Genomic DNA, 46,242 nt, shown 5'->3' with positions numbered 1-46,242 from the left:
TCATCGGGCTGTCGTCCAGCTTCTTGATGGCGCCGCGCTTGGCGGCGACGCAGCACCGAGAATCCGGGGCGTCCTTTTCTTCGTCCAGGTACTTCCCCATGCCGGTATAGCCGGCATCGCCGTATATCCGCTTGTCATCGTCATGCACGAGATGACTGACCATGGTGACATCGGCCACGTTGGCCGCAGTGGCAACGACACTGTGGGTCAGCCCGGTGACCGCATCGACGCCGATATGGGCCTTCAGGCCGAAATACCACTGGTTGCCTTTCTTGGTCTGCTTCATCGCCGGGTCGCGCTGCTTGGCCTGGTTCTTGGTGGAAGGCGCCGCTGCCACGATGGTCGCGTCGACGATGGTGCCCTCGCGCATGAACAACCCCTGCTCGGCCAGGTGGGCGTTGATCTCCTCGAAGATCCGCTGGGTCAGGGCATGCTTCTCCAGCAGGTGGCGGAAGCGAAGCAGCGTGGTCGCATCCGGCACGCTCTCGACAGCCAGGTCGATGCCCACGAAGTCGCGCATCGCCTGGCTATCGTAGATCGCATCTTCGAGCGCTTCGTCGGCGAGCGCATACCATTGTTGCAGGAAGTAGATCCGCAGCATACGCGCCAGCCCGATGGGCGGCCGGCCCCGCTTGCCCGCCGAGTTCGGGAAGTAGGACGGCGACAGCGCGTCGATCAGCCGTTGCCAAGGCACCAGAGTCTCCATCTGGGCCAGGAAACGCTCTCGACGGGTGACCTTCTTCTTGTTCTGGTGCTCTGCCTGGGCGAACGAGATCTGCTTCATCGGATGGCTCTGTCAGACGGTGGTGGGAGGGTCAAATTCTACCCCGCCGATGGCGATCAGGCAGCTACGGTGGGATTTGTGCAGCGTTTCCTTAGGGGGCAGCGCCTGGAACAAGCTGCCAGAATAACGAAGGGAGTCTTGGTGCAGCGCTCGAGGGAGGATGATCCCATGGGATGGCGACGGGGGCAGGCCTATGGTCAGGATCTGCGCGACCGGGTCATGGCGGCCAGCGGTTCGCTTCGTGAAGTGGCCGCACGCTTTGCGGTGAGCGAGTCCTATGTGGCCCGGGTACGTTCGCGACAGCGAAGCGGCCAGCTTAACGCGGGCGCCCAATGCAACCATGTGCCCCTCCGGCTCCTTGGACTCGAAGCCGCCCTGGCCGAACGGGTGGCTGCGGCACCTGACCAGACACTGGCGCAGTTATGCCAGTGGGTCGAGGCTGAGCATGGCCGCCGGGTGAGCCTGGCAACGATGTGGAAGACATTGGGCCGGCTGGGGCTCACCTTGAAAAAAAACCGTTCACGCGGCCGAACAGCAACGTCCCGATGTGGCTCAGGCAAGGCGCGCCTGGGCGGCTGAGCGGCCTCATCTCGATACGCGGCGGCTGGTCTTTGTCGATGAAACCTGGGCCAATACCCAGATGAGTCCCCGACGGGGCCGCTCGCCACGCGGCCAACGCTGTCCCGGCTACGTCCCCTACGGCCACTGGAAGACCACCACCTTCCTTTGTGCGCTTCGTGCGGAGGGGCTGATCGCCCCCTTGGTTCTCGATGGGCCCATCAATGGGCGAGTCTTTCGCGCTTGGGTGGAACAGGCGCTCGCCCCCATGCTGGGCGTCGGCGACATCGTCATAATGGATAACCTGGGCTCGCATAAAGTCGTTGGCGTGCGGGAAGCGATCGAAGCGCGTGGCGCCGAGCTGCGCTACTTGCCGCCTTACAGCCCCGATGACAACCCGATCGAGCAGGTCTTTGCGAAGCTGAAAACGTTGCTGCGCAAGACCGCCGCGCGTACCGTCGATGCGCTGTGGTCGGCGATTGGCGGCCTGCTCGATCGGTTTACCGCCAGCGAATGCGAGCGCTATATCCTGCACTGCGGCTATGGCCGGTCAGGGTGAAAACACTCTAATGCTCCATGAGATGCTGCACAGCGAAGTGTTTCTTCACGCCATATCTTTAACAAACCCTTTACAACAGGTTTCCTTTAACACTGATGCCTGGTGATACTCCTGCGTTAGCAGTCACTGCGAAGGCATCGGTGCTTCGTCGGATATCGACGAGTAGCCGGGTCAGGCAAGCGCGAGGGCTAAGATGGCTTCAGCTTCTCGATCTCGGCCAGCAGCGTATTGGCTTGCTCCGTCAAAGTCGCATTGGCCCGCATGTCACCGTTGCGAGCTGCCATCATCGCCTGCTCTAGCTTGCGCTCGTATTCCTTCTGAAGCTTCTTGGCGGGATCACGATTGAAAAGCCCCATGGCGGTCTCCTGAGAAGTGGTCAAGGAGACCACCCTACGACAAATCTTCTACAACTTCGATACGTCGCGTCACGATATGGCGAAATGGTTCAGGTGGCCAACGACATCCAGACCGTCTTGAGCTCGGAGTACTCCTCCAGGCTGTGATGCGACTTGTCGCGACCATTGCCCGACTGCTTGACGCCGCCGAACGGCACCGTCTGGTCGCCGCCGGCCCAGTTGTTGACGAATACCTGGCCGGAATGCAGCCGGCGCGTCACGCGCATGATGCGATCGATGTCCTGACTCCAGAAACCCGCGGCGAGGCCGTAGTCACTGTCGTTGGCCATGGCGATGGCCTCTTCTTCGCTGTCGAAGCCGAAGATTGCCAGCACCGGCCCGAAGATTTCCTCACGCCCGATGACCATCTGCGGCGTCACCCCGTCGAAAACGGTGGGCGGAATGAACCAGCCATCGCCCTTGAGTGCTTCTCCGCCGGCGCGCAGCGAAGCACCCTCCTCGACCCCTTGGCGAATGAAGTCGAGCACGCGGCGATGCTGGGTCTCGTCGACCATCGCGCCCATGAAGCTCTCAGGGTCCAGCGGGTCGCCCGGCTGCATGGTCTCGGCGGCAGCGAGCACCTTCTCGACAAACGCCGCGCGAATCGAATTCTCCACCAGCAGACGCGAACCGGCGATGCAGACTTCGCCCTGGTTGTGGAAGATCGCCTCGGCGGCATGCCGGGCCACCCGGTCCAGGTCCTTGCAGTCGGCGAAGACCAGGTTGGGGCTCTTGCCGCCGCACTCCAGGTAGACCTTCTTGAGGTTGGACTGGCCGGCATACTGCATCAGTTGCTTGCCGACCTGCGTCGAGCCGGTGAAGGACAGGCAATCGACGCCCATGGACAGCGCCAGCGCCTTGCCCACGGTATGCCCGAAGCCGGGTAATACCTGGAAGACGCCGCTCGGCAGGCCGGCTTCCCGTGCCAGCTCGGCCAGGCGCAGCGCGGATAGCGGTGATTTCTCCGAGGGCTTGAGAATCACGCTATTGCCCGCGGCCAGCGCCGGGGCGATCTTCCAGGCGGTCATCATCAGCGGGAAGTTCCAGGGCACGATGGAGGCCACCACGCCCAGCGGCTCGCGCAGCACCAGCGCCAGCGAGTCGTCGCCGGTCGGGGCCACTTCCCCGAACAGCTTGTCGATGGACTCGGCGTGATAGCGAACGCAGCCGATGGCGCCCTGCATGTCGCCCAGCGAGCTGGTGATTGGCTTGCCCATGTCCAGGGTGTCGAGCAGCGCCAGTTCGTGACGATTCGCCTCCATAAGTTCGGCAAGCGCCAAGAGGGTTTTCTTGCGCCGAACCGGGGCGAGTCGCGACCATTCGCCTGCCTGGAAGGCCGCCCGTGCATGACCGACCGCAAGCTCGGCATCGGGGCCGTCGCAACTGGCCACCTGCGCCAGGCACTTGCCGGTGGCCGGGTTGAGCGTCTCGAAGGTTTCGCCGGAGGCGGCGTCCACGAACTGGTCGTTGATATAGGCCCGGGTCTCGAATCGCATATCCGCGGCCATCTGGTGCCAGTCGGCATGTCGCTGGGGATGGCTCATATGTGTCTCTCCTGTGTTTCTGAAACGTTGCCTGCGCGGTTATCCGCGCCGTGGGCGATCTGTAGCGACAACCGACGGGCAGTCTCGTCCAGGGCGTCGCGGGCCAGGTCGACCATCGCGTCGATCTGGGCATGGGTGATCACCAGCGGCGGCGAGATGATCATGGTATCGCCCACTGAGCGCATCACCAGCCCTCGCTCGATGCAGATATCGCGGCACAGGTTGCCCGCGGCCAGCGACTTGTCGAAACGCGCCCGGCCGGCCTTGTCGGCGACGAGTTCCAGCGCGCCGATCAGCCCCAGCGAGCGGGCCTCGCCGACGATGGGGTGCTCGGCCAGCGTCGCCCAGCGGCTGGCGAGGTAGGGGCCGAGATCCTCGCGCACCCGCTCGATCACCCTCTCGTCCTGCAGGATCTCGAGGTTCTTGAGCGCCACGGCGGCACAGACCGGGTGGCCCGAATAGGTGAAGCCGTGGAAGAATTCGCCGCCCTCCTCGATGAGCGTGTCGGCGACGCGGTCACCTACCAGCACCCCGCCGATCGGCAGATACCCCGACGAGAGCCCCTTGGCGATCGGCATCAGGTCCGGCGCGAGGTCGTAGTGCATGCTGCCGAACCATGCGCCCAGGCGACCGAAACCGCAGATGACCTCGTCGACCACCAGCAGGATATCGTACTTCGCCAGTACCGCCTTGACCGCCGGCCAATAGCTCTCGGGTGGGATGATGGCGCCGCCCGCGCCCTGCACCGGCTCGGCGATGAACGCCGCCACCTTGTCCTCACCCAGTTCGAGAATCCTCGCCTCGATGGCCGCCGCACAGTCGCGGCCGAACGCCTGCGCGGACGGATCGGCCGCGTCATTCAAAGGGCCTTCCCCAAACCGTCCTTCCCCAAACCAATAGGGCTGGCGCACATGAGTGATGCCGGGTACCAGCGGGCCGCCCTGTTCGTGCATCGGCGCCATGCCGCCGAGGCTCATGCCGGCCACGGTAGAGCCGTGATAGGCGTTCTCGCGGGCGATGATCCATTGTTTCTCGGGCTTGCCTTTCAATGCCCAATAACGACGCGCCATGCGCAGCATCGTGTCGTTGGCCTCCGACCCCGAACCCGTAAAGAACACGTGGTTCATGTGCGCCGGGGCAATCTCGCTGAGCTTCGCGGCGAGCTTGACCGCTGGGGCATGGGTGCTCTTGAAGAAATTATTATAGTAGGGAAGCTCGCGCAGTTGCTCGGTGGCGGCCGTTATCAGTTCCTCGCGACCATAGCCCAGGTTAACGCACCACAGGCCCGCCATGGCGTCGAGCAGTCGACGCCCCTCGCTGTCATGAATATAGACCCCCTCGGCATGAACGATGATGCGGCTACCCTCCTCGCCCAGCGCCTTGAAGTCGGTAAAGGGGTGCAGATGGTGGGCACGGTCGAGCCGTGTCAACTCGTCGGTCATCGGGTTTCTCCTGGCGACGTGGCTTGGCAACGTTGATTGGCGACTTGGGTTGGCGATTCAGGCATCGGCCGCGGCGGTAATCGTCACCGCGTGACGACGAGCAACGCAGGCGCCGGCAAACGCTTGAAAGAGGGCGTCGTAGAGCGGGTGCTCCGGCGTGCGCCATTCGGGGTGCCACTGCACCGCCATGGCAAAGCCCGGCGCGTCACGCACGGATATCGCCTCGACCAGACCGTCCGGCGCCACCGCCTCGGCCACCAGCCCCGGCCCCAACGAGGCGATCCCCTGCTGGTGCAGGGAATTGACCCACGCCCGAGGTTGCGGATAGAGCGCTTCCAGGCGTCCGCCCGGCAGGATCTCGATGTCATGGGCCGGCGCATAACGCTGCTCGCGATCCCCCTCCGGCTCCCGGTGGTCGAGCAAGCCCGGCACCATCTGCACCGCCTGGTGCAGCGTGCCGCCGAAGGCCACGTTGATCTCCTGAAAGCCACGACAGATACCGAACAGGGCGAGCCCCATGTCCAGCGCCGCGGGGATCCAGGCCAGCGCGGCGGCATCGCGATGCCGATCGTCATGGGTGTTCTCGGGCGCGCGCGCTACGCCATAGCGACCCGGTTCGACATTGCTGTAACTGCCGGTCAGCAAGAGGCCATCAAGAGGGCGAAGCAGGTCGGTCTGCACGACGCCTTCCCAGACCGGCAGGATCACCGGCGCCAACCCGTAGTCACGCAGGACGGTCAGGTACTTGTCGGTGACCGTATGGGCAGGGTGCCCCTCTACCTCACGACGGCAGGCGATCACACCCACCAGGGGCCGGCTCTGCATGTCAGTCTCCTTGAGTCGTCATTGCACTTGAGTGTTATGCTTTGCTCAACATACGCCGCTCAAAGGCGGCTGCCAAGCCGCCTGATCCGTGCGATCAACGTCTGGCGCTTTCACACCTCATCCAATGCCCCGGCGCTTTTCGACACCGCGACACCATCGCGAGACGCTACTGAGCCCGTAAAGTATTTGACAACACCCGACAAGACTTCAAAGATAGCCCACAGAGATAACGAACAGGACATAAAGGTGCGCCATGCCCTCACACCCCACCGATGAAGCCTTGCACTTTCTTGACCGTCATCCCGAGATCGACAGCATCGACCTGTTGCTCAGCGATCTCAATGGTGTGCTGCGCGGCAAGCGCATCGGCCGCGGCAACCTCGAGAAAGCCTATCGGGAGGGCATCAACCTGCCGGCGTCGGTCTTCGCTCTGGACATTCTTGGCAACACCATCGAGGAAACCGGGTTGGGGCTGACCACGGGCGACGGCGACCGGGTCTGCCGGCCGGTCCCGGGGAGCCTGATGCCGAGCCCCTGGCTGCGTGGTGGCCGACAGGCACAACTGCTGATGAGCATGGTCGAAGCCGACGAGACGCCCTTCTTCGCCGATCCTCGTCAGGTGCTGGCGCAACAGCTGGCGCGGCTACAGGCGCGCGGCCTGACACCCGTGGTGGCGGTGGAAATGGAATTCTATCTGGTCGATCGGGCGCGTGATGACCTCGGCATGGTGCAACCGCCCTGCTCGCCGGCCACCGGCGAGCGCGCCACCCAGAGCCAGCTCTATTCGATCAACGAGCTCGACGAGTACTCGGACCTTCTGGAGGCGATACAGAACGCCGCCGAGGTACAGGGCCTGCCGCTGGACACCGCGCTCAAGGAGTGCGCCCCCGGCCAGTTCGAGATCAACCTGCTGCATGTCGACGACGTCCTGACGGCTTGCGACAGCGCCGTGCTGCTCAAACGTCTGATCAAGGGTGTTGCGCTGAAGCATGGCTTCGAGGCGACCTTTATGGCCAAACCCTACGGCCTGGAAGCGGGCAACGGCACCCATGTGCATATCAGCCTGCTGGACGAGGCCGGCCATAACGTCTTCGCCGCCGACGACGGCGACCCTCACGGCACTTTACTGCTGCGACAGGCCATCGCCGGCCTGCTGGTCCTGATGCCGGCCTCGATGGCGCTGTTCGCGCCTAACCTCAACTCCTTCCGCCGCTTTCAGCCGGGGCTCTATGTGCCCATGACGCCTACCTGGGGAGTCGACAACCGCTCAGTGGCGCTGCGTATTCCCTCCGGCCCCAATGCGGCCAGGCGGATCGAACACCGCGTGGCCGGCGCCGACGCCAACCCCTATCTGCTGCTGGCCGCCCTGCTGGCCGGCATCGAACACGGCCTGGCCGGCTCGCTCACGCCGCCTGCCGCGGCGATCGGCAATGCCTACCAGCAGTTCCCGCCCAGCCTGAGCAACAGCTGGACGCGCGCCCTCGACCTGCTGGAGGGCAGCGAGGTAATGACCCAGGCACTCGGCCGAGACTTCATCAAGGTTTTTGTGGCCAACCGTCGCGCCGAACGTGACCAGGCCATGCAGAGCGTCAGCAAGCTGGAATACGACTGGTATCTGCGCCATGTCTAGACACGACGACGCCCCGACCGTTCGGTCGGGGCGTCAAGAATTCTGGCGTCGCCGACTGGCGCCGCTGAAGGTTCAGCTCTCGTCGGTCAGGGTCGCGCCCCATTGCGGCCGCCCGTCCTCGAGCAGTACACGATCGCCCTCGGGCGCGCTGTCGAGTCGGCTGGTCTGCACCACGTCGCCGTTGCGCCAGGTCACTTCGTAGCCCTCGGCTTCCTGGCGGGTATCGACAACGGTGTCGCAGCGGCGCTGGGTCGTGGAGGTCGTCTGGCCAGCCTCGACGCGCTCCTGCACCTCACGGCCGGCCAGGCCACCCCCGACGACTCCGGCCACGGTGGCGATTTTCTTGCCGCTGCCGCCACCCACTTGATTGCCCAGCAGGCCGCCGACGATCGCGCCCGCGGCCGTGCCGACGATCCGGTTGGGATCGCGGGTCGGTGCCCGCTGCGTCACCACCACGTCCTCGCACACCTCGCGCGGGGTTTCCACGGTCCGCGTCAGGGTTTCCACATGGGTAATCTCGGCAAATTGCGGCGTGTCTTCCTGCTGGACCTGCCAGGCCCCGAAGGCCAGCCCGCCCAGCCCCAACACGGCCAGGGTGGTGCCCACCACGATCGACTTGCTCATTTTCCACCTCCTGGAGGGCGCTGACGCGCCATCATCATTCGAGAAACCGCTTCGCGGAGGCGTGACAAGGACGATGAGAGACGCATCGCTTCCTGCACCGCGCGAGAGACGAAGATCAGTATATGCTTTTACAGCAAGCAAGAAAGCGCTCGTCGCGGGTATCCATATTTGTTGACTCGCCGTCGCCGGAAGACGACAGCGCGTGCCTCATGCCAAGGGACCGCCGGCGGGGGTGGCGGCCTGGTCCTCAGGCTGATCGAGCGCAGGCCGACCGGGCACCAGCTCCAGACGCTTTTCCAGCCAGTGGCGGGTGGACTCGACTCGGTTGAAGGTATAGACGTGCAGGCCAACGAAGCCCGCCTGGGCGTCGCCGAGCAGCGGGCCCACTCCCTCCAGCAGGGCATCGGGCCGATAGGGTGATGGCCGCAGCAACCGTGCCATCCAGCCCGATTGACGGCGCAGGGTGCGCACCGACGGCCCCAGCCCCAGGCGCAAGGCGATGGTGAGCAGCCGTCTGGGCTCCATGACGCCGGGAATCCCGGCATGTACCGGCAAGGAGAGACCGAGCCGCCGCTGCCGCTCGCGCCAGGCCAGCAGCGGCGCCGCCTCGAAGCACAGCTGGGTGACGGCGTAATCGGCCAGCGCCACCTTGGCCTCCAGGTCTCGTTGCAGTTGCGCCGCTTCGATGCGGTGATGCCCCTCCGGATAGACAGGCACGCCGATTCGCGCCGGCCGCAGCTCAAGCCCGTCCAGGGCCTCGAGCAGCGCCAGGCCATGAGGGTAGTCCCCCACCGCTCGCTCGACATCGCCGCCCACCACGAAGGCCTCGTCGATGCCCAGCGCCGCGAGGCGCCCCAGTAACTGCTCCAGGTGGGCGCGGTCGCGCATCAGACGGGCGGCAAGGTGCGGCACCACGTGAAAGCCTCTCCCGACCAGCCACTCGCTGGCCGCCAGGGTGCGCTCCAGGCCGTGGCGCGGCGAGCAGGTCACGGTAACCACGGCGCCGTGCGGCAGAGCCCGGGCCGCCTCCTGCAGTCCGGCGATGGGCAGCAGTTCAAAACGGGCCGTCGTCACCTTCTTCACCCCTTGGGAATTGCCTTACCAGGATCGTGGAAGGGCTTCTCCACCACCCTGGCCTCCTGCGGGCCGGTATTGGCCTCAATGTGCAGGGAGGTGCCCAGTTCGGCATGCTCGACCGGCACCATGGCGTAGCCAATGTTGCGCTCCTGGCGCGGCGAGCGAGTGGCCGAGGTCACCTTGCCGATCCGCTCACCGCTGGCATCGAAGACCGGGAAGACGTCGATCATCGTGCCGTCGATAAAGTAACCGACGCTGGGGCCGTCGATCTCCACCCCCACCAGCTTGCGCGACACGCCCTCGGCCTTGATGCGCTCGAGAGCGGCGCGGCCGATGAAGTCGTCGTCGCCGCGCAGGTCGACCATCCAGTCGTAGCCCATGCCCACCTCGAAGGGATTGGTGTCGTACCAGATATCGCAGCCGAAGGCGAGGATGCCGCCCTCGATGCGGCGGATATGGCAGGGGCCGATCACCTGCATGTCGTGGGGCCGGCCGGCCTCGAAGACCCGCTGCCAGAGCGCCTCGCCGAAGCGGCTGGCCTCGCGCAGGTAGATCTCATAGCCGATCTCGCCGGAGTAACCGGTGCGCGAGATCACCACCGACATGCCGTCGAGCTCGGCCTCCATCAGGTGGTAATAAGGCATGCCCAGCACGGCGTCGCCGAACAGGTCGACCATTACCGCCTTGGCCTTCGGCCCCTGGACCTGCACCGGTGCCACGTCCACCTCCTGGATGGTGACGTCGAGGCCAGAATTTACCGCCAGACCCTGGCACCACAGCAGAATGTCGCTGTCGGCCAGCGACAGCCAGAAGCGGTTCTCCTCGATACGCAGCAGCACCGGGTCGTTGAGAATACCGCCGTCGGGGGCGGTGACGAAGACGTACTTGCACTGCCCCACCTGGCAATGGCGCATGTCGCGGGGGACCAGCCGCTGGGTGAAGGCGAAGGCGTCGGGGCCTGCGATCTCGATCTGGCGCTCGACGCCGACGTCCCACAGCGTCACGCCCTGCACCAGGGCCCAGTACTCATCCACCGGGTCGGTGTAGAGGCGCGGATGGTAGTGATGGTTGTAGACGCTGTACTTACGCACTCCGTGCCGCCGCGAGGCGTAGAAGAAGGGTGACTTGCGGATACGCGGATAGAGCAGGATTTCCGGCGCCGATGGGGTGTTCTGAGTGCTCTGGATGCTCTCGATGGCCTGAGACATGACCGCCTCCTCCCCTGTTGCTGTGCCGGGGACCGACACCCGCCGGTCGCCCTTACCTTCGACACTAGCCCCGCCGGCAGCGCCCCATCTCGCTGTGGGCGCCCCGCCCTTAGCCGTGGGCGACAGGGGGCACGCTTCCTGTCGCCACCAGACAAGGAGGCGTCGTCGCGGGACAGCGTGGGGTCAAGTCCCTGTCTTATGCTGCGGAAAAGCCCTCGGATTGAGGAGGACGATCATGGCGGCTCTCCCCTCGCAGGCAGAGGCGGTAATCATCGGCGTGGGCGGCATCGTCGGCGCCTCGGTAGCTCATCACCTGATCGAGCAGGGTTGGAGGAATCTGGTGGGCCTCGAAAAGTCCGCCATCCCCTCGGACATCGGCTCCACCGCCCACGCCTCCGACTTCTGCTTCATGACCGCCCACGACCGGCTGTCCTGCTACACGACCACCTACAGCCAACGCTTCTATGAGGCCCTAGGTCATTACCACAAGGTCGGCGGCCTGGAGATTGCCCGGGTCGGCGACGAGGCGAGGCTGGCCGAGCTGCAGCGCAAGGTCGCCTCGGGCAAGGCCTTCGGCACCAAGGTGCGCATGGTCGACGCCGACGAGGTGGTGGCGCGCTTCCCGCTGCTGGATCGAGAACAGGTGCTCGGTGGCATGTGGGACACCGACGCCGGGCTGGTGATCCCGCGATCCCAGAGGGTGGCCGGTGAGCTGATCGAACGCGCCGTGGCTGGCGGCCAGCTGCGCGCCTTCGCCGACACCCCGGCGCTGGACATCGACGTTCGAGACGGTCGGGTGTGCGGCGTCGAGACGGCGAAGGGCTATGTGGCCACCTCGCGGGTGATCGTCACCTCGGGCATCTGGGGACCGATTCCCGCGGCCATGGGCGGTGCGGCCCTGCCGCTGATGCCGGTGGAGCATCCGCTGATGTTCTTCGGCCCCTTCGACACCTTCGCCGGCACCGGCAAGGAGATCGGCTATCCGCTGTTGCGCGATCAGGGCAACTCCGCCTACATGCGCGACACCGGCGATCCCAGGAGTACCGAGGGAGGACAGCTGGAGTGGGGCTACTACGAGTCCCGCGAGCCCCGGCTGGTGGATCCCACCGCCATCCTCGCACGCGATCAGGCGCGACTCTCGCCCTCCATGCGCGACCTCGCGGCCGACCAGGTGGCCGAGGCCTTCGAGCGAGCGGTAGAGCTCGCTCCCGTGCTTGGCGAGCTGGGGTGGGACGAGAAGCACTCCTTCAACGGCCTGCTCTCGGTCACCTCGGACGGCGGCTCCCTGGTCGGTGAGTCGCCGGAGACCCGCGGCCTGTGGTTCTGCGAGGCGGTGTGGGTCAAGGACGGCCCCGGCATGGGCAAGCTGCTCGCCGACTGGCTGACCCACGGCCGCGCCGCACCCGACCCCTGCGGCATCGACATCGCGCGCTTCTATCCGGTGCAGAAGACGCCCCACCACGTCGAGGGCCGCTGCCGGGAGATTGCCCGCAAGATTTACGACCCGCCGGTGCACCCCCGCGAGCCCTTCGAGAGCGGCCGTGACCTGCGCCGCGGTCCCTTCTGGCCGCGCGAGCGCGAGCTCGGCGGCGTCTTCATGGAGGCCGCCGGCTGGGAGCGCGCCCACGGCTACGCCGCCAACGAGGCGCTGCTGGAACGCTATGCCGAGCGGGTGCCCGAGCGCCCGGCGGAGTGGGACGCCCGGCACTTCTGGCGGGTGTCCAACGCCGAGCACCTGGCGCTGTCCGACGACGTGGGCATGACCAACCTCTCCCACTTCGCCATCTACGACATCGCCGGCCGCAATGCGGAGGCACTGCTGGAATACCTGTCGGTGGCGAAAGTCGGCGGCGACACCCCCGTCGGCAAGGGCGTCTATACCCACTTCCTCGATGCCGCCGGCGGCGTCCACTCGGATCTCACCATCGTGCGCCTGGCCGCGGATGCCTGGCGGGTGATCTGCGGCGGCGACACCGGACATCGCGACCTGATGTGGATCACCCGCCGCGCCGATGACGCCGGGCTGACCCGCTGGCACCTGGAGGATCGCAGCGACGGCCTGGCCACCCTGGGCCTGTGGGGTCCCAACGCCCGGCGCACCCTGCAGGCCCTGGCCGATGTCCCCGAGGGGCTTGATGATGCCCGCTTCCCCTTCGCCACCGCCCGCGAGATCCGCATCCAGGGGCTGCCGGTGTGGGCCTTCCGCATCTCCTACGTGGGCGAGCAGGGCTGGGAGCTCTACGTACCCTTCAGCTACGGCCTGGCGCTCTGGGATCGGTTGTTCGAGGCCGGGGTGACGCCGGTGGGCATCGAGACCTACGCCAGTAGCCGCCGCCTGGAGAAGAGCCTGCGGCTGCAGAACGTCGATCTGCTCACCGACTACAACCTTTACGAGGCGGGCCTGGCGCGGCCCAGGGTCAAGGCCGCGGACTTCCACGGCAAGGCCGCCTACCTGGAGCAGCGCAGCCGCGAGCGTCAGCCCGCCAGCCTCTGCACCCTGATCATGGAGGAGCACCACGACGCCGCGGGCCGGCCCCGCTACCCGGTCGGCCAGTCGCCCTTGCTCGACCCCGAGAGCGGCGAGGTGCCGGTGGACGCGTTCGGCCGGCGCTCCTACGTGACCAGCATCGCCTACGGGCCAACGCTCGGGCGCAACATCGCCCTGGCCTACCTGCCCGCCGACTACGCACAGGAAGGGCGAAGTCTGCTGATGGAGTACTTTGCCGAGCACTACCCGATGCGGGTGGCAGCGGTGGGCTATAGGGCGCTCTTTGATCCGGAGAATTCGCGTCCACGCGGTTGAAGCCTCATCCTCACAGCAACGGGTCGTCCGGCAGTGCCAATTCGGCCTGCCGCTGCTGCCGGCGCTTGCGCTCCCCGCTCGGCGAGTGGCCGAAGTGGTCGTGGTAGCACTTGGTAAAATGCGGCGGCGAGACGAAGCCGCAGGCCAGCGCCACCTCGGTGATCGGCATTCGTGTCTGCTGCAGCAGCAGCCGCGCCCGGGCCAGGCGCAGCTCCAGGTAGTACTTGAGCGGCGGACAACCCACGTAGCGCTGGAAGAGGCGTTCCAGCTGGCGCCGCGACAGCCCGGTATAGCGGGCCAACTCGTCCAGCGCCAGCGGCTCCTGGAGGTTGGCCTCCATCAGGGTGGCCACCTCCTCCAGCTTGGGGTGGCTGTGGCCCAGGCGCACCCGCAGCGGGCTGCGCTGGCGATCACCCACGCCGCGGATGCGTTCGTGAATGAATTCCTCGGCGATCGCCTCGGCCAGCGCCAGGCCCTGCTGGCGTCCGATCAGATGGAGCATCATGTCCAGGGGGGCGATGCCGCCCGAGCAGGTATAGCGATCGCGATCCATGACAAACAGCTGCGAGGTGAAGATCACTGCGGGGAAGCGCCGCGCCTCATGCAGGCTAGAAATGTGCTCCCAGTGCAGGGTACAGCGGTAACCGTCGAGCAGACCCGCCCGGGCCAGCACATAGCCACCGGTGCACACCGCCCCCAGGGGGATGCGCCGCTCGGCCAGGCGCCGTAGCCAGGAAAGGGTCGCGCGATCGCCGTGTCGCTGCACCTCGACCCCACCGCACACCAGCAGCAGGTCCAGCGCCGGCATCGGCTCCAGCGCCTGGTCCACCGCCGTGGGCAGACCACTGCTGGCCGTGACTGCGGTGCCATCGCGGCTCACCAGATGCCAGGTGTAGAGGGTACGGTCGGCGAGGTGGTTGGCCATGCGCAACGGCTCCAGCGCCGAAGAGAAGGCGAGCTGCGAGAAGCCCGGCAGCAGCAGGAAACCGATATCATGGTGGCCCTTGGCCGGAACGGGGGATTCCATCGCCTTCCTCTTGCTCAGTGGCGCCGGGCGCCGCTTCCCTTCAGGGGTAGTCTACCCGTGGGACCACCGGCAAGGTCGTCCCGCTCCGGCAGTGTGTCGCTGCGCCCAAGGCCACCGACGTCGGCAGGCAAATCCGCCTCGCACGGCGCGCGATACTAAGTCTAACGATACTGAGTCTACAACGCCCGGCGCTACACTCGCGAGGAGATACGACGATGGCACCTCAAGCGACCGAACCGGCTGCGCCCCGGCCCGCCGACAATCTGAGCATCGCCCGCGCGGTGCGGCTCTGGCCCATCGAGGAGATCGCCCATCGCCTGGGTCTGTCCGGCGAGGTGGTAGAGCCTTATGGCCGCGGCATTGCCAAGCTCGACCTGGCGGCCATGACGAGCCTGGCCGAACGCCCGCGAGGGCGCTACGTGGTGGTGACCTCGATGACGCCCACTCCACCCGGCGAGGGCAAGACTACCACTGCCATCGGCCTGGTGCAGGGGCTTCAGCGCCTTGGCCACATCGCCAGCGTGGCGCTGCGCCAGCCGTCCATGGGCCCCACGCTGGGACTCAAGGGCGGGGCCACCGGCGGTGGGTACAGCCAGGTGCTGCCCATGGAGCGCATCAACCTGCACCTTACCGGCGACATCCACGCGGTGGGGGCCGCCCATAACCTGCTGGCGGCGATGGTCGACAATCACCTGCACCACCGGCTCGAGCCCGAGCTGGATCCCCGCGAGGTGCGCTGGCAGCGCGTCATCGACCTCAACGACCGCGCCCTGCGACATCTGGTGCTGGGCATCGGCGGGCGTGGCGACGGGTTTCCCCGCCAGGGCGGCTTCGAGATCACCGCTGCCTCGGAGGTGATGGCGGTGCTGGCGCTGGCCGACTCGCTGGCCGACCTGCGCCGCCGGCTGGGACGGCTGATCGTGGGGCTGGACCGCGCCGGCGAGCCGGTCACCGCCGAGCAGGTCGGCGCCGCCGGCGCCATGACGGTACTGCTCAAGGAAGCGCTCAAGCCCAATCTGCTGCAGACCCTGGAGCACGCCCCGGCACTGATCCATGCCGGCCCCTTCGGCAACATCGCTCATGGCAACTCATCGGTCGTCGCCGATCACATCGGCCTGCACGCCAGCGACTTCCTGGTCACTGAAGCAGGCTTTGGCGCTGACATGGGCGCCGAGCGCTTCTTCAACATCAAGTGCCGAGCCTCAGGCCTCGCGCCCGATGCCGCGGTGCTGGTGGTCACGGTGCGCGCCCTGAAGTACCACAGCGGCCGCCACCGGGTGGTGCCCGGCCAGCCGCTGCCCGCCTCGCTGCTGGGGGAGTCCCCGGACGAGGTCCGGGAAGGCGGGGCCAACCTGCTCAAGCAGATCGACAACGTGCGTGCCCACGGCCTCACGCCCGTGGTGGCGATCAATGCCTTTCCCAGCGACCATCAAAGCGAGCATACCGCCATCCGCGAGCTGTGCGCCTCGGTGGGCGTGCGCGCCGAGGTCTCCACTCATGCGCGCGACGGCGGGGAGGGTGCCCTGGGCCTGGCGCAGGCGCTGATCGAGACGATGAATGAGGCCGACGAGGCCGGGAGCGGCTTCCACTTCCTCTACCCCGCCGATCTGCCCCTGGCGGCCAAGATCGAGCGCATCGCCACGCGCCTCTACGGCGCCGAGGGGGTCGACTTCGCCCCGGGGGTCCGCGAGCGATTGGAGACCTGGCAGCGCCAGGACTACGGGACCTTTCCGGTATGCATCGCCAAGACGCATATGTCGCTGTCCCACGATGCGAGCCGGCTCGGCGCCCCGACCGGCTGGCGGCTACCGGTGCGCGAAGTGCGTCTCTCCGCCGGCGCCGGCTTCGTCTATGCCCTGGCCGGGGATATCCGCACGATGCCGGGACTCAGCGCCTCGCCGGCCGCCACGCGGCTGGATATCGACGAGGATGGCGAGACGGTCGGCCTCTACTGAGTTCAGATGCCCAGGCGGTCGCGGGCCTGATAGTACCAGGCGCCGATGGCCGAGAGCGGCACGCGCAGCAGATGCCCGCCCGGGAACGGCAGATGGGGAAGCTTGGCGAAGGCGTCGAAGCGCGCCTCGCGGCCGGTCAGCACCTCGGCGATCAGGCGACCCGCCAGATGGGTGCAGGTGACGCCGTGGCCGGAATAGCCCTGGGCATAGAAGACGTTGTCATTGATGACTCCAAACTGCGGCAGTCGATTGAGCGTCATCAGGAAAGTACCGCTCCAGGCGTAGTCGACCTTGACGTCGTCGAGTTGCGCAAAGGTCTTGAGCATCTTGGGACGAATTACCGCCTCGATATCGGCCGGGTCGCTGCCACCGTAGTTGACCCCGCCGCCGTACAGCAGGCGGTTGTCGGCCGTCAGTCGAAAGTAGTCGAGCAAATAGTTGCTGTCTTCCACCGCCATGTCGTTGGGTATCAGCGAGCGGGCACGCGCCTTGCTCAGCGGTTCGGTGGTAATGATCTGCGTGCCGCAGGGCATCGACTTGCCCTCGATCTCGGGCAGCACGCCCTTTAGGTAGGCGTTGCCGGCCATCACCACACGTTGCGCGCGCACCCGGCCGCGCGGGGTGCGCAGATCGACCGGTGCGCCGTGCGTCAACGACTCGACGGGCGTCTGTTCGTAGATCGTGCCGCCCAGCGACTCGAAGGCCGCCGCCTCGCCCAGCACCAGGTTGAGCGGGTGCAGATGCCCGCCCGAGTGGTCCACCAGGCCACCCACGTAGCGGTCGCTGACCACCTCGCGCTTCAGGGCGTCGCCCTCGAGCAACTCCAGTTCGCGATTACCGTAACGCTCCCAGAGCGCCTGGTGTTCGATCAGGCCCTGCATCTGCTTGGCATTGCAGGCGGCAAACAGGTTGCCATCCCTGAGATCGCAGTCGATGGCATACTGCCCGATGCGCTCGCGAATGATCCGGTTGCCTTCGAAGGCCATATCGCCCAGCGCCCGGGCGGTCTCATCGCCGTACTTGGCCTCGATCACGTCCATGTCGCGGCTGTAGCTGTTGACGATCTGTCCACCGTTGCGACCGGAGGCGCCGAAGCCGACGCGAGCGGCCTCGAGCACCACGACGTTAAGGCCCTGCTCGGCCAGATGCAGCGCGGCCGAGATGCCGGTGAAGCCCGCCCCCACCACGCAGACATCACAGTCGATCTCGCCCTCCAGCGCCGGGCGTTGCGGCGCCGGATTGGCCGTTGCCGCATACCAGGACCGCGCATGCTCGGTGTCGAGGGAAACGCTCATGATAGCCTCCAGTGGGGGGATCGATGGTAAGGCATCAGCAGCCGACAGATGCCGGAAAAAACCGGGGCGGCGGCCAAGGCCGCCACCCCATCACTTCGATGTTCACGCCCGTCGCGATCAACGTGACGCGATCAACGGCTGCGCGCTTCGCTCCACAGCTCCTGAAGCAGCTGCAGCTGATCGCCGCTTACCGAGGGAGTGAAATGCAACCGCTCGCGGACCGCTTCGTCGGGCATCACCGGCGGCTCGCGCAGGGCGTCGTCGACCAGCGCCAGTGCGGCCTCGTTGGGCGTGGTGTAGTAGTTGTAGTTGGCCAGCCGGGCGGCGACCTCGGGACGCAGCAGGTACTCGATAAACGCCCGCGCCGCGTCGGGATTGGGCGCTCGGGCGGGAATGGCCATCACGTCGACCCAGCGCTGCGAGCCTTCCTCGGGGATGAAGAAGCCCAGCTTGCCGTAGGTCTCCGGGGATTCGGCACGCTTGGCCGCCAGATCGCCGTTGTAGGCGATCCCGGCATGGATCACACCGCTGGCGACCTGCTCGATGGCGGCCGTGGCATCGACGAAGCCGACGAAGTTGTCGCGGCCACGGGTCTCGATCACCGCCTGGGCGGCCTGCGTCCAGGGGGCCTCGCCGATGCAGTCGAAACCGTTGCCCTGAAAGGCGCAGAGGGTGCCAAAAGTGAATTGGGCATCACCCTTGAGTATCGCAAACGGATAGTCCGGATTGACCGCCGGATCGTAGAGGAGGCCCCAGCTGGGCTCGGGGTCGGCAAAGGTCTCGGTGTTGTAGACCACCCCGGTCACGCCCCACAGGTAGGGCACGGTGTAGTCGCCCTGCGGGTCGTAGGAGGGCCGACGGAATTCGTCGAGGATGTTGTCGTAGCCCGTCAGGCTCTCGCCCTCCCGGGCCAGCGGCTGGACAAGGCCGGCATCGATCAGGCGCGGCACGAAGTAGTCCGACGGCACGATCAGGTCGTACTGGGCATCGCCGCCGGCGGTCAGTTTCGAAAACAGCTCCGCGTTGGAGTTGTAGTAGTTCTGCACCACCTCGATGCCGGTCTCGGCCTCGAAGTCCTCGATGATGCCCGGCGCCATGTAATCCGACCAGTTGAACAGGTTGAGCTTGCCTTCCTGGGCGGAGGCGGCAAGCCCCGAGCCCATCAATCCCAGACCGATCAGCCCCACGACGTATTTCGACAGCATATTGTCTCTCCTTGGCAGTTCAATCGAGGGGCCCGAGGGTCTGTTGCGCACTCTGCCCTTGAGCACTCGCCTATCGAGGTTAGCGTCCCAAGCACTAGACCCGCAGCAGCAGGTGCTCACGTTCCCAGGAGCTGATGACCTGGAAGTAGGCGCGATGTTCGGCGCGCTTGACCGCCAGGTAACTGTTGGTGAAACGCTCACCGAGAATATCGGACAACGGCTTGCAGTCATGCAGCATGTCCAGCGCCGGGCCGATGTCGTCGGGCAGTTTGTTGCCGCCAGCCCAGGCGGACCCGACCATGGGCGGGCGTGGCTCGAGCTGGCCCAGCATGCCTAGATAGCCGCAGGCAAGCGACGCTGCCATCACCAAGTAGGGGTTGGCGTCCGCACCGGCCAGGCGGTTCTCGACGCGGGTCGACTCGGCGGACGACATCGGCACGCGCAGCCCCACGGTGCGGTTGTCCAGCCCCCACTCGACATTGATGGGCGCCGAGCCGCTGGTATCGGTGCGCATCAGGCGTCGATAGGAATTCACATTGGGCGCCAGCAGCGGCATCACCGCCGGCAGGTAGCGCTGCAATCCACCGATGAAATAGTGAAAGAGCCGACTAGGCTGGCCATCCTCCCCAGCGAAGACGTTGTGACCGTCCTTGCTGTCGAGCAGGCTCTGGTGGATATGCATGGAACTGCCCGGCTCGTTGGCCATCGGCTTGGCCATGAAGGTGGCATACATGCCGTGGCGCAGCGCCGTCTCACGCAGGGTACGCTTGAACATTACCACCTGGTCGGCGAGGGTCAGCGGGTCGCCATGCTGGAAATTGACCTCCATCTGCCCGGCGCCCTCTTCATGGATCAGGGTGTCCAGATCCAGATTCATGGCCTCGCAATAGTCGTACATTTCCTCGAACAACGGATCGAATTCGTTCACCGCGTCAATGGAGAACGACTGCCGGCTGCTCTCCTGACGACCGGTGCGGCCGATGGGCGGCTCCAGCGGATAATCGGAATCGGTATTGGTCTTGACCAGATAAAATTCGACCTCCGGGGCGATCACCGGTTTCCAGCCACGCTCCTCATAGAGTTGCAAGACACGCTTGAGCACGTAGCGCGGCGCCAGCTCCACCGGCTCGCCGGTGAGGTAGAAACAGTCGTGGATGATCTGGGCGGTGGGATCGTCGGCCCAGGGCACCAGGTAGATCGCGTTCGGGTCCGGCACCAGTTCCATGTCGCGTTCGGCGGGATTCCAGAAACGAATGTCCTCGTCGTCGGGATACCCCCCGGTAACGGTCTGGATGAAGATCGAGTCGGGCAGCCGGGGCCGGCCACCGTTGAGGTACTTGCCGGCAGGCATGATCTTGCCCTTGAGGATACCGGTCAGATCGGAGACCAGGCATTCGACCTCGGTAATACCGTGTGTCTGGAACCAGTCGTTGAGGAGCGGCAGCTCCTGTCGGTTACTCATGGGACATTCCTTGCTCGGGATGGCGAGCCCCCGGCCGTTGCCGGGGGCCCTGCGCTCAGCGCGACTGCACCTCAGACCATAGCTGCTGGAAGGTTTGCAGGGCATCGCCTTCCAGGCTCGGTGTGAAGCGCAGGCGCTGCATATCGTCTTCACTCGGCTGGACGGGTGGCTCGGTCAGCACCTCATCGAGATAGGGCGCCGCCGCGGCGTTGGGGCTGGCATAGTAGTTGTAGTTTGACAGCTGAGCACCGACTTCGGCGTCGAGAATGAAGTCGATGAACTTGTGGGCCATGTCGGGATTCGGCGCCTCGGCGGGAATCAGCATCGAGTCCACCCACATCTCCGCGCCCTCATCGGGGATCATGAAATCCAGCGTCGCGAAGGTCTCGGGATCCTCATCCTTGAAGAAGAGATAGTCGCCGTTGTAGGAAAGCCCCACATGGGTCACGCCGCGTGCCAGCTGTTGGAGCGCCGGGGTGCCGTCGGTGAAGCCGCTGAAGGTCTCGCGCTCCTTGGTATCAAGAAGCAGCTGCGCCGCCTCGCGCCAGGCCTCCATGTCGGTGCAGTCGTAGCCGTGGCCGAGATAGGCGCAGGCACCGCCCATGCTGACCTGGCCATCACCCATCATGGCGAAGGGATGATCGGGATTGACCTCGGGATCGAAGAGCAACGCCCAGCTCTTGGGCGCGTCCGGGAAGGTCTCGGTATTGTAGACGATACCGGTGGTGCCCCACTGGTAGGGCGCGCTGTACTCGGCGCCGGGATCGAACGCGGGGTCCTGGAACTGCTCCATGACGTTGTCGAGATTCTCGAGTTTCGACCTGTCGAGCTTCTGCACCAGGCCGGTCTCGATCAGCCGCGGCACATAGTAGTTGGACGGCACGATGATATCGTACTGCGAGACCCCACCGGCATTGAGCTTGGCCAGCATCTCGGGCAACGAGTTGAAGTAGTTCTGCACGACGTCGACGTCGTATTTCTCCTCGAAGGCCTCGATGATCTCGGGGTCCATGTATTCGGTCCAGTTGAACAGGTAGAGCTTGTTCTCCTGCGCCTGGACGCTGCCGGCAAGCATCAGCCCGCCCAACGATAGCGCCAGCGTCGTCGTCTTGTTGATCTTCATTATCGACTCTCCTCGTTTCCCTGTGGGAAGGGTTTACCGGCTCATACCTGCCGGCGACGGCTCATGGTCAGGCTCAAGATGGCAGCGATCGCCACCGCGCCGATCATCAAGGCGGCAATGGCATTGATTTCCGGCGAGACCCCCTTCTTGATTGCGCCCCAGATATAGATGGGCAGGGTCGCGCTCTCCGGCCCGGCGGTGAAGAAACTGATCACGAAATCATCCACCGACAGAGTAAAGGAGAGGAAAAAGGCCGAGATCAACGCTGGCTTGATGGTCGGCAACATGAAGTGCACTACCCGTTTAACCGGGGTGGCATAAAGATCCTTGGCCGCCTCGAACAGCGTCGGGTCCAGGCCCACGAAGCGCGAATAGACGATCAACGCCACGAACGGAATCTGGAACGTCACGTGAGAGATGATCATCGTCAGCAGACCTGGCTGCAGCAGCCCCGTCAAGCGATGGATCTGCACGAAGAAGGCCATCTCCGAAATGCCGAAGACGATATCGGGCAACACGATGGGCAGGTAGATCAGCACGATCAGCCAGCCGAGCTTGCGATGCCGATGGCGATACATGCCGTAGCCGATCAGACAGCCGATACAGAGCGCGATCACCGACGAGCAGATCGCCAGAATCAGAGTGTTGCCGAAGGCCGAAAGGATCTGCTCGTTACCCAGCAACGCCTTGTACCAGCGCAGCGACACGCCGGTGAAGGTCGCCGCGCTATTGGAGGCGTTGAAGGAAAACAGCACCACCACGACCAGGGGCAGATACAGAAACGTCAGCGTCAGCCACCAGAACCCGGTCAGGCCTCGCTTCAAGGTCCGCTTTCTCATATCACCACCTCCTCGCCGCCACCCAGGCGCTTGCCGATGCGTCGCATGGCGTAGAGCCCGATGAAGGTGGCAATCAGCATCAGGATCGCCCCGGCGGCTCCCAGCGGCCAATTGGCGCCGCCCGCGAACTGCGTCGCCACCAGGTTGCCGAGCATCATGCCCTTGCCGCCGCCGAGCAGCTCCGGAATCACGTACATACCAAAGGCCGGGATCGCTACCAGCACGGTGCCCGCCAGCAGCCCTGGCAGCGTCTGGGGAAAGACCGCATGCCAGAAGGCGCGCACCGGTGAGGCATAGAGATCCTGCGCGGCTTCGACCTGGGCGGTATCGAGTTTCTCGAAGGCGGCATAGAGCGGCAGCACCATGAACGGCAGGAAGTTGTAGACCAGACCCAGGGTGACCGCGAAATTGGACGGATAGAGCCCCATGTTGGGAGAAATGAATCCCAGCCCCTCGGCCAGCGACGAGAGCGGGGTGCCCGGGGCCAGCAGGTTCATCCAGCCGAAGGTGCGGATCACCTGATTGGTCCAGGACGGCACCACCACCAGCAACAGCATGATCGGCCGCCATTTCTCGCGACAGGTGGTGATGTAATAGGCGATCGGGTAGGCGACGATCACCACCAGCCCGGTAGCGACCAGCGTTTGCCACAGCGAGCGAAACAGCGTGTAGAGGTTGCCCGGGCTCCAGCCGAGGAAACCGAAGCCGGCCAGCCGCCGGAACGACTCCAGCGACAGCGGCATCTCGGGCAGGCCATAGGTGCCGTTGCTCATGAAAGCGACGCCCATCAGATAGGCGCTGGGCAGTACCAGGAAGACGATGATCCAGGTCGCCCCGGGGGCCACGGTGAACAACAGATGCCGAGACTCGCGCACCATGCCGCGACTTCGTGCGCTGACGGTCACGCCGGAATAGGCCATGATGCGCTCCTCATTCGCTCAGGGTGACAAGGTCTTCCGGCGCCACCACCACGGTGACTCGGTCGCCCACCTCGGGCAGGTGGCGGCCACGATTGTTCAGCGTCGCCTGCAGGGTGGTATCGCCGATGGCCAGGCAGTACTCGGCGTGGCTGCCGCGATAGAGGCGCTCGGTGACCCGGGCAGGCAGATGATTGACGCCCGTCACGTCTCCCGCCAGCAGGTCCAGGGTCTCGGGGCGAATCAGCAGCAGATCGCCCGCGCCCGGCGATTCCGCCTGCAGCTCGCCGAGGGTCGTGGTCAAGCGATTGCCCTGCCGCGCGGTGATCGCGAAGAGATTGTCGTGGCCCATGAAGCGGGCGACAAAGGCGTTGACCGGGCGTTCGTAGACATCCCGCGGCGGCCCGACCTGTTGGATGATGCCGCCATTGAGCACGGCAATTCGATCAGACATTACCATGGCTTCCTGCTGGTCATGGGTGACGAAGACGAAGGTCATCCCCAGGCGCTTCTGAACGCGCAGTAGTTCCACCTGCAGCTGGCTACGCAGGCCGGCATCCAGCGCCGACAGTGGCTCGTCAAGCAGCAGTACATCGGGCTCGTTGACCAGCGCGCGGGCCAGGGCGATGCGCTGGCGCTGGCCACCGGACAGCTGCTCCACCCGCCGATCGACCAGGTCGCCCAGCTTGATGAACTCGGCGATCCTGGCCACCCGGGCGTCGCGCTCGGCGGCCGGCAGGCCGCGCATCTTGAGGCCGAAGGCCAGGTTGTCGCGTACCGACAGATGGGGGAACAGCGCGTAGGACTGGAACACGGTATTGACGCTGCGCTGGTGGGGCGGCACCTCGGTGATGGTGCGCCCGCCGATGCTCAGCTCGCCAGCGTCGGCATCTTCCAGGCCGGCGAGAATGCGCAGCAAGGTGGTCTTGCCACAGCCCGAGGGGCCGAGCAGGGTAAAGAACTCGCCCGCCTCGATGGTCAGATCGACCCCATCCAGGGCCACGGTATCGGCCCCGAAGCGCTTGTGCAGGCCCTGCATCTCGATGGACGAGGCTTGTCGTCTCGGCTCGTCGGTGTCCACCACCGGTGGCGCATCCACTGACTCGGTGACGTCCGCCGTGAAGGAATCGCTCATGGGGTGCCCTCTTGGTTCTTGTTGGCCCGACTCAAAGCCGGTCACGCAGCTTGAAGAAGTGGGTGGCCAGCACCAGTAGCGGCTTGCGCAGCACGCTACCGCCGGGGAATCGACGGTGTGGCATGGCAGCAAAGACATCGAAGCGCTCGCTCTGGCCGGCGATGGCCTCGCTCAGGAGCTTGCCGGCCAGCCCCGCCAGCGCCATGCCATGCCCGGAATAGCCTTGGGCGTAATAGAGATTGCTCCCCAGCCGGCCGAAGTCCGGCGCCCGGTTCTGGGTGATCGCCACGTCGCCACCCCAGCGGTAGTCGATACCGACCCCGGCCAGCACCGGAAACAGCCGGGCAATCTTGGCATCCATGCGTGCCTGGAGCCCCCGAGGTTCTCGGCCATCGTAGCTGACCTCGCCGCCATAGATCAGGCGACGGTCGGCCGTGAGCCGATAGTAGTCGAGCACGAAATTGGCATCGGACAGAGCATCGTTGCGCGGCAACACCTGTGCCGCCTGCTCGGCTGTGAGCGGCTCGGTGGCGATCATGTAGTTGGCGGCGCGCATGATGCGCCCGGAAAGCGCCGGTACCAGCCCTGCCTGGTAGGCATTGGTACCAAGCACCACGAAGTCCGCGGTCACCCTGCCCTGGGCGGTCAGCACCTTGGCCGGCTCGCCGCGCTCGATCTTAACGGCAGCGCTATGCTCATGGATCGTCACGCCGGCGCGGCGCGCCGCCTGAGCCAGGCCCAAGGTGTAATTGAGCGGATGCAGGTGGCCGCCTTCGCTATCGTGAAGTGCTGCCGGGTAGGCATCGGTGACCACGTGCTCGCGCAGGGCCTCGCCCTCAAGCCAGCTCAACGACGGGTAATCGTAGTCGCGCGCCATGCGATCCCGGAATTCCTGCAGCTCCTTCACATGGCGCGGCTTGACCGCCGCGTGCAGGTAACCCCAGGCAAGCTCGCAGGGAATAGCATGGCGCTCGACGAGCTCGGCGGTGAGACGCACCGCCTCGCGACTCATTTCCCAGACCTCCCGCGCCTGGGCGAGACCCAGCGCCTTCTGCACGGTCGCGATATCGGTGCCCAGGCCGGGCAATATCTGCCCGCCGCTGCGCCCGGAAGCCCCGTAGCCGATCTCGCCGGCCTCGAGCAGCACCACCGAATAGCCGCGCTCGGCCAGATGCAGCGCCGCCGAGCAGCCGGTGACGCCACCGCCGATCACGCACACGTCGGCACGCACCTCGCCTTCAAGCGCAGGGCAGCTGCCGAGATCGACGGCAATGGAGTCGCGATACCAGGAGGCGGGACGCTTGAGGGAGGAAGCCATGCCGAAAGCCTGTGAAGTCATGCGCGCTGCGCTCGTTGTTATTGAGTGACGCCGTATCGAAACGTCGCAATGTACCTTCAGTTTGACACCAGCACGCCTGCCGATGTCAAGTATTCAATAACAACGCCATCGCGCATGCGGTAATGCCAGATACACGCATCAGCCACGGGAAATGGCCGTCTTCTGGCTCTCCAGCGCCTCGAGAAAGGCCTCGAGCACCCGATTCGGCCGTCGGTCGCGACGCACGATGACCACGAAAGGCGTCAAGAAATGACAGTCACCCGGCCAGAGGGCGCGCAGGCGACCCGCATCCACCCATGGCGCGGCCTGATGATCGGGCAAAAAACCAAGATAGGCCCCGGTCAGGATCAAGAACGCCGCGCCCTCGCGATCCGAGGCGGTCGCGGTGCCACGAAGCCGCGCATGCTGGTCGCGTCCCGGTGTCGGCAGCGGGTAGGTCGGCACCACGGCGTCCCAGGCGGCCAGATCGCCCCGGGGTGTCGTTGGCTCGGCGGCAAACAACGGGTGCTCGGCGCTGCAGTATAGCCGCGACAGCTCCTCGTAGAGCGGGCGCCGCTCCAGGCTCGCCGGCAGGTCGACGTCCGGGACGACGCCCAGTTGCAGGCGGCCGTCGAGCACGGCCCGGGCAATCTCGCCCGGCGGGTCCATGTGCATTTTCAGGCGCACTTCCGGCCCCCGCGCCTTGAGAGCCGCCAGGGCATGGGTGATGCGCATCTCGGGCAGGCTCACCAGCGTATCGGTAATGCCGATATCGAGCTCACCGCGCAGGGTCTCGTGCAGGGCATTGACCTCGTTGCGAAAGGCCTCGAGGCCGGCCAGCAGCGTCTCGGCCGCCTCGAGCACCTCCCTGCCCTCTTCGGTCAGGGCGAAGCCACCCCGGCCACGGCGGCAGAGTCGCAGCCCCAGGCGCCGTTCCAGATCGCCCATGTGCAGGCTGATGGCCGAGCGGCTGATACCCAACTCGCTCTCGGCGGCGGAAAACCCGCCACACTCCGCCACGGCCTTGAATACCCTGAGCAGGCGGATATCGAAGTCGGTCACCGGCCCCGTCAGTGCCTGGCGACGCGCCATGGCGATCATCCCCCGCAGACCGGGCAGGCAGGATCCTTCGGCACCCGGAAATGGCGCCATTGACCGCTTAGCCCGTCGAAGGTCGACAGGCCCTGGTGCGGCGTGCCGGCACCGCTGAGCCACTTGACCGCCTCCAGCGCCTGGAAAGACCCGATCAGCCCCACCAGGGGCGCCACGACCCCGTTTTCGGCGCAGCGCAGCGCCTCGTCGTCGCCGTCCTCGCCCGGCGGGTAGAGACAGGCGTAGCAAGGGGCCTCGGCATCACGCGGATCGGCCACGAACAGCTGACCGGAGAAGCGGATGGCCGCACCGGATACCAGCGCAACACCGGCCTTGCGGCAAGCCGCATTGATCGCGAAACGGCTGGAGAAGCGATCGGTGCAGTCAAGCACCAGGTCGGCGGCCGCCACCGCCCGTTCCAGCGCCTCGCCTTCGAGATGGTCGGTCAGCGCCTCGATGTAGCAATCGGGGTTGAGCGCCAACGCCGCCTCCCGAGCCGATTCGGCCTTGAGGCGACCCAGGTCGGCCTGGCCGTGGGCGATCTGGCGCTGCAGGTTGGAAAGCTCCACCTCGTCGGCATCGGCCAGCGTCAGGTGCCCGACCCCGGCGGCGGCAAGATAGAGCGCCACCGGCGACCCCAGGCCGCCGGCGCCGACCACCAGGGCGTGGCTGGCCAGCAGCCGCTCCTGACCGTTGATATCGATCTGTGCCAGCATGATCTGGCGGCTGTAGCGCAATAGCGCGTCATCGTTCATGGTCGCGCTCACTTCTCATTGAATTCCTCGATATCGGGCACAGGCAGGGAAAAGTCCTCCTTGACCTCCTCCATGACCACATAGCTCTTCGACTCCTTGACGCCGGGCAATGTCAGCACCACGTCGCCGAGCAGCTGGCGATAGGCGGACATCTCGGGAATACGGCACTTGAGGATGTAGTCGAACTGACCCGAGACCAGGTGGCATTCCTGAATCTGGGGCAGCGTGGCCACGGCGCGACGAAACTCGTCGAAGACCGTCGGCGACTGGGTCTCGAGACTCACTTCCACGAACACCAGCAGGTTGGCCTTGAGGGCGCGGGGATCGAGCAGCGCCTTGTAGCCGCGAATCACCCCCGACCGCTCCAGGCGCTTGACCCGTTCCAGACAAGGCGTGGTAGACAGACCCACCTGAGAGGCCAGGTCGACATAGGAAATGCGCGCATTCTCCTGCAGGCATCGCAGAATGCTGAGATCGATGCGATCGAGCGAGCGAGTCTTGGCTTTCATTGTCGTTGGCACGCCGGTCATGAGGGCTGGTAAAGGCCGCCAGAGGAATCGACTGAAATGCACCGTGCCATAGCGACAATCTGATGTTCAGTCACGTCATCGAGACGGCGAGGAGTGGTTTCGACTGCTCGTGATGGTTACGTCTCATGTGTAACACAGCCACTCGCGCGGCTCCAGCGTCGCGCTCAACGCGGCGTCTGCCCCAGACTGACCCGCTCGTGCCCGGCCAGGTCTAGCCGGCTCTGCACCGCCAGCAGCCCCGCTGCGGCCAGGGCCTCGCGCACCGGGCCCGCCTGGTCGAAGCCATGCTCCAGCAGCAGCCAACCACCGGGAAGCAGATGGCGTCGCGCCTGCCCGGCGAGATGACGCAGATCGGCCAGCCCGCCCTCGCCCGCCACCAGCGCGCTGTGCGGCTCGAAGCGCAGGTCGCCGCGTTGCAGATGGGCATCGTCGGCGGCGATGTAGGGCGGGTTGGAAACAATCAGGGCGAATCGCGCGTCGCCAGGCTCATCATTCAGGGCGGCGAACCAATCGCTGCGGAAAAACGTGGCGTTGGCGATGGCAAGCCGCTCGGCGTTGCGCCTCGCCAGCGCCACCGCCTCGGGACGGATATCCACGCCGGTGACGTGCCAGTCGGGTCGCTCGCTGGCAAAGGCCAGGGCGACCGCCCCGGTGCCGGTGCCCAGGTCGAGCAGCCGGCCCGGCGCGCCCCCGGCGAGCTCCAGCGCCGCTTCCACCAGGGTTTCGGTATCCGGCCGGGGAATCAGGGTGTCGGCGGTGGTCATCAGCGGCAGCCCCCAGAACTCGCGCTCGCCGGTGAGATGCGCGATCGGCTGACCGGCCGCGCGGGCCGCCACCAGCGCCTCGAAGCGCGCGCGCTCAAGGGTCGCCACGTCGCGATCGCCCCAGGTATAGAGCCAGGTGCGATCGACCTGCAGCACCTGGCAGAGCAGGAGCTCGGCGTCGAGCCGGGCGCTGGGGGAGCCGGCCCGGGCCAGCCTGGCCGATGCCTGGGCCAGCAACTGATCAACCCGCATCATGATTCCTGCTCGTACCTCATGATTCCTGTTGGAGCGCCGCGAGCTGTTCGGCCTGGTACTCATGGATCAACGGCTCGATCACCTCGTCGAGGTGCTCGCCGGAAATCACATCACCCAGCTTGTAGAGGGTCAGGTTGATGCGGTGATCGGTCACCCGCCCCTGGGGAAAGTTGTAGGTGCGGATGCGCTCGCTGCGATCGCCGGAACCGACCAGCGAGCGACGAAAGTCCGCCTGCTGCTGGCGCTGGCCAGCCACGGCCACCTGTTTCAGGCGCGCGGCCAGCAGCGACATCGCCTTGGCGCGGTTCTTGTGCTGGCTGCGCTCCTCCTGGCACTCCACCACCACGCCGCTGGGCAGGTGGGTCAGGCGAATCGCCGAATCGGTGGTATTGACGTGCTGGCCACCCGCTCCGCTGGAGCGAAAGGTATCCACCCGCAGGTCGTTGGCATCGATGGTGATGTCACCCACCTCATCGACCTCGGGCATCACTGCCACGGTACAGGCCGAGGTGTGAATGCGGCCCTGGGACTCGGTGGCCGGTACTCGCTGCACCCGATGGGCGCCGGATTCGAACTTGAGACGCGCATAGACGTCCTCGCCCTTGATGCGCAAGATGATCTCCTTGTAGCCGCCCTGCTCGCCGTGGCTGACGCTGACGATCTCGACTTTCCAGCCTTGCTGCTCGGCGTAGCGGGAGTACATCCGGAACAGGTCGCCGGCGAACAGCGCTGCCTCATCGCCGCCGGTGCCGGCCCGCACCTCGAGAAAGACATTGCGACGGTCGTCGGGGTCCCGCGGCACCAGCAGCTGTTTGAGACGGGTTTCCGTATCCGCCAGCCGCTCGCGTCCGTCGGCGAGCTCCATTTCGGCCAGCTCGCGCATCTCGGCATCGCGGTCATCGGTGAGCTGTGAGGCGGAAGCGATATCGGCCTCGATGCGCCGATAATCCTGCCAGGCCTCGACCAACGCCTCCAGCTCGGCATACTCGCGGGAATAGTCGCGAAAACGTCGCTGGTCGCCGATTATCTCGGGGTCCGCCAGCAGCGCGGAGAGCTCCTCGAAGCGCTCGGTGAAGGCATCGAGGCGCTGACGCAGGGAAGCTTTCATCGGCACATCCTATCGGGACTTGTCGGGTGAACTGTCGAGCAGCAGGGTCGCGGCGGCATCGAGCAGGTCGTGCCGTTCGGCGGAGGCCGCCTCGCGAAGCGCCACCGTGGGGCTGTGTAACAGGCGGTTGGTGAGCTGGTGGGCCAGACGCCGAACCACTTCTTCCGGGTCATCGCCGCGCGCGAGTTGCGCTAGCGCCTGTCGCTCGGAAAGCTCGCGCAGCGACTGGCAGTGCGCGCGGAAATCACGGATCAGCTCGCCGCCGCCGCGAATGCGTCGTTCGTGCTGCCAGGCCTCCACGCCGTGCTCGATCAGCGCCTCGGCCTGGTCGGCGGCGACCTGGCGATGACGGCGATTCTCGTCGATCACCTCCTCGAGATCATCGACGGTATAAAGGAAGACATCGCTGAGCTCCCCGACCTCGGGTTCGATATCGCGCGGCACGGCGATATCGACCATGAAGATGGGGCGATGACGGCGCTTCTTCAGGGCCCGCTCGACCATGCCCTTGCCGAGGATCGGCAGGGGGGCCGCCGTCGAGGAGATGACGATGTCGGCCTCGACCAGGGCATCGGGAATCTCGTTCAAGGTCACGGCGCGGCCGCCCAGAGGGCCGGCGAGCAGCTCGGCGCGCTCCCGGGTGCGATTGGCGACGGTCAACTGGCGTACGCCGGCTTCATGAAGATGGCGGGCCACCAGCTCGATAGTTTCGCCGGCGCCGATCAGCAGGGCCCGAGAGCGGCCGAAGTCACCGAAGATGCGGCTGGCCAGGCTGACCGCTGCATAGGCCACCGACACCGGGTTGCGCCCGATGCCGGTCTCGGTGCGTACTTGCTTGGCCACCGCGAAGGTGTGCTGAAAGAGACGCTCCAGCTCGCCACCCAGTCCCTTGGCCTCGCGCGCGCTCTGGTAGGCGTCCTTGAGCTGGCCGAGGATCTGCGGCTCGCCGAGCACCATGGAATCGAGGCCGACCGCTACGCGCATCAGGTGCCGGGCAGCATCGTTTTCCAGATAATGGTAGGCACAGCGGATCAGCTCCTCCGGCTGCAGACCGTGGTAACGCCCCAACCAGTCGAGTATCACCTGCTCACCATTGGCATCGGCGATGCAGTAGAGTTCGGTGCGATTGCAGGTCGAGAGGACTGCCGCCTCCTTGATCTCGGGCAGGCCGCGCAGCTCCCCCAGCGCCGCCGCAAGCTGAGCGGGCGAAAAGGCGACCTGTTCGCGCACCTCCACGGTGGCGGTTCGGTGATTGATTCCCAGGGCAAGCAGCGTCATGCAGTCGGCGTCTTCACTCAGGTAAACGGCGCTCGGGTGCTGTGCCACCCGGCTTTCGGAGCGCAAGATTCTAACACAGCACGAGGCCGCGAGGCGCCATGGCCTGATCGGGCGCTTTGCCCGGGAAGGCCGAGCCGTTATGCTGGCCGCTCGGCATTTTGAACGAGACCCGCATGCCATTTGCATTAATGCTTCCTCACCCGCTGGCCCGCCATGTCCTGACGCCGCTGACGCTTGCCGCCCTGCTCGCCGGCTGCCAGGTACTGCCTTCCAGCGCGCCCGGCATGCTGCCGGAGGACGACCCCATGGCAAGCGCCCCGCCCATCCGGCGTGGCCTGGATGCCCAGGGGCTCGCCGGGCTGATGACCGCCGAGATCGCCGGCCAGCGCGGCGATTACCATCGTGCCACTCAGGGCTATCTGGAAGGCGCCGAGCGTTACGACTCGGTGGAACTGATCGAACGAGCCGCGCTGGCCGCCCGTTTCAGCAACGACGCACAACTGCTGGCCGACACCGCCCAGCGCTGGCAGGCCATGGCGCCTGAGTCGGAGGAGCCCGCCAGATTGCTGGCCAGCCTCGCCGTGCAGCAGGGCGACTGGCTAACGGCACTGGACCAGCGGCTGCGCCTGGTCGACCTCGGGGGCCAGGGCGAACTCGTTGCCTTCGTCGAAAGCGCCCTCGCCGGGGGCGCCGATCCGGCACCGCTGCTCGAGCGGATGCACGCTCACCTGGCCAGTCGGGATGCGACCGCCTCTCCTGTGCCCCACCAGGCCGAGCTCGCCACGGCGATGCTCGAAGTCGCCGTGGGCGACAACGCCTCGGCCTCGCGTCGACTCGACCGGCTCACGCAACTCTCGCCTGAACTGCCAGCGCTGTGGCTGACCCGCGCCCAGCTCGCCCAGCAAGCCGGCGACCACGCCAAGGCCCGCGATGCCGCCCGTCGCGGCCTGACCGTGGCGCCGGGCGACGCCCGCTTTATCCTGCTGCTGGCCCAGTCGGAGCTGCGCCTGGGCAATGTCGCCGCCGCCGAGGCACAGACCGATGCCCTGCTCGACGAGCACGCAGGCGACGAAGGCCTGCGCCTTGCCCTCGCCCAGCTCTATCTTGACGAAGGGCTCCCCAAGCCTGCACGCCGCCTACTGCTGCCGCTGGTGGGCGAGACCGACACACCACCGTTGACCTTTTACCTGCTTGGCGCCATCGCCGAATCGCAGGGCGAGATCGACAACGCTCTGCTCTATTATCGGCAGGTGGGCGCCGGGGAAGAGTTCATGCCGGCCCGCCTGCGCGCCGCTCGCATGCTGATCGAGGATGGTCGCCTGGCGGATGCCCGTACCTTCCTGCGCATCGAACGCCTCCGCCATGACGACGCTTTCACCGACCTGGTCTCGCTCGAGGTGGAGCTGCTTGACCAGCAAGGCCTTGTCGATCAGGCCGATGCCCTGATCGAGCAGGAGCTGTCACGCACCCCCAACGACGAGCAGTTGCTCTATCTGCGCGCCATGCGGGCGTACAACGCCGGCGATGTCGAGGCCATGGAACGCGATCTCGAGCGCATCATCGAGCGTAACCCCGATAACGCAGCGGCACTTAATGCGCTGGGGTACACCCTGGCCGAGCTGGGACGCGAATCGCGCCTTGAAGGGGCGCGCGACATGATCGAGCGCGCCCACGAGCTGGAACCCGACAATCCAGCCATTCTCGACAGCATGGGCTGGATCCGCTTTCGCCAGGGCGATACCGAGCAGGCCCTTCCCTGGCTGCAGCGCGCCTGGGCGGCGATGCCCGACCAGGAGATCGCGGCACATCTGATCGAGGTGCTCTGGGCCCTCGAGCAACGCGACGAGGCCCGCGAGCTGTTGCGCGCGGCTCTCCAGCGCTTCGAGGAGCGCCCGGCACTCGAAGAGCTTCTGGAACGCCTACCCGAGTTGTCGCTAGCACCTCGCTGACCCACCACCCATGACCCGAGAACGCTCCATGTCCTTCGTCACGCCACGCATGCCCTCCCCCACGGTAAAACCGCTCATCGTACTGTTGATCGTTGCCCTGCTCGCCGGCTGTGCCGGCCGAGCGCCCGCCCCGGGAGGCGAGCGAGCCAGCGGTCAGTGGAGCGCTCAGAAAGACCGGCTTGAGGCTCTGGACACCTGGGTCCTGATCGGCAAGGCCAGCCTGCGAACCCCCGAGGACGCCACCAGCGCCAATCTCGACTGGAACCAGACCTCTCACTATTACCGACTGCTGATCAGCGGCCCCTTCGGCAGCGGCCGCAGCACCCTGGAAGGACGCGAGGGACGCTTCTCGCTGTCCACGGCGGAGGGGCGTTTCGAGGCCGAGACCCCCGAGGCGCTGATGGAAGAGCAGCTGGGCTGGTCGCTACCGGTCAGCTCGCTGTCCGACTGGATTCGTGGCCTGCCCGCTGAGCAGAGCGAGCATCGTCTCGAGAAGGATGCACTGGGCTTCCCCGCCACCCTGCACCAGGATGGCTGGACCATCGACTACCGTGACTGGATGCGCGTGGAAGGCCTCTGGCTGCCGCGCCGCCTGGTCATGGAATACGACGAGCTGCGCGTCGTCCTGGTCGTCACCGACTGGCAGCCCCAGCTCGATGAAGACTAAAGCAACGATGAATAGCCCGACGCCCGACCGCCTGGTGCTGCCGGCACCCGGCAAGCTCAACCGACTGCTGCACATCACCGGCCGGCGGCTGGATGGCTACCATGAGCTGCAGACGCTGTTCCAGTTTCTCGATGTCGGCGATCACCTGACGTTCGAGCGCCGAGATGACAGCGAGGTCGGCCTGACGCCGTACCTGGACGATATCCCCCTCGAGGACAACCTGGTCATGAAGGCAGCCCGTCAGCTGCAGGCAGCGACGGGCTGCACGCAGGGCGTCAACATTCATCTCGACAAGCGCCTTCCGCAGGGTGGCGGCCTGGGCGGTGGCAGCTCGGACGCCGCCACGACCCTGCTTGGCCTCGATGCGCTGTGGGGGCTGGGTCTCGGGCTGGAGCGGCTCGCCGCGCTGGGCCTGACCCTCGGCGCCGACGTGCCGGTCTTCGTGAAGGGTCATGCCGCCTGGGCCGAGGGCATCGGCGAGCGCTTGACCCCCGTCGAGCTCGATACCCCCTGGTTCGTGGTGATTCATCCCGGCATCGCGGTATCCACCCCGGCGGTGTTCGGAGCCGCCCAATTGACACGCAACACCCCCCCGATTACCATGGCGCGCGCACTGCAGGGGGGAGCGACGAGTTGGCGCAATGATTGCGAGTCGACGGTACGCCACCTCTACCCGGAGGTAGAGAGCGTGTTCGACTGGCTGTCGGGTCGCGCGCCGTCGATGCTCACCGGCACCGGTGCCTGCGTCGTCGCAAGCCTGGAAAGTGAAGCGCAGGCCGATGGCCTCCAGGCCGAGGCGTCCCGTCACTGGCTCGCCTTCAAGGCACGAGGTCTGAACCGCTCCCCTCTTCATGATGTTCTGGCTCATGATGTGCTGGCTTCATGACGTGCTGGGTCGACAAGCATCGCGTCCCGGCCGGGGCAGTCGACCCCCCATCCCGAGACCCAACACTGCAAAGGTGGCTGCACGTGTCAAAATTGATGGTTTTCGCCGGGAACGCCAATCCCGAACTGGCGCAGAAGGTGGCGGAGAGTCTGGACAGCCGTCTGGGCAATGCCACGGTCGGCCAGTTCAGCGACGGAGAGGTCGCGGTCGAGATCAACGAGAACGTGCGCGGCAAGGATGTGTTTCTCCTCCAGTCCACCTGTGCACCGACCAACGATAACCTGATGGAACTGATCCTGATGGTCGACGCCCTGCGCCGGGCCTCGGCCACGCGGATCACCGCGGTGGTGCCCTACTTCGGCTACGCCCGTCAGGACCGCCGGGTACGCTCGGCCCGGGTGCCCATCTCCGCCAAGATCGTCGCCGACATGCTGGTCAAGGCCGGCGTCGACCGGGTGATGACCATGGACCTGCACGCCGATCAGATTCAGGGTTTCTTCGATGTCCCGGTGGATAACGTCTACGGCTCGCCGATTCTGCTCGACGACATCGAGCGCCAGAATTACGAGGATCTGGTGGTAGTATCGCCGGACGTTGGGGGCGTGGTGCGGGCTCGCGCCATCGCCAAGCAGCTCAATGCCGATCTGGCCATCATCGACAAGCGCCGCCCGCAGTCCAATCAGGCGCAGGTGATGCATATCATCGGCGAGATCGAAGGACGCAACTGCGTCGTGGTCGACGACATGATCGATACCGCCGGCACGCTGTGCAAGGCCGGCGAGGCCCTCAAGGCCCACGGCGCCTGTCGCGTGGTGGCCTATGCCACCCATCCGATCCTTTCGGGTCCGGCAGTCGACAATATTTCCGGCTCGGTGCTCGACGAGGTCGTCGTCACCGACACCATTCCGCTGTCAGACGTTGCCCGTCGCAGCGGCAAGATTCGCCAGCTCAGCGTGGCCGGGCTGATCGCCGAAGCGATCCGCCGGGTCAGCAATGAGGAATCCGTCAGCGCCATGTTCCACTGAAGACGCGTCACTGAAATCGCTTCACTGAAACAGGCACGACGACGCCCCCGGTCTTGCCGGGATTACGAAAGCGCCATCGCCTGGTCGCGGGGATGGCGTTTTCTTGCTCAACCCATGAGGTTCCAATCCATGTCAGATTTTATTCTTAACGCCACAGTTCGCAATGACCTGGGGAAAGGTGCGAGCCGCCGCCTGCGTCGTGCGAACGAGCAAGTGCCGGCCATCATCTACGGTGGTGAGCAGGCTCCCGAGCCCATCTCCGTCGAGAAGACCAGCTTCTACAAGGCCATCGAGGAAGAGTCCTTCTTCTCCTCGGTGATCACCGTGCAGCTGGACGGCAAGTCGCAGCAGGTCGTGGTTCGCGACCTCCAGCGTCATCCCTTCAAGCCGCTGGTGACGCATGCCGATTTCCTGCGCGTCGATGCGACCCACGAAATCACCCTCAATGTGCCGCTGCATGTGGTTGGCGAGGAAGCCTGCAAGGCCATCAAGGATGATGACGGCGAGCTGCACATCCTCTCCAACGATGTGCAGATCAGCTGCCTGCCCAAGGACCTGCCCGACTACCTGGAAGTCGACATCTCCGAGCTCGAGATTGGCTCCACCCTGCACCTGTCCGACCTGAAGGTGCCGGCCGGCGTGACCCTGGTCGACCTGACCCATGGTGAAGACCACGATAATGCCGTGCTCAGCATCACCAAGGCCAAGGTGCGCGCCGAGGAAGACGACGAGGAAGGCGATGAGGCCGCCAAGGGCGACGAATCAGCCGAAGGCAAGAGCAGCGACGAGTAATCCGTTATGCTCTGGAGTCATGCCTGGCCCATGCCCGGCATGGCTCCTACCTTTCGATCAAGCGCCCAGGCGCTTGATTTTTTTTGGAGGCAGCGACGATGCGTCAGGTTAAAGCGATCATCGGGCTGGGCAATCCCGGTAACGACTACGCCGGCACGCGACACAATGTCGGCGCTTGGGTCGTGCACGCCTTGGCCCGACAGGCGGGTGGCGAACTGCGGCCCGACAAGAAGTTTCTCGGCCTTCACGCCCGAGTTCGCCTGGACGGCCACGACCTTCACCTGCTGGAACCGACCACCTTCATGAACCGCAGCGGCGGCGCGGTGGCTGCGCTCTGCCAGTTCTTTCGTCTCGAGGCGGACGAGTTGCTGGTCGCGCATGACGAGCTCGACCTGCCGGCCGGCACCGCGCGTTACAAACAGGGTGGCGGACATGGCGGCCACAACGGCCTGCGCGACATCATCAGTGCACTCGGCAACGAGCGCGGCTTCCATCGCCTGCGCCTGGGCATCGGCCATCCCGGTGATGCCCGCCAAGTCACCCAGTACGTCCTGGGTCGTCCCGGCAAGGCCGAACATGCCGCCATCGACGCCGTCATCGATGAATGCCTGGCTACCCTGCCACTGGCCATCGCCGGCGACTGGGCCAAGGCCATGAACCGGCTGCACAGTTTCAAGCCGTGAGCGCAGCCGGTGGCTGACACCGCAGGCGTCCCGTAGAATATCGGCCACTCTTCATTCTCCATCCTCGTATTCGTTTTCCAGGAAGATCCCATGGGTTTCAACTGCGGTATCGTCGGCCTGCCCAATGTGGGCAAGTCCACCCTCTTCAATGCGCTGACCAAGTCCGGTATCGACGCCGAGAATTTCCCCTTCTGCACCATCGAACCCAATGTGGGCATCGTGCCGATGCCCGATCCGCGCCTGGATGCCCTGGCCGAGATCGTGGGTCCGCAGAAGGTGCTGCCCACCACCATGGAGTTCGTCGACATCGCCGGCCTGGTGGCCGGAGCCTCCAAGGGCGAAGGGCTCGGCAATCAGTTCCTGGCCAATATCCGCGAGACCCAGGCGATCGCCCATGTGGTGCGCTGTTTCGACAACGATAACGTCATCCATGTGGCCAACCAGATCGACCCACGCGCCGATATCGAGATCATCAACATGGAGCTCGCGCTTGCCGATCTCGACACCGTCGAGCGCGCCATCCAGCGCCTGACGCGGGTGGCCAAGGGGGGCGACAAGGATGCCATCGCCACCAAGGCAATCCTCGAGCGCATCCAGCCACACCTCGCCGAGGGCCTGCCATTGAGGAGCGTCGGTCTCGACGATGACGAGCAGCGCCAACTCAAGAGCTTCGGCTTCCTGACGCTCAAGCCCACCATGTATATCGCCAACGTCAACGAGGACGGCTTCGAGTCGAACCCCTACCTCGATGTGGTTCGAGAAATCGCCGCCGAGGAAGACGCCGTGGTGGTGCCGGTGTGTAACCAGATCGAAGCCGAAATTGCCGAGCTCGACGACGACGAACGCGCCATGTTCCTCGACGAGATGGGCATGACCGAGCCTGGTCTCGATCGGGTCATCCGTGCCGGTTACGCCCTGCTGGGCCTGCAGACCTATTTCACTGCCGGGGTGAAGGAGGTTCGTGCCTGGACCGTCAGGATCGGTGCGACAGCCCCCGAGGCGGCAGGCGTGATCCATACCGACTTCCAGAAGGGCTTCATCCGCGCCGAGGTGGTCGGCTACGACGACTTCGTGACCCTGGGCGGCGAACAGGGCGCCAAGGATGCCGGCAAGTGGCGCCTGGAAGGCAAGGACTACATCGTGCGTGACGGCGACGTCATTCACTTCCGCTTCAATGTATGAGTCGCCGGCGGCGCTCTTTACCAGGCGCGCCGCGCTTGACCCGGGCCATCGGCATCCGTAGACTCCGCCTCCGTTACACGGCTACGTAGCTCAGCTGGTTAGAGCACATCACTCATAATGATGGGGTCCCCTGTTCGAATCAGGGCGTAGCCACCAGACACGAGAAAGCCCGCGGAAGGTCACTTCCGCGGGCTTCTTGCTGTGTCTTTAGTTGCCTGGCGCATTCCGCAGCGCGAGCCTCGGTTCAAAGCGGTCCGCGGCGATTCAGGAAAGCCGTCAGCACCGTAGTCAGCGAGGCCACGTCGCGCGCCCCGGCCGTCTCGCGGATCGAGTGCATCGCCCACTGCGCCACCCCCACGTCGAGTGTCGGCACGCCAAGCTCGGTCGCGGTGATCGGCCCGATGGTGCTGCCACAGCCCATATCGGCGCGGGTCACGAAGGTCTGCACCGGCTCGCCTGCCTCGCGGCACAGGTCGCGAAACATCGCAGCGGTGGCGCTGTTGGTCGCGTAGCGCTGGTTGGCATTGACCTTGATCACCGGACCGCCATTGATGGCGGGGCCATGCGACGCATCGTGCTTGTCGAGGAAGTTGGGGTGCAGCGCATGCGCGTTGTCACAGGAAATCATCCGCGACGCCTGGATCAGGCGGACGAAGGCCTCCTGATCGCTGCCAACCCGCTGCTCGACCACGCGGCGCAGCACGTCACCGAGGAAAGGCCCCTGCGCGCCACTGGCGCTGGCACTGCCGACTTCCTCATGGTCGTTGGCTACCAGCACCGCGCCCTGGCTGCCGTCGCTTTGCAGCAAGGCCTCGAGACCCATGAAGCAGGACAACAGATTGTCGAGTCGGGCACTGCTGATCAGCTCCCCTGCCACCCCCACGCTTGCCGGCGGCTGCGTGTCGTAGAGTCCTAGCTCGAAATCGAGAATCTCGATGTCCTCGATCTCGTGTTGCTCGGCCAGCCAGCCCTTGAGCAAACGATCCAGATCCTGATGTTCCCCGCCCTGCAGGAAGACCGGCGCCATCTGGGTCTGGGCATTGAGCGCGCGACCGTTGTTGGCTTCGCGATCGAGATGGATAGCCAGGCTGGGGATCGTCGCTACCGGGCGGTCGACATTAAGCAGCTTGCCCTCGATGCGCCCGTCCGCGCGGCGCACGTGCACGCGGCCGGCAAGCCCCAGGTCACGATCGAACCAGGGCGCCAGCAATGCACCGCCATAAACCTCGACGCCCAATTGCAGCCAACCCGCCGCGGTCTGCGCGGCATGCGGCTTGAGCCTAAGCCCCGGACTGTCGGTATGGGCGCCGATCATCCGCAACGCGACGAGTGGATCATTGGGGAGTTGCAGCGCAATGATCGATGAGTCGTTACGGGTCACATAGACCCGATCCCCCGGGGCAAGTTGCCAGGCCTCGCGCTCGTCGAGGCGCTGGAAGCCAGACGCCTCGAGCCGAGTGGCCATGTTGGCCGTCGCGTGCCATGGGGTGGGAGAACGGTGCAGGAAATCGAGCAGGCGCCCGATCGGATCATCCTGGGTCATGGTTTTCCTCTTGGCGAGACAGAGACAGGGTCATGCGTCACTGTCCGAGCTGATACAATAAGTGTTCGATCCACGCAACTCATTGGCCTAATTCGGGTCTAGGGTCAAAGTGTACATGAAACCGGGAGTGCTTAATCGATGAGCCTGTTTGCCACCCTGGGGCGTTCGATTGCCCTGACCGGTTTGCTGCTGGTCGCCACCACCGCCTCGGCTCAGCTGCAACCCACCGACAGCCAACGCCAGGCAGCCATGGAAGTGGCCGAGTCAATGCGCTACAGCCACTATGCCGACGTCGAGCTCGATGACGAGTGGTCGCGCCAAGCCTTCGAGCGGCTGCTGGACATCCTCGACGGCCAGCGCGCCTACCTCCTGCATGACGATGTCGAGCGCTTTCGCAACCTCGAGACCCGGATGGACGATGCCATCCTCGAGGGCGAACTGACGCAAATATTCGACCTCTACTCCCTGCACCACGAGCGAGCCGAATCGCGCCTTGAGTGGCTACTGGCGAAGCTTGACCAGGGCATCGACTACGATTTCGATACCGATGCGCGTCTCGACCTTGAGCGCGACGATGCGCCCTGGGCGCAGACTCACGCGGAACTCGACGAGCTGTGGAACAAGCGCCTGATGAACGCCGCCCTGACCCAGGAAATCAGCGGCCAGGATGCCGAACAGGTCGAGACGAACCTGCGTCAGCGCTATGAAGGCCAGCTCTCCCGGCTGGAACAGACCGAAACCGAGGATGTGTTCGGACTCTTCATGGCCGCCGTAACCGGCAGTATCGATCCGCACAGCGAATACCTGTCACCTCGGCAGGGCGAATCCTTCGATATCCAGATGCGCCTGTCACTGGAAGGTATCGGCGCCCTGCTGCAATCCGATGGCGAGTACGTCAAGGTCGCGAGTCTGGTGCCGGGTGGTCCTGCCGAGCAGTCCGGCGTGCTCGAACCGGCCGACCGCATCGTTGCCGTCGGCCAGGAAGATGAAGAGGAAATGGTCAACGTGGTCGGCATGCGCCTCGATAACGTCGTCGACCTGATCCGCGGCCCCAAGGGCTCGGTGGTGCGTCTCGATGTCGTTCCTGCCCAGGCCGTGGACATGACCCGCTCCAAGGTCGTCGAGATCACTCGCGACACCGTGGACCTCGAGGATCAAGCCGCGCAGGGTGAGGTGATCGAGATCGAACGCGACGACGGCGTCCACCGCATCGGCGCGATCAAGATTCCGACCTTCTATGTAGATTTCGAGGCCTGGCAGGCGGGCGAAGAGGAGTACCGCAGTACCACCCGTGACGTGGCCCGAGAGATCGAGCGACTGCAGGAGGAAGGCGTCGAGGGCATCGTGCTGGATCTGAGAAGCAATGGCGGCGGTGCCCTGCAGGAAGCCAACTCGCTGATCGGCCTGTTTATCGATCGCGGCCCGACCGTGCAGGTACGCGATGCCCGCGGCCGCATCAGTCTCTATGGCGATACCGAGGCAGGCACCCTTTACGACGGCCCGCTTGGCGTGCTGGTCAATCGCCTCTCCGCCTCGGCCTCGGAGATCTTCGCCGGCGCCATTCAGGATTACGGGCGCGGCCTGGTGTTTGGCACCTCGACCTTCGGCAAAGGCACGGTACAGACCTTGAACGATCTTAGCCATGGCGAGATCAAGCTGACGCGTGCCAAGTTCTATCGTATTTCCGGCGAAAGCACCCAGCATCGCGGTGTCGAACCCGATATCGCCTTCCCGAGCCTGGTAGACCCGGAGCAGATCGGCGAGAGCAGCCTCGACAACGCACTGGAATGGGACACGGTCAGGCCAGTGCAATACCGCACCTATGGCGACCCGGACCAGTACCTGAGCACGCTCGAGGAGCGCCACCTCCAACGCGCCGACGAATTGCCCAACTTCCGCTATCTGGAAGACCAAGCGGCGCTGGTGCGTCGCATGCGCGAACAGCACACCAGCGTCAGCCTGAACCGTGAGATGCGCCAACAGGAGCTTGAGGCTCAGGAAGCCGAACAGCTTGCTCTCGAGAACGAGCGTCGCATTGCGCTGGGCCTCGACACGCTCGATGAATGGATCGACGCACGCGACGAGGACGAGGTGGACCCCGAGGAGCGCGAAGAACCCGTGGAAGAAGTTCAAGTGCTCGAGGCCGCCCATATCCTGCTCGACTTCGCCCAGCTCGACGGCGATTACCGCCTGGCCGGCCGGCAATAACGTCACTCGCTTGCTCGACTAACCCACACCGCCGGACCTGAGGTCCGGCGGCTTGCTTTGGGGTCTAAAGACCATGACCCTGCAGCAGGTGGCGCATGGCAGACACGACGATGCCTGACCGACAAGTAGCCGATGGCCAGGAATACAAGCATGCTGGAAACGAGCTGGATGGCTCCCCGAACAGGACTCGAACCTGTGACCCAGTGATTAACAGTCACTTGCTCTACCAACTGAGCTATCGGGGAAGAATACGGTGAGACGCGGTAACGACAGGAGGTTGGCTCCCCGAACAGGACTCGAACCTGTGACCCAGTGATTAACAGTCACTTGCTCTACCAACTGAGCTATCGGGGAATCGCCTTGTGCTCGAACGTCCTGGCCGCTTCACTTGAGCATGAAGCTGGCTCCCCGAACAGGACTCGAACCTGTGACCCAATGATTAACAGTCATTTGCTCTACCAACTGAGCTATCGGGGAATGACCTCGAACACGGTGCGTAGTATACGGATCGGGCTGGTCAGGTCAAGAAAGGATTGGCCGGGATGCCACGAAAACGCCCGCTCGGAAATGGCCGGGCGGGCGTCTTGGAATGCGGCTGGTGGCTACGCCCTGATTCGAACAGGGGACCCCATCATTATGAGTGATGTGCTCTAACCAGCTGAGCTACGTAGCCTTATCAACACGTTGCCCGACCATGGCCGGGCAACGGAGACAGATTATGCACGCAGGCCCGCTCCAAGGCAAGTCCGCGAGACCGCTCACGCCTCGATATCGAGCGCCTGCTGGACCGCCGGCAGGGCTGGCTCGCCCTCCCGCGTGGTCACGCCATCCAACCAAGGTTCGAGGACTTCGGGATTGGCTTTTAGATAGTCGCGAGCCGCCTCGCGCGGATCGGCGCCATCGTCCATGATCGTGCCCATGAGCTGGTTTTCCATCTCCAGGGTAAACTCGAGATTCTCGAGCAGGGCGCCAACGTTACCGCACTCTTCGACATAGCCGCCACGGGTGTTGGTGTAGACGGTGGCGCCGCCCAGGTCGGGGCCAAAATAATCGCCGGCGCCTTCGAGGTAGGCCATGTCGAAGTTGGTGTTCATGGGGTGTGGTTCCCAGCCGAGGAACACCATCCATTTCTCGCGTGGTACCCGAGCGCTCAGCTCGGCGAGCATGCCCGCCTCGCTGGAGTCGACCAGATCCCAGTCGCCGAGGTCGAAGGCATCGTCGTCGATCATCTGCTGGATCAACTCGTTGCCATCGTTGCCCGCCTCGATGCCGTGCAGCCGGCTCTCGAACTGGTCGGCATGCTCGGCGAGATCCTCGACCGAGGTGACGCCGGCATCATGGACATACTGCGGCACCGCCAAGGTGTACTTGGCGCCCTCGAGATTGGCGCCAAGGCGATCGACATCACCCGCCTCGACGTAGGGGTCGCTGATCGATGCCATGGAGGGCATCCAGTTACCCAGGAAGACATCGAAGTCGCCATTCTTCATGCCTGAGTAGGCAATCGGCACCGAGACCGTATCGATGCGCGTCTCGTAGCCCATGGCCTCAAGAACCTCGGTCGTCAGCGCCGTGGTCGCCGTAATGTCAGTCCAGCCGACTTCGGCAAAGCGCACGGTTTGGCACTGCTCCGGCTCGGCGGCCATCAGCGGCGTTGTCACAAGGCCCAGGACCGCAGCGCTCAGGCCTAGGCCCATCTGGCGTTGCATGGTTGTCTTGTTCATCTGGATATCCCTTAAATGGTTCATCGTTTCAACTAGCGCGATGCGTAGGTCTCGGCTAGTTCAATGCATATCGCGGTATCGAGCGGACACCGGCCGACCATCTCGCTGCAGGGCGCCTAGTATGAAAGCACCTTTCATTGGCAGCCCTTTTATTGATTGAACGTTCAATAAAGAAATGGCAAGCTGGCCCTATGTTAACCACGCTAGTGGGTGTGGTGGCAAGACGAATCCCCAATGAAGGAGTCTGCACGGTGCCCAAGGTTGGAATGGAACCCATCCGTCGACAGCAGCTGATCAGGGCCACCATGGCGGCCATCGATGAAGTCGGCCTGGCCGATACGACGGTGATGCGCATCGCCCGCCATGCCGGCGTTTCCGCAGGCATCATCAGTCATTATTTCGGCGGCAAGGACGGCCTGCTCGAAGCGACGATGCGCCAGATCCTGCACGATCTGGGTGAGGCCGTGGCCGCCCGACGACGATCACTCGTCGCTCCCAGCCCGCGTGCGCATCTGGGGGCGATCATCGACGGCAACTTCGATCGCAGCCAGGTCACCGGGCCGGTAGCCAAGACCTGGCTGGCGTTCTGGGCCAGCAGCATGCACACACCACGCCTGCAGCGGCTGCAACAGGTCAACGACCGCCGCCTCTACTCGAACCTGTGCAACCAGTTCTGCCGCGTGATGCCACGTGAGCAGGCCCGCCAGGCGGCGCGTGGCCTGGCGGCAGTAATCGATGGGCTCTGGCTACGCGGTGCACTGACCCCCGAGGGCCTGGATGCCGAGCAGGCCCGCCGTCTGGCCCATGCCACGCTGGATCAGCTGCTAGAAGGCAGCAAGCCCCACCCCGTTTCCTGAAGGAGGCCTCTATGGCAACTCTCGACCTACAGACCCTCTACATCGACGGACGCCGGGTGGCTGCCAGCTCCGGCGAGACCTTCGCGGTCGTCAACCCTTTCGACGGCAGCCACCTCGCCACGGTGCAGCAAGCCGCCGAGGCCGATGTCGATGCCGCCGTCGCCGCGGCGCGCCGTGGCCAGCGCGTCTGGGCCGCCATGACCGGCATGCAGCGCGGTCGCATCCTCAACCGTGCCGTGGCGCTATTGAGAGAGCGCAACGACGAGCTCGCCGAGCTCGAGACCCGCAACACCGGCAAGCCGATCAGCGAGACCGCGGCGGTGGATATCGTCACCGGCGCCGATGCGCTCGAGTACTACGCCGGCCTGGCACCTGCCATCGAGGGCAGCCAGATCCCGCTGCGCGAGGACTCGTTCGTCTATACCCGCCGCGAGCCACTCGGCGTGGTCGGGGCGATCGGCGCCTGGAACTACCCGATCCAGATCGCCTGCTGGAAAGCCGCCCCGGCGCTGGCCGCCGGTAACGCCATGGTCTTCAAGCCCAGCGAAGTGACTCCGCTCACCGCCATGGCGCTGGCCGAGATCCTTACCGAGGCCGGCCTGCCCGACGGCGTGTTCAATGTCGTGCACGGCGACGGCCGGGTCGGCCAGATGCTCACCGCGCACCCGGGCATCGACAAGGTCACGTTCACCGGCGAGGTGGGCACCGGCAAGAAGGTCATGGCCGCCGCCGGTGGCTCGACCCTCAAGGATGTGACCATGGAGCTTGGCGGCAAGTCGCCGCTGATCGTCTACGCCGATGCCGACCTCGACCGCGCCGCCGATGCCGCCATGATGGCCAACTTCTATTCGAGCGGGCAGATCTGCACCAACGGCACGCGCGTCTACGTCGAGCGCTCGGTGAAGGACGCCTTCGAGGCGCGAATCAGCGAGCGCGTGGCACGCATCCGGGCCGGCGACCCGAGCGACCCCACCGTCAACTTCGGCCCGCTGGTCAGCTTCGAGCACCAGGCCAAGGTGCTCGACTACATCGCGCTGGGTAAGCAGGAAGGCGCCCGGGTGCTCCTCGGCGGCGAGGCCTGGGACCAGGGCGACTTCGCAAATGGCGCCTGGGCCGCACCCACCGTATTCACCGACTGCCATGACGATATGCGTATCGTGCGCGAGGAGATCTTCGGCCCGGTGATGGCGATCCTGGCCTTCGACGACGAGGCCGAGGT

At 65.3% G+C, this 46,242-nt stretch carries 39 protein-coding genes and 5 tRNA genes (1 of these 44 running past the window's edge); 15 read left to right on the top strand and 29 right to left on the bottom strand.

Annotated features, from left to right (window positions below; all coding sequences use genetic code 11):
* Positions 1–784: IS5 family transposase (locus tag BM341_RS14870; protein ID WP_089796847.1), on the bottom strand; the 784-nt coding region annotated here is incomplete at its 3' end.
* A 168-nt stretch (positions 785–952) separates the two neighbouring features.
* Between BM341_RS14870 and BM341_RS14865 the strand changes: the two genes are divergently transcribed.
* Positions 953–1,901 (top strand): IS630 family transposase gene (locus BM341_RS14865; RefSeq protein WP_089796846.1). Its coding sequence is split into 2 segments (ribosomal slippage): positions 953–1,293 and positions 1,292–1,901, totalling 951 coding nucleotides; the frame shifts between segments, so codons are not numbered across the junction.
* Positions 1,902–2,089: 188 nt separating this feature from the next.
* Here the strand turns inward: BM341_RS14865 and BM341_RS19075 are convergent.
* The 4 genes from BM341_RS19075 to BM341_RS14850 form a co-directional block, all read right to left on the bottom strand.
* On the bottom strand, positions 2,090–2,257 hold the full coding sequence (locus BM341_RS19075; RefSeq protein WP_139233025.1) for a DUF6435 family protein: 168 nt from the start codon (positions 2,255–2,257) through the stop codon (positions 2,090–2,092).
* Positions 2,258–2,346: 89 nt separating this feature from the next.
* Positions 2,347–3,840: an aldehyde dehydrogenase gene (locus BM341_RS14860; RefSeq protein WP_089796845.1), complete on the bottom strand. Its 1,494-nt coding sequence runs from the start codon at positions 3,838–3,840 to the stop codon at positions 2,347–2,349.
* Positions 3,837–5,282: an aspartate aminotransferase family protein gene (locus tag BM341_RS14855; protein ID WP_089796844.1), complete on the bottom strand. Its 1,446-nt coding sequence runs from the start codon at positions 5,280–5,282 to the stop codon at positions 3,837–3,839. Before BM341_RS14855 ends, BM341_RS14860 begins: the two co-directional genes overlap by 4 nt.
* Before the next feature lie 57 nt (positions 5,283–5,339).
* On the bottom strand, positions 5,340–6,107 hold the full coding sequence (locus BM341_RS14850) for a gamma-glutamyl-gamma-aminobutyrate hydrolase family protein (protein WP_089796843.1): 768 nt from the start codon (positions 6,105–6,107) through the stop codon (positions 5,340–5,342).
* A 253-nt stretch (positions 6,108–6,360) separates the two neighbouring features.
* Here BM341_RS14850 and BM341_RS14845 point away from each other — a divergent pair, with 253 nt between their 5' ends.
* A complete protein-coding gene (locus BM341_RS14845) occupies positions 6,361–7,737 on the top strand; it encodes a glutamine synthetase family protein (RefSeq protein ID WP_089796842.1) in 1,377 nt (458 codons plus the stop codon).
* A gap of 72 nt (positions 7,738–7,809) precedes the next feature.
* Here BM341_RS14845 and BM341_RS14840 read toward each other — a convergent pair whose 3' ends face one another.
* From BM341_RS14840 to BM341_RS14830, 3 genes are all read right to left on the bottom strand, one after another.
* The gene (locus tag BM341_RS14840; RefSeq protein ID WP_089796841.1) at positions 7,810–8,361 is read right to left on the bottom strand and encodes a glycine zipper 2TM domain-containing protein; all 552 of its coding nucleotides are present in this window, start codon (positions 8,359–8,361) and stop codon (positions 7,810–7,812) included.
* 207 nt (positions 8,362–8,568) lie between these two features.
* Positions 8,569–9,435 carry a methylenetetrahydrofolate reductase gene (locus BM341_RS14835; RefSeq protein WP_175507881.1) on the bottom strand — a complete coding sequence of 289 codons (867 nt, stop codon included), beginning with the start codon at positions 9,433–9,435 and terminating at the stop codon, positions 8,569–8,571.
* A 5-nt stretch (positions 9,436–9,440) separates the two neighbouring features.
* Positions 9,441–10,646, bottom strand: a complete 1,206-nt coding sequence (locus BM341_RS14830) for a glycine cleavage T C-terminal barrel domain-containing protein (protein WP_089796839.1) — start codon at positions 10,644–10,646, stop codon at positions 9,441–9,443.
* A gap of 235 nt (positions 10,647–10,881) precedes the next feature.
* On the opposite strand from BM341_RS14830, the gene BM341_RS14825 reads away from it, so the two are divergent.
* Positions 10,882–13,449 (top strand): GcvT family protein, encoded by a 2,568-nt coding sequence (locus tag BM341_RS14825; protein WP_089796838.1) that lies wholly within the window; start codon positions 10,882–10,884, stop codon positions 13,447–13,449.
* 10 nt (positions 13,450–13,459) lie between these two features.
* On the opposite strand, the gene BM341_RS14820 is transcribed toward BM341_RS14825, so the two are convergent.
* Entirely contained in the window at positions 13,460–14,476 is a 1,017-nt protein-coding gene (locus BM341_RS14820) for a GlxA family transcriptional regulator (RefSeq protein WP_089796837.1), read from the bottom strand.
* Between the two features lie 215 nt (positions 14,477–14,691).
* On the opposite strand from BM341_RS14820, the gene BM341_RS14815 reads away from it, so the two are divergent.
* Positions 14,692–16,431, top strand: a complete 1,740-nt coding sequence (locus BM341_RS14815; protein ID WP_089796836.1) for a formate--tetrahydrofolate ligase — start codon at positions 14,692–14,694, stop codon at positions 16,429–16,431.
* Positions 16,432–16,433: 2 nt separating this feature from the next.
* Here the strand turns inward: BM341_RS14815 and BM341_RS14810 are convergent, their stop codons facing one another.
* From BM341_RS14810 to hemA, 14 genes are all read right to left on the bottom strand, one after another.
* On the bottom strand, positions 16,434–17,726 hold the full coding sequence (locus tag BM341_RS14810; RefSeq protein ID WP_089796835.1) for an NAD(P)/FAD-dependent oxidoreductase: 1,293 nt from the start codon (positions 17,724–17,726) through the stop codon (positions 16,434–16,436).
* A gap of 131 nt (positions 17,727–17,857) precedes the next feature.
* Positions 17,858–18,931: an ABC transporter substrate-binding protein gene (locus BM341_RS14805; protein WP_089796834.1), complete on the bottom strand. Its 1,074-nt coding sequence runs from the start codon at positions 18,929–18,931 to the stop codon at positions 17,858–17,860.
* A 94-nt stretch (positions 18,932–19,025) separates the two neighbouring features.
* Complete coding sequence (locus tag BM341_RS14800) at positions 19,026–20,393, bottom strand: glutamine synthetase family protein (RefSeq protein ID WP_089796833.1); 1,368 nt, start codon at positions 20,391–20,393, stop codon at positions 19,026–19,028.
* A 55-nt stretch (positions 20,394–20,448) separates the two neighbouring features.
* Positions 20,449–21,516, bottom strand: coding sequence for an ABC transporter substrate-binding protein (locus tag BM341_RS14795; RefSeq protein ID WP_089796832.1), 1,068 nt, complete (start codon positions 21,514–21,516; stop codon positions 20,449–20,451).
* Between the two features lie 41 nt (positions 21,517–21,557).
* The gene (locus BM341_RS14790; RefSeq protein WP_089796831.1) at positions 21,558–22,355 is read right to left on the bottom strand and encodes an ABC transporter permease; all 798 of its coding nucleotides are present in this window, start codon (positions 22,353–22,355) and stop codon (positions 21,558–21,560) included.
* On the bottom strand, positions 22,352–23,275 hold the full coding sequence (locus tag BM341_RS14785) for an ABC transporter permease (protein ID WP_089796830.1): 924 nt from the start codon (positions 23,273–23,275) through the stop codon (positions 22,352–22,354). Before BM341_RS14785 ends, BM341_RS14790 begins: the two co-directional genes overlap by 4 nt.
* A 10-nt stretch (positions 23,276–23,285) precedes the next feature.
* Complete coding sequence (locus BM341_RS14780; RefSeq protein WP_089796829.1) at positions 23,286–24,407, bottom strand: ABC transporter ATP-binding protein; 1,122 nt, start codon at positions 24,405–24,407, stop codon at positions 23,286–23,288.
* Positions 24,408–24,438: 31 nt separating this feature from the next.
* On the bottom strand, positions 24,439–25,746 hold the full coding sequence (locus BM341_RS14775) for an NAD(P)/FAD-dependent oxidoreductase (RefSeq protein WP_245784289.1): 1,308 nt from the start codon (positions 25,744–25,746) through the stop codon (positions 24,439–24,441).
* A gap of 138 nt (positions 25,747–25,884) precedes the next feature.
* Positions 25,885–26,817: a LysR family transcriptional regulator gene (locus BM341_RS14770; RefSeq protein WP_089796855.1), complete on the bottom strand. Its 933-nt coding sequence runs from the start codon at positions 26,815–26,817 to the stop codon at positions 25,885–25,887.
* A gap of 5 nt (positions 26,818–26,822) precedes the next feature.
* Positions 26,823–27,572, bottom strand: a complete 750-nt coding sequence (locus BM341_RS14765) for a HesA/MoeB/ThiF family protein (RefSeq protein ID WP_089796828.1) — start codon at positions 27,570–27,572, stop codon at positions 26,823–26,825.
* A gap of 8 nt (positions 27,573–27,580) precedes the next feature.
* The gene (locus tag BM341_RS14760) at positions 27,581–28,081 is read right to left on the bottom strand and encodes an Lrp/AsnC ligand binding domain-containing protein (RefSeq protein ID WP_089796827.1); all 501 of its coding nucleotides are present in this window, start codon (positions 28,079–28,081) and stop codon (positions 27,581–27,583) included.
* A gap of 185 nt (positions 28,082–28,266) precedes the next feature.
* Positions 28,267–29,118 (bottom strand): peptide chain release factor N(5)-glutamine methyltransferase, encoded by an 852-nt coding sequence (gene prmC / locus BM341_RS14755; protein ID WP_089796826.1) that lies wholly within the window; start codon positions 29,116–29,118, stop codon positions 28,267–28,269.
* Between the two features lie 19 nt (positions 29,119–29,137).
* On the bottom strand, positions 29,138–30,229 hold the full coding sequence (gene prfA, locus BM341_RS14750; protein ID WP_089796825.1) for a peptide chain release factor 1: 1,092 nt from the start codon (positions 30,227–30,229) through the stop codon (positions 29,138–29,140).
* A gap of 9 nt (positions 30,230–30,238) precedes the next feature.
* Positions 30,239–31,507 (bottom strand): glutamyl-tRNA reductase, encoded by a 1,269-nt coding sequence (hemA, locus tag BM341_RS14745; RefSeq protein WP_089796824.1) that lies wholly within the window; start codon positions 31,505–31,507, stop codon positions 30,239–30,241.
* 173 nt (positions 31,508–31,680) lie between these two features.
* Here hemA and BM341_RS14740 point away from each other — a divergent pair, with 173 nt between their 5' ends.
* The 8 genes from BM341_RS14740 to BM341_RS14705 all read left to right on the top strand — a co-directional run bounded on the left by BM341_RS14740 (position 31,681) and on the right by BM341_RS14705 (position 38,847).
* A complete protein-coding gene (locus BM341_RS14740; RefSeq protein ID WP_245784288.1) occupies positions 31,681–33,456 on the top strand; it encodes a tetratricopeptide repeat protein in 1,776 nt (591 codons plus the stop codon).
* 28 nt (positions 33,457–33,484) lie between these two features.
* Positions 33,485–34,123 carry a lipoprotein insertase outer membrane protein LolB gene (gene lolB, locus BM341_RS14735; protein ID WP_089796822.1) on the top strand — a complete coding sequence of 213 codons (639 nt, stop codon included), beginning with the start codon at positions 33,485–33,487 and terminating at the stop codon, positions 34,121–34,123.
* Between the two features lie 7 nt (positions 34,124–34,130).
* Positions 34,131–35,009 carry a 4-(cytidine 5'-diphospho)-2-C-methyl-D-erythritol kinase gene (gene ispE, locus BM341_RS14730; protein ID WP_089796821.1) on the top strand — a complete coding sequence of 293 codons (879 nt, stop codon included), beginning with the start codon at positions 34,131–34,133 and terminating at the stop codon, positions 35,007–35,009.
* Positions 35,010–35,092: 83 nt separating this feature from the next.
* On the top strand, positions 35,093–36,034 hold the full coding sequence (locus BM341_RS14725; protein WP_175507880.1) for a ribose-phosphate pyrophosphokinase: 942 nt from the start codon (positions 35,093–35,095) through the stop codon (positions 36,032–36,034).
* A 129-nt stretch (positions 36,035–36,163) separates the two neighbouring features.
* Positions 36,164–36,826: a 50S ribosomal protein L25/general stress protein Ctc gene (locus tag BM341_RS14720; RefSeq protein WP_089796819.1), complete on the top strand. Its 663-nt coding sequence runs from the start codon at positions 36,164–36,166 to the stop codon at positions 36,824–36,826.
* 98 nt (positions 36,827–36,924) lie between these two features.
* Complete coding sequence (pth, locus tag BM341_RS14715) at positions 36,925–37,509, top strand: aminoacyl-tRNA hydrolase (RefSeq protein WP_089796818.1); 585 nt, start codon at positions 36,925–36,927, stop codon at positions 37,507–37,509.
* A gap of 90 nt (positions 37,510–37,599) precedes the next feature.
* The gene (ychF, locus tag BM341_RS14710; protein WP_089796817.1) at positions 37,600–38,691 is read left to right on the top strand and encodes a redox-regulated ATPase YchF; all 1,092 of its coding nucleotides are present in this window, start codon (positions 37,600–37,602) and stop codon (positions 38,689–38,691) included.
* 79 nt (positions 38,692–38,770) lie between these two features.
* Positions 38,771–38,847 (top strand) — tRNA-Met (locus BM341_RS14705).
* An 88-nt stretch (positions 38,848–38,935) separates the two neighbouring features.
* Here the strand turns inward: BM341_RS14705 and BM341_RS14700 are convergent.
* Positions 38,936–40,234: a M18 family aminopeptidase gene (locus BM341_RS14700; RefSeq protein WP_089796816.1), complete on the bottom strand. Its 1,299-nt coding sequence runs from the start codon at positions 40,232–40,234 to the stop codon at positions 38,936–38,938.
* A gap of 138 nt (positions 40,235–40,372) precedes the next feature.
* Between BM341_RS14700 and BM341_RS14695 the strand changes: the two genes are divergently transcribed.
* Positions 40,373–42,442, top strand: coding sequence for a carboxy terminal-processing peptidase (locus BM341_RS14695; RefSeq protein WP_089796815.1), 2,070 nt, complete (start codon positions 40,373–40,375; stop codon positions 42,440–42,442).
* A gap of 169 nt (positions 42,443–42,611) precedes the next feature.
* Here the strand turns inward: BM341_RS14695 and BM341_RS14690 are convergent.
* From BM341_RS14690 to BM341_RS14670, 5 genes are all read right to left on the bottom strand, one after another.
* A tRNA-Asn gene (locus tag BM341_RS14690) sits at positions 42,612–42,687 on the bottom strand.
* Positions 42,688–42,720: 33 nt separating this feature from the next.
* Positions 42,721–42,796 (bottom strand) — tRNA-Asn (locus BM341_RS14685).
* Positions 42,797–42,843: 47 nt separating this feature from the next.
* Positions 42,844–42,919 (bottom strand) — tRNA-Asn (locus BM341_RS14680).
* Between the two features lie 119 nt (positions 42,920–43,038).
* Positions 43,039–43,115: transfer RNA gene (locus BM341_RS14675), tRNA-Met, on the bottom strand.
* A gap of 85 nt (positions 43,116–43,200) precedes the next feature.
* Positions 43,201–44,166: a choline ABC transporter substrate-binding protein gene (locus BM341_RS14670; RefSeq protein WP_089796814.1), complete on the bottom strand. Its 966-nt coding sequence runs from the start codon at positions 44,164–44,166 to the stop codon at positions 43,201–43,203.
* 251 nt (positions 44,167–44,417) lie between these two features.
* Here BM341_RS14670 and betI point away from each other — a divergent pair, with 251 nt between their 5' ends.
* Positions 44,418–45,023: a transcriptional regulator BetI gene (gene betI / locus BM341_RS14665; RefSeq protein WP_175507879.1), complete on the top strand. Its 606-nt coding sequence runs from the start codon at positions 44,418–44,420 to the stop codon at positions 45,021–45,023.
* Positions 45,024–45,034: 11 nt separating this feature from the next.
* Positions 45,035–46,242: the 5' portion of a betaine-aldehyde dehydrogenase gene (betB, locus tag BM341_RS14660; RefSeq protein WP_089796812.1), read on the top strand. The gene runs 262 nt beyond the window's last position; the window shows 1,208 of its 1,470 coding nt (coding positions 1–1,208); its start codon is at positions 45,035–45,037; its stop codon lies off the right edge, out of view.

This window comes from Halomonas korlensis, from assembly GCF_900116705.1.
GTDB classification, from domain to species: Bacteria; Pseudomonadota; Gammaproteobacteria; order Pseudomonadales; family Halomonadaceae; genus Halomonas; species Halomonas korlensis.
The sequence above is the reverse complement of the archived record's forward strand: the minus strand, read 5'-3'. Positions and strand labels throughout refer to the sequence as shown.

Coding starts and splice junctions, on each gene's coding strand:
- BM341_RS14820 (WP_089796837.1), bottom strand. CDS start 14,476: ATGGAATCCCCCGTTCCGGCCAAGGGCCACCATGATATCGGTTTCCTG.
- BM341_RS14825 (WP_089796838.1), top strand. CDS start 10,882: ATGGCGGCTCTCCCCTCGCAGGCAGAGGCGGTAATCATCGGCGTGGGC.
- prmC (WP_089796826.1), bottom strand. CDS start 29,118: ATGCGGGTTGATCAGTTGCTGGCCCAGGCATCGGCCAGGCTGGCCCGG.
- BM341_RS14720 (WP_089796819.1), top strand. CDS start 36,164: ATGTCAGATTTTATTCTTAACGCCACAGTTCGCAATGACCTGGGGAAA.
- ispE (WP_089796821.1), top strand. CDS start 34,131: ATGAATAGCCCGACGCCCGACCGCCTGGTGCTGCCGGCACCCGGCAAG.
- BM341_RS14765 (WP_089796828.1), bottom strand. CDS start 27,572: ATGAACGATGACGCGCTATTGCGCTACAGCCGCCAGATCATGCTGGCA.
- BM341_RS14800 (WP_089796833.1), bottom strand. CDS start 20,393: ATGAGTAACCGACAGGAGCTGCCGCTCCTCAACGACTGGTTCCAGACA.
- BM341_RS14770 (WP_089796855.1), bottom strand. CDS start 26,817: ATGGCGCGTCGCCAGGCACTGACGGGGCCGGTGACCGACTTCGATATC.
- BM341_RS14815 (WP_089796836.1), top strand. CDS start 14,692: ATGGCACCTCAAGCGACCGAACCGGCTGCGCCCCGGCCCGCCGACAAT.
- BM341_RS14775 (WP_245784289.1), bottom strand. CDS start 25,746: ATGACTTCACAGGCTTTCGGCATGGCTTCCTCCCTCAAGCGTCCCGCC.
- BM341_RS14850 (WP_089796843.1), bottom strand. CDS start 6,107: ATGCAGAGCCGGCCCCTGGTGGGTGTGATCGCCTGCCGTCGTGAGGTA.
- BM341_RS14845 (WP_089796842.1), top strand. CDS start 6,361: ATGCCCTCACACCCCACCGATGAAGCCTTGCACTTTCTTGACCGTCAT.
- pth (WP_089796818.1), top strand. CDS start 36,925: ATGCGTCAGGTTAAAGCGATCATCGGGCTGGGCAATCCCGGTAACGAC.
- BM341_RS14860 (WP_089796845.1), bottom strand. CDS start 3,840: ATGAGCCATCCCCAGCGACATGCCGACTGGCACCAGATGGCCGCGGAT.
- BM341_RS14795 (WP_089796832.1), bottom strand. CDS start 21,516: ATGAAGATCAACAAGACGACGACGCTGGCGCTATCGTTGGGCGGGCTG.
- BM341_RS19075 (WP_139233025.1), bottom strand. CDS start 2,257: ATGGGGCTTTTCAATCGTGATCCCGCCAAGAAGCTTCAGAAGGAATAC.
- BM341_RS14855 (WP_089796844.1), bottom strand. CDS start 5,282: ATGACCGACGAGTTGACACGGCTCGACCGTGCCCACCATCTGCACCCC.
- BM341_RS14695 (WP_089796815.1), top strand. CDS start 40,373: ATGAGCCTGTTTGCCACCCTGGGGCGTTCGATTGCCCTGACCGGTTTG.
- BM341_RS14810 (WP_089796835.1), bottom strand. CDS start 17,726: ATGAGCGTTTCCCTCGACACCGAGCATGCGCGGTCCTGGTATGCGGCA.
- hemA (WP_089796824.1), bottom strand. CDS start 31,507: ATGACGCTGCTTGCCCTGGGAATCAATCACCGAACCGCCACCGTGGAG.
- BM341_RS14790 (WP_089796831.1), bottom strand. CDS start 22,355: ATGAGAAAGCGGACCTTGAAGCGAGGCCTGACCGGGTTCTGGTGGCTG.
- ychF (WP_089796817.1), top strand. CDS start 37,600: ATGGGTTTCAACTGCGGTATCGTCGGCCTGCCCAATGTGGGCAAGTCC.
- BM341_RS14840 (WP_089796841.1), bottom strand. CDS start 8,361: ATGAGCAAGTCGATCGTGGTGGGCACCACCCTGGCCGTGTTGGGGCTG.
- prfA (WP_089796825.1), bottom strand. CDS start 30,229: ATGAAAGCTTCCCTGCGTCAGCGCCTCGATGCCTTCACCGAGCGCTTC.
- BM341_RS14830 (WP_089796839.1), bottom strand. CDS start 10,646: ATGTCTCAGGCCATCGAGAGCATCCAGAGCACTCAGAACACCCCATCG.
- BM341_RS14700 (WP_089796816.1), bottom strand. CDS start 40,234: ATGACCCAGGATGATCCGATCGGGCGCCTGCTCGATTTCCTGCACCGT.
- BM341_RS14740 (WP_245784288.1), top strand. CDS start 31,681: ATGCCATTTGCATTAATGCTTCCTCACCCGCTGGCCCGCCATGTCCTG.
- BM341_RS14785 (WP_089796830.1), bottom strand. CDS start 23,275: ATGGCCTATTCCGGCGTGACCGTCAGCGCACGAAGTCGCGGCATGGTG.
- BM341_RS14780 (WP_089796829.1), bottom strand. CDS start 24,407: ATGAGCGATTCCTTCACGGCGGACGTCACCGAGTCAGTGGATGCGCCA.
- BM341_RS14805 (WP_089796834.1), bottom strand. CDS start 18,931: ATGCTGTCGAAATACGTCGTGGGGCTGATCGGTCTGGGATTGATGGGC.
- lolB (WP_089796822.1), top strand. CDS start 33,485: ATGTCCTTCGTCACGCCACGCATGCCCTCCCCCACGGTAAAACCGCTC.
- BM341_RS14670 (WP_089796814.1), bottom strand. CDS start 44,166: ATGAACAAGACAACCATGCAACGCCAGATGGGCCTAGGCCTGAGCGCT.
- BM341_RS14760 (WP_089796827.1), bottom strand. CDS start 28,081: ATGAAAGCCAAGACTCGCTCGCTCGATCGCATCGATCTCAGCATTCTG.